Genomic DNA, 46,015 nt, shown 5'->3' with positions numbered 1-46,015 from the left:
GCCTCTCCGTAAGCCCCTTCAATTGTTCCACCTTCTCGGCCAGGTAGTCCAGCTCCTCTTTAGAAATACTATACTCATCCATCTTATAGCGCGCATCTACATAGGCCCTTCGAAGCAACTCAAAAAGCCGTTTTTCTTCATCGGTGGAGTGGGGGAATACCGCAAAGCGAGGGTCACAGTTTTTTACCCGAAGGTCCAGCCGCTCCAGGTCATGTTCTTTGGGACGGTAGTCTGTGTAGACCAGCAGGATGGTGGTGTAGTAACGTTCTGTGGCTTGGTGGAGTTGGAAGGCTGCCAGATGTAGATCGTTTTCTGAAAGGTTAAACTTATAAGTCTTGTAAAAACCATTAGCACTTTCATACCACTGATCAAAATACCCCTGTGCCTTTTGCCGGGCCTCTTCCGCGGTGAGCTTCTTAGGGTTTTGCAAGTGTACCTTGCCGGTGTCATACAGTACAATACCTTCTTTTTTAATGTCCTTGAAGAAATAGTTGCCCTGCATCAGGGACTGGTTCAGGTGCTTGCCGGAGTGGAAGATGAGGCTGATGGGTGTTTTCACGATGCCGGTATCCCGTAATACCTCGTTCACTTTAGTTTCTATTTTCAGGTGGCACTTCAGGTCGTCATGGAGGGTGACTACCAGCAGGTCATAGTCGCTTTTGTATTCGTAGAGGATGCCTTTTTCTACGTAGGTGTCTTCCACATATTCGCCCCGGGCATAGCTGCCGAAGAGGATCACCATTTCTACTTTTTTCATGTTACTGAGTAGTTTGGTGATGTTCTGTAGTTCTTCCTGTTTGGTAAAGGGTAATTTCTGTAATGCTTCGTTCACGGGAGTAAGATAAAAGTGTCCTTTCCTGGCACTAAATATAGGTCAATATTTCGTGGATTTAAAAAGCCCTTAAGGATGAAGGGAGTAGGTGCCGGGCGCGCCCTGGAACACATTTAGTGACAAATTTTAAGATCAAATATTTAGGTCCTGATAATGTAAACCAAGCCTAGGACAAAATTATAGAGATGTAAACCAGCTTAAGGACTATTAGCTAAAACGTAAACCTATTACAGGACAATGAATAAAATGACAATAAAATGCAGGATTAGACTTGAGAGCGACAACACCATGCAGGACTATATCCTGGCCTGTCTACTTACACTAGGATTGAAGCAATCTTTGTAATGTACAATTAGGATTAATGTTTAACATTGTAAACCACTAGCAGAATTAACTAAAAACCTGTCAACTTTTTTCAGGACGCCACACGGAAGGGAAGCAGGCCATTCCTGAAAGAGAAAAACTGCCCGGAAAGGTTCGTACAGCCTCCCGGAAGGGTGATGTCCCTCCCCGGAAGGAGGAAAAGTTACCCCGGAAGACTTAATATAGCTCCCCGGAAGGGTGACGTCCCTCCCCGGAAAGGGTATAAAGCTCCCTGGGAAGAATTTTATTTCCCCGGAAAAGGTCGTAACTATCCCGGGCAGAATATTATTTGGTGTTTGTGGCGTCCTGAAATTAACGACAATAATTGACGAAACCGGCCGGAGGCCTCATGGATAGCTGTCACTTGCCATGAGAGGCAAGCGACTGTTTTCTTTTTCACGTCATTTGCCCCCTTCCGGAGTACATTTAGCAAAGCCTAATGCGCTCCAATTTTTTGTTGCAAGTCCGGTTTACAATGACGTAAATGCTTTCAGCACGAGTCGCTTATTCTACCAGGGGAGTGCCGCGCTTTTTCCAAACAACAATCTATTTTATACACGTCATTGATGACGATGATAGGAGGCAGAAGTAATCCCATCATCGTCGGACGCAAACTAAGTCCATTTGTACCGCACGATCAGCAGACTGCCGCGGCCGTAAACTCCCTCGCAGTGACGTTGAGTATTTTTTTATTCTTCTTACTACCCACGCGTCATTGCGAGGACGACGATAGGAGGACGAAGCAATCTCACCATCGCCGGACGCACACTAAGTCCATTTGTACCACACGATCAGCAGACTACCGCGGTCGTGCCCTCCCTCACAGTGACGTTTAGTATTATTTTATTCTCCTTACTAACCACACGTCATTGCGAGGACGACGATAGGAGGACGAAGCAATCTCACCATCGCCGGACGCACACTGAGTACATTTGCACCACACGATCAGCAGACTGCCGCGGTCGTAAACTCCCTCGCAGTGACGTTTAGTATTATTTTATTCTCCTTACTAACCACACGTCATTGCGAGGACGACGATAGGAGGAAGGCGCCATCTCACTATCGCCGGACGCACACTGAGTACATTTGCACCACACGATCAGCAGACTGCCGCGGTCGTATCCTCCCTCGCAGGGACGTTTAGTATTATTTTATTCTCCTTACTAACCACACGTCATTGCGAGGACGACGACAGGAGGACGAAGCAATCTCACTATCGCCGGGCGCAAACTAAGTCCATTTGTACCGAACGATCAGGAGACTGCCGCGGTCGTATCCTCCCTCGCAGTGACGTTCAGTATTTTTGTTTTCCTTACTGACCCCACGTCATTGCGAGGACGACGAAGGAGGAAGAAGCAATCTCACCATCGCCGGACACGGACTAAGTCGATTTGTACCGAACGATCTGGAGACTGCCGCGGTCGTATCCTCCCTCGCAAGGACGTTCAGTATTTTTTTGTTTTCCTTACTAACCACACGTCATTGCGAGGACGACGACAGGAGGACGAAGCAATCTCACTATCGCCGGGCGCAAACTAAGTCCATTTGTACCGAACGATCAGGAGACTGCCGCGGTCGCAAACTCCCTCGCAGGGACGTTCAGTATTTTTTTGTTTTCCTTACTAACCCCACGTCATTGCGAGGACGACGAAGGAGGAAGAAGCAATCTCACCATCGCCGGACACGGACTAAGTCGATTCGTACCGAACGATCTGGAGACTGCCGCGGTCGCAAACTCCCTTGCAGTGACGTTCAGTATTTTTGTTTTCCTTACTAACCCCACATCATTGCGAGGACGACGAAGGAGGAAGAAGCAATCCCATCATCGCCGGACGCATACTAAGTCCATTTACTCCACACGACCTGGAGACTGCCGCGGTCGTATCCTCCCTCGCAGGGATGTCCGGGTATTTTTTTCTTTACCCGACGTCATTGACGACGACTGTACCCTAGCGACCTCCATACAGCTTGTAAACTTCTGAACCCGCAGCCAGGAAGGCCCCACTGCCATACACCTCCGTTTTATCCGGCCAGGCTTTCCCGGGGGCAGCTCCTATGGGTTGGACATACCCTAGCATACCTTCTTCTGTAATATGAGATAACAATGTATTCCAGGCCTTTTTGACTACAGGCTCATATTCATCCCGTTTGAGCAGGCCATTGTTTATGCCCCAGGCCAGTCCAAATGTAAAGAACGAAGTCCCACTGGTTTCAGGTGTCGGGTACAGGTCTTGTCCTAATAAGCTCATGGCCCAATGGCCCTGAGGGGTCTGGATCTGTTTCAGTTTTTTGGCCATTTTCAGGTAGATGTCCTTGAAGTAGGCGTACTCTTTTGAGTCTTTTTCATATTCATCCATCAACAGGGTAAGGCCTCCAAATACCCAGCCGTTTCCGCGCGACCAGAATATCTTATGACCGCTTTCTCTTTTCTCTATGAAGGTATTGTCCCTGAAAAAGAGGTTTTCCTGAGGGTCAAACAAATGATCGACGGTTGCTTTATACTCGTCCAGCATCCATTTACTGTATTTTTTCTTACCGGTAATGCTTGACAGCTTGGCCCATACCGGTGGTCCCATAAAAAGAGCGTCACACCAGGTCCATCGCTCTAAATGCTCATACTGCCCCATCTCAATAGGTTGCTTGCTTGGGTTTTTCATGATCCAGTCATACCGCTCCCGGGTCTTTTGGATCATTTTAGGCTCCTGGTATTTACGATAAAGTTCCAGGTACATCTGCCCTACCGCATGATCATCCGCCATGTATTTACGCCAATGGAGGTCCCATTTTCCCTCTTCACCAATTTGATAAAGCCATTTGTAATATTGATCATCCGGGGCAAGCGCTGCCCATTTGACCATACCTACATAAAGCGCTCCATTCGTCCAGTCCCGGATATGATGAGGCTCCTCCCGGCCACTGTACGTATCTCTGAAATGGGTTGTCTGCCAGTCAGCCACCCGTTTCATTTCACCCAGTATTTTCTCCGGTGTCTCTTGTGAATGCACACGTGGAGATAGTAAAAAGACCATTCCTAGTATCATAATGATCTTGTGCATGCCTGTATTTAATGTATAGAAAGTACTCATCATGTTTATGGGGTGATTAAATAGCGAATAGAGGATTTAAAATCTGTGTAATGAATGTATTTTTCGTTTTGCATCCATAAGAGTACCAAAGGATCATTTTTCTTCATGTTCCGTGGTATGTAAGGACGTACATTGTCATATGTTGAGTTTTTAGTGATCGGTGTTTGCTCCCATGACTTGCCATCATTGCGCGTTACATATTTTACGATCTCAAAAACCCCGGAAATTTCCCGGGAAACAAATAGTTCATTCGGGTCAACCGGGTTTAGGGTCAGGCCACCCGAATAATGGGGCTCCCGTTCGTATTGTCCCTCCGGGGTCTGCGGAAACCATTTGCCGGCATCACATATCTTCGAATCCACCCATTTATCCTTGTAATAATTGGCATAGTAATATTGGTGGTCTTCTTCCGTAGGGTACCTGGCATATAAAATAACCGGATCTCCCTGATCATTGAGTGCTATGTCATGCACCCATGCACGTCCTGACGCTTCCGTAGCTTTATATACTACGGTAGCCTGGTCCGGGGCAAACGGCGCATCCTTCAAAGCACAAATGAGCGTACCATCCGCTTTCCAGAAACTGCCTTTTTCATAGTAGGCATAATACACAGAGTTCGTCTTTTCACGCCTGGGGTGTCCATCAGTAAACACGATATGGATCTTTGACTGACCATCCGAATGGTATTTGACGTATGGGCGGTTTTGCGGGTCCCAGTTTTTTGAAGCTATGAATACCCTGGATTTTGTGAAGCTGGCCCCGTTATCGTCCGACCACATGACATTCGGCTTATACCCGGTCCATCGGCCAAAGCAATAGATCCGATCATTTTCCGCTTTTAATTGAAACGGATTAGCATAGGTAACTTGTTTCAGCGGAAACTTCTTAAGCTCTTCCTCAGAGATCGGGTCAAACGTTATGGGGTCTGTAACGGTACTTTCCGTTTCACTCACGGTAATGCTTTGATAGTACACGTATTTTTTAACGTGTTTGGTGTAAAATGCCATGACCTTATCACCTGCTAAAGGTAAAAACGCGGGGTTATCATGGTCGTCTTTTTCCAATTGATCATAAAGTGATAATGTGCTGATCGTCTTATTGGATAAATTAAGGATACCTGCTTCAATCGTTCCATCTTCTTTCACCCATCCGGAAACAACGGAAGGCTGACTGCCGTGCAAGTAAACGGCCCTGGGATCAGAAAACCAGCACCATGCACCGTCTTTGGTAAAGTCAGAAGGTGCCAATGACAACTGCTGGGCCGGAAGTACAACCGGTGACAGAAGAAATGAAAGGAATAGTAAGAGAACAATGCATTTACTTTTACTTGCTGCTTGATTCATTTTGTCATTAGATATATGATAAATATAGCCTGATCTTCAAAAGGCTAAAACTACCTCAAATATCTGTTATACGCATTGGAAAGGTCAAGGCTATCGTTTGTCCACGTCTGCCAGGATTGCAATTGCTTCATAAGATCTTTAACATCACTATCCACACCTTTTTCATCTTTCAGGTTATGGGTTTCCCACGGATCACGCGTCAGATCATAAAGTTCCATGTCCCCGGATTTCGGATATAATATTAGTTTTTTGTTCTCTTTTATAATGGCCCGTTGGTCATCAAACATGGCCAGATAGATAGAAGGTCTTAACGTGCTTGTTTTATGTATGACCGGGGTAAGGCTCTTAAAATCCAAATGGTCCGGTATATCGATGTCCAAAAGGTCCAGTAAGGTGGGATATACATCCTGAAGATAAACCCTGGTAGCAAATGACTGCCCACTTGTCAGACCAGGGGCCTTGATGATCAGGGGGGCCGTTACGCTTGGCTCGTAGAGACAAACTTTGCCTGCTACACCATTTTCTCCAAAACTGATGCCATGGTCGGACATGAAAACAATGATCGTATTATCATATTCTCCCTTATCTTTCAGTGCCTGAATAATGTTGCCAATATTATCATCCATATGTGTTACCATAGCATTATTTTGCTGTACGCGTGATTTCATGGTGGATGACTTCAAAGGGTCAGGTGAATAATTGTATTTAATATTGGGGTTTAGCGGACCCTCTTTAACACTTGGAGGCAGTTTTACCTCATCCGTTGGATACATGTCATAGTACTTCTGTGAGGTTTGCCGTGGTACGTGCGGTGCATTGAAGGCCACGTAAAGAAAAAACGGGGCTTCCGAATCATAGTTTTGAATAAAATTTACCGCTTCATCACCGGTAATGTCCGTTACATGCTTATCTTCCTGATAATAGGTTTTCAACTGTCCGGGCTGTATACTCCCCAGGCTATCAAAGATATCTTCGGGTGACTTACCCCAGGCATGCCACTTTCCTGTCATGTACGTACTGAAGCCGTTCTCTTTTAGCAGCTCCGGAAGGGATTTAGGAGCGTTTTTTTTGTTTATTTTCTGAGATTGCCAGAGGTATTTACCATAAAAAAGCATGGTACGGCTGGGAACACAAACCGCGGGGGACCAACACCCCATATTATAGGCAGATGTAAAGGAAACCCCTTCATCTGCCAGTTTATCAATATGTGGCGTTTTCATAAATGGGTTCCCAAAAGCGCCAACCGCCTGATTACTCTGATCATCGGATTCAATAAAGAGAATGTTGGGTTGAGCAGAAAGGGTACTGGTAAAGACCCACCCGAATGCAATGAGCATACAGGCTATTTTTAAATTATTCATATTGGCTTAACCGTTTAAAAAATTTCGGTACCCATTGCTATTGAAGAACCTGCTGCATGCTCGTTGAGATAACTCACAGCTTCACAATGCGCCTGGTCATAATATCCCCTGTCTCCATAAAATACTTGAGAAAATAAACTCCTTTTGACATTCCTTCGACATTCAGGCGGATCTTATACTCTCCCGGAAGGGTATCCCGTTTGGTTTCTTCCAATATCAATTGGCCTCCCGGACCATACAGGGCCAGAAAAACGTCACCACGATAAGGAACATCTATGAAGAGGTCAAGGGAAGCGCTTACCGGGTTGGGTATTACTCTAACATAATGGTTTAACTTATGGTCTTCGTCTAACGACAGTATTTCTTCTCCCTCTCCCTCATCCGGCACTCTATCATCGGCGACTGTCCAATCCGCTCCCGGCACCCACTTTTCCCCTCCTGATTCATAAGCTCCTATGTCCGGTTTACTACCCAAAAAGCCGTCGGTGATCCCTTCTATTTCAATTCCCGCATCAATTAATGACGATCCGGCTATTGGCGAAAAATTCTGATCTTCAAATGAGATAAACGGAGACTCGGCGTCAATTATATTGTTTTTGATATCCGTACCTATCCAGTCTTTATGGCTCGCATAATTGTTAGCCACTTCTACTTCTTTCAGAGTAAATCCATTTGCCCAACGTCCCATGGCCTCTTCTACCTGATAAAACGAATTGTTCTGGACGGCCAGGTTCCAGTTATCCCAGTTGATCTGTAGTCCTGTCCAGGTCACGTTCCACACCATATTATGATGTACTTTATATCCTTTGCTATGATTATCGAGGTAAATCCCGGCGGCCCTTCCATCAGCATAATCAGGCCCTTCCGAATCATGGAACCAATTGTGATGGATGACTGAGTTTTTATCATCGTCATTACCTACTGTATAAAAAATGCCACCGTCATTGTTCATTCGCATACATTCTGAAACATCATTGAACGAAACTTCCGTATTCTGGCCACTCACATAAATACCATCACGTCCACAGCTATAGATCGTGTTTTTAGTTATCGCAGTTTCCGGTGTATTCGACCTGATAGGACTGGCATGTATTCCAATGGTGTTAAAGTGACGAATAATGTTATTGGTTACTGTATTCGATGTACTGCCTTTCCAAAAGAACAGCATGGACACCCCATTGCCGGAGCCATACTGTATCAAATTGCGTTCTATAAGGTTAAAGCTTCCTTCTATCGTTACCGCACCCTCTAACTGCTGTGCATCGGTATTGTCCAGTTCATCCAATGATTGAAAGCCATTCGTGACTACGCAGTTCCTGACTACACAGTGGTCGGCCGCAATATGGACCCTGCCACCAAATAGCTGTATAGCGTCGATCAGGATATAGTCTTTATCCAGGGCAACTGTTTTTTCTCTTGTTGCCACTTCCGTTACAACACTACCGGGGTCCACGTCACCCGGTGCATTAAAATACAGCATATTATCCGTCTCATCATAGAACCATTCTCCGGGGTGATCTAATGCTTCCAGTTTGCCAAATAAATAAAAGCGTCCCCTGTTTCCGTTCCTTACTATGGTGGGATTATGAGGATTAAAAGGCCACTTATTGGGATTTATCGCTTCATAATTGATCCTGTTCGATGCAGAGGATGTAATCTTTCGGGTCCAGCTAGCGCCCGAATGCGCTCCCAGGTACCACATATACCCCCCGGTCCAATCTATAGCGGGTATGCCCGTTCCCTCCACATGTGATTCAGAACCGTTTTCCACCAGGGTGGCATCAATGGTATAGGGATCATTATCTGCATTATCAGGCCATCTGGCCAGGTCCATGGCTTTTCCACTTGCATACAACATATTTCGTTCAATACCGAGTGGCATGGTGACGGATGCCTTGTAAATGTTACCGGTATGGTTACTCCAGGCACCCACCGGTTCAGTAGCGGAAATGACCACGGTATCTCCTTCAAAGGCTTTAAATGTAATCAACGCCCCGGCTGTACCACTGTTGGCCGGTGATAACTCTTCCCGGTATATTCCTTCTTTAATAAAACATACATCACCAGGTATCATTAAAGATGCCGCTTTGCCAATGGTCAGGAAGGGCAGCGATTCCGTTCCCGGATTGGTATCCAGCCCATCTTTTGATACATAATAGTCTGTGGCATGTAATCTGAGTGCAGACAGAAAAAATAACAGAACGATAAAATATCTCATTTTTGTGGAATTAGTTTGTATGACCTTACCCAATCATAGTAAGTGGTATTTATGGCATCATTATTTAGTTCGTCTTCCGTAGGTGGTGTCTCCCAATTGTAGGTTTCCGTCACCATATGCATATACATAGGCCGGTTGAACGGTTTATCACGAAAGTAGGTGTTTGGGTGAACGGTAAACTGATACACTCCATTATGATAAAATTTGAGCGTATTTTCATCTACCCACCAACAGCCATACACATGAAAAGCTTCATTCACCGCAGGGGAAATTTCACAATTCCCACCACTGGATTTCACCAGTTTATTACCATCGCAGTCGGTATGAAAAGTGTGTGTATTGGACCGCATAACGTTACGCATGTCCTGCCCTCTTTTCTGCATGCCTATTGCTTCTACAATATCCAATTCCAGCTGCTCACGAGGGCAATCGTTTCCTTCAGGTTTGTTTTTCATCCAGAATGTGGATGACATAGAGATCCCGGAAGCTTTCATCCGGGCCTCGTAATAACCAAAATAAGCATCTTTAGCCTTTGACGCTACTGCACCACCAGCAATGTTATATTTTTTATCCCCTTTAAGTATGCTGTTTTTGATCTGTAGGGTCCCGTCTTTCACCGAAACGGAATAAGCCCTGAAAGTAGCCGGAGGACGTCCATGCACCCAATACGGCGAACGGGCAAACCATTTTTCAGTGTCTAAAGAAGTCCCATCGAATTCATCCGAAAATTTTTCATTAACTACCCACTGATAACCTTCAGGAGCGGGTGGTGGTTGCGCACCGGCATCAAAAAACGAACAAAAAATGACAAGCAGTGAAGTAAGTCCTGCCAATATAAACCTCATTGCGTTCTTCTTAAAACCTTTATACATTCTTATGTCAATTAATGACGAACTTCTTTATCACGGTCCTTTTATCAGCCGTTAGTCTAAGGACATAAATTCCTTGCTTCAAAGACCTTACATCAATAAAATCATTACCAGGGGATACCAGACCTATAGCTACACGCCTTCCCTTAAGATCATTCATCACATAATGATGACTTTCCTGAAGCCCTTTTACAAAAATGGCCTCTGATGATGGGTTAGGGTAAATTCTCAACTCGAATGCCTGACCCAATGAAGTTACTACACTACACTCACCTTCTTCCGCTGCCACCCCGGTATTACCTTCTACGCAAGTCCCGCACTTATCCAGGTAAGCCGTTCCATTTTCATCCCCATTGCAATCTATCTTTGCCACTCCCTGAAGCTGCCAGTCCGGTCCGGCCGTCCAATAGGGCTGACCTCGTTCATAGGCCCCGGCATCCGGCGCCTGACCTGAAAAACCTTCTGTAAAACCTTCAATTTCAATACCGGAATCCACCGCAGGAGAGCTTGCAGAAGGCATAAAATTAAGCGCTTCATAATCCACAAAAGGACGGGCGTCCAGTTTGAGAATGACGGAATTCTTTTCCTCCGTAAAATGAAGTTCCTCGTTGTTAGCCAGTGTATTGAAAAGAGGCACGTTGGTGAATTCGTAGCCATTGACCCACCTGCCCATTGTACTGCTTTCAGGACCGTCGTTACTCCAGATCGTATTGTTGTAGATCAACAGGTTTGTACCCGCCCAGTTGATCTGTATCCCTGTCCATTCCAGCCCCCAAAGCACGTTATGATCGACGATGACATCTTTGGTGGTATTATCCAGATATATACCGGTACCCTTAAAACTATTAAAATTATTATTGCGGGAAGAAATGTCGTGTATCCAATTATGATGAATACGCGTATTTCCATAGCTATTACAACAAAGGTATATACCTCCGCAGTCATCATTAATAAGATTAGAATGATGTATGTCATTGTAGGCCACTTCAGCTCCCGTTCCACCTCCGTTGATCGCATCTCTTCCCGCGTTGAAGATCTCATTGTGCAATACTTTATTCTCCCCTTCAAGCCTTATAGGTGCTTCATAGGACCCCAGGTAGTCAAAATTGCCGATATAGTTGTTACTGACGGTATTATTCGTCCCCCTCAGTAAAATTCCCGAACCTGCTCCCCATTGTATGTTATTACGTTCAATGGTATTATCCGATGAGGTTGAACCAAAAATAATAGACGCCTGCCCAGTCCTGAAAGACCTTTGCTGATCAGAACCTGTGATACCGGTAGTATGGTTTCCGTATAGGATCTCACAGTTTTTGATGATGCACCTTTGCGCATTGCCCATGAGTATGTTACCCCCTGTCAACTTTATCCCTTCAAAAGTAATGTCTTTTCTGCCATCCAGGTCAAGGAGTGTGGTCCGTTGCCTGACCTTCACTTTCTTATCTGACAGGTCTTCACCATTCGGGGCCCTGAAATAAAGCTTCTTTTGGCTATTATTAACATACCATTCACCGTTAGCATCAAGCGCTTCGAGGGTATTCATCAGGAAAAATTCTCCACCATTTGATGGGTTATGACTACCGCCATAATCCCAGTTATCTGAAAGGGTGGCATAAGTAACCTGTCCTGAAGCATATCCTGTCAGCCTCCTGCGCCATGAGGTCCATCGGGACTTGCCCAGGAACCAAACGATACCCCCATTTCCCCAATCCTGATCAGGTATATTACTGTTAGTAATTTTAGTTACATCACCTCCGGCCACTACTGCTTCAATGTCAAATGGATTGAAATTCGTTTTATTGGGCCATCGGGCTAGTATCATGATCTGATCATCATACAGGAGCATATTTTCTGCACCGAGGTTCACCGGAATGTCAGTGACATAGGTACTTCCCTGGTAAGTTTGCCAGCCGCCCAACTCATCAAAAGCCGACAGTTCCACATCCGCACCATCGGCGGCCATAAACTTAACATCATCATTGGCAGGCACAATACTTTCCCGGTACACTCCTTCCTGGATAATACACATCTCACCGGATATCATAATATCAGCTGCCTGTTGTATGGTAAGAAACGGAGCTTCCTGTGTACCGGGGTTTGAGTCATCTCCTGATTTGGAAACATAAAAAACCCCATCAGTACATTCGGCCCCGGGTGACATACAGCTTAACACCTGGAAAGTGATTTCCTTGGTACCTGCGTTATAATTTTCATTACCCGCCTGCGTAACCGTAACCGTGACCTCTCCTACCGAACCCTCTACAGTCACTTTATCTCCTGAAATAGTAGCCGGACCGGACACAGCATATTCCAACGTCAAACCTGAATTCGTTTCCGCTACAACATTGATCATTCGCGCTGTTTGATACACATCGGCAATCGGTTCAATAGTAATGATTTGGTCAGCCTTTAGAATGTTTATCGTTCGACTGACCGGCGGTGCAGCGTTAAAAGACCCGTCTCCACTTTGAGTAGCTCTAACTACGGCCTCTCCCGCTCCTGTAATGGTAACGACATTTCCCTCAAGAGTGACAGGGCCACTTTCAATGAAAAAATTTACCGCTAACCCTGAGCTCGCTGTACCGCTGAGGGGAAAGGGAGCATCTCCAAATTTCTTTTCAGGGACTGCATCAAACGATATGGTTTGCATGGATTTGCCAGGGTCCGTTACCAGTAATGTCCGAACAACGTCGGCAGCAGGAGAAAATTCAGTATTTCCCGCTTGTGAGGCAGTAATGTCGGTACTTCCATCTGCAATGATACTCACCATATTTCCCGAAATGGTAGCTACGTTTAGATTAGAGCTGGTGTACGAAACATCCAAACCGGAAGACGCCGAACCGGTGAGCATAAAATCCGTATCTCCCACCTCTTTAGCCGGTAAGGCATCAAATGTGATCTGCTGTGCCGTTTTGACCTCTTCTGCCACTAAGCTAAAATCATCTATATAATATTGACCAACTGCTGATTTAAAGTCCAGATCAAAACGTATTTCACTGAAATCAGAATCGGCTGCATCTGCGTTAAACAGGAAGGACACCTCCTGCCAACTCCCCCCCTGGTAGGAAAGGGTCTCTGAAGCTATAATAATAGGTTGCTCAGGTAGCTCCTTAGTAAAATCCCCAACCGTTACAATCACTTCCTGGTCGCCACTATTTTCCGCAAAAATGTAAAACTTAAAACGATAGGAAGCGCCCTTTTCCATACCCGTTACTGTACGTCTTATCCCTGCCAGACCGGGTGCATCCGCTCCAAGGGTTCGATCAATATTGATAGAAACACTGTAACTCCCGGACCGCACTACTGTCTGCCCCCTGGAGGCAAACATGGCATTGTCATTCCCCCAGCGTTTGAAAAGCCAGTCATCATTAATCTCACTCCATACGATGTCCTTGTCCTCAAACCCGGCATTAAAAGCCACCAGGTTATCCTGGGCGCTAAGCTTCATCACACATGAAAGAAGAAAAGCGCTAATTGTAAATATTCTTAATACCATCTTTTAATCCGTTTTTACATCTGCAAATGATCTACAACTTATCATAGCTTTCCTATCACAAGTATGTTTAGAAGCCCTGTCATTATGATCTGTTATTGGGGGTTTGGGTTGAAGAGTTTCAAAGGCCGTGAAGGTCTTTGAGTAGCTGGTCTTCGTGTTTTATTTTTTTAAATGCTCACTTTAAAAGCACACGCATATTTTCCTGTATCGTCAGGATCCATTTTGATCAGTAAACCCTCGGAAGTTTGCTCCCACTTCACCTTTTTAGCGCCATCCAGTAATTCTACCTTTTTGATTTTCTTTGCCTTAAGGTATTTACTATCCTTCGAAAGTGATTTGATCCTGTATTTACCATTTGCATTAAAGTCCATGGCGATAGCGTATATGTTATCCCCTTTGGCGGTGAACCGGAAATCGGCAGAGGTAAGGTCTTTATTTTCTCCTTCCGTATGATGACCTGTAGCCACTTTAGTAGGGCCTTCTCCAAATACCACCCAAGGCCTGGAACCATAAATGGCTTCTCCATTTTTATGCAACCAGTCACCTAGCTCAAATAATACCGCCTGTTGATCTTCCGGAATAGTACCATCTGCTTTAGGGCCTACATTCAGTAGCAGGTTACCATTTTTACTTACGATATCGATCAGGTCATCTACTATCGTGTTAGGTGTTTTTGAATCCCAACCCTCAACATAGCACCACGAATTTTTCCCAATGGAAGTGTCTGTTTGCCATGGATATCGGTTGATATCAGACATTTTACCACGTTCCAGGTCAAGTACATTGGTCCCTTTGGGAAAGGATTCAAAATTTCCGAAATTTTTGTTTTGAAGTACTACGCCTTTGTTCCATTCCAGTCCCTTGTTATAATAATAAGCCGCCAGTTTAGGGTGATAAGGGACAAATTCTTCCTGGTCCATGAAAAAATCAAACCAGAGAATATCAGGTTGATAGTTATCCACAAGATCGACTACCCTGTCCATCCAGGTGTCCAAAAACTCCTTAGAAATAGTCGTATCTGACAATGGCGTTATTTTTCGCCCATAAAAATCCGCATACTCGGGATCCATGGTATCGAAATGTTTCTTTTTGTTAAAAAAGGTCCAGTTGAATGCATAATGAGACGATGCCCCTACCTTTAAGCCTTCTTTTTTGCCAGCACTCATGAGCTCCTTTAATATATCTCTTTTGGGGCCCATATCGACCGAATTCCATCGTGTGATCTTAGAATCATACATGGCGAAACCATCATGATGTTCCGCTACCGGCACTACATATTTAGCCCCGGACTTTTTGAAGATAGAGATCCATTCATCCGCATCAAATTTCTCCCCTTTGAACATAGGGATAAAGTCTTTATAACCAAATTCTTTTGGATCACCCCACGTTTTCAAGTGATGTTCATACACATGATGTGCGCCAGTACTTTTATGATGTAGCTGGGCACTGAAGTTAGCGGTGTCCATATACATATGCCTCCCATACCACTCAGAACTGAATGCCGGTACGCTATACGGCCCCCAGTGTATAAAAATGCCGAGTTTAGCATCCTGGAACCACGCAGGCGTTTCATACTTTTTAAGTGATTCCCAGTTAGCTTCGTAGGTAGTAGAATCCGTAGGGTCTTCAAACTTTCTGTCTACTACTGCATAAGCACCCAGTACTACCAATAATGTTAGAGAGATGTATAAATAACTGAACTTCATTTTATTCTAGTTAAGTGTGAGATCTACTTTGATCAGCTCATGGCCAATATTACCTTCTACTATTTGAGAACAGCCGCATCTTTTTGAAAAAGATGCGGCTAACCAATGACTATTGATCTATTGAAAATATTTTAAAATCGTCAAAGAAATAGGTGATCGGTACATCTTCTTCTCCCAAAAACTGAAAGTGCATTTTAAAATCATCCCAAGTATCGACTCTTACGGCCAGCTCTACATATCTGGTATGCCACTCTCCATCAGCAATTAAATCATTTCCACCATTGAAAACTTTATAACCATCTGACCATCCAATACCCGGTTGCAAACGTAGTGTCCATTGACCATTATGTGAAACACTCTGTTTGTATTTGAACTCTACTGCATATTTTTTTCCAGCTTCTAATGGTAAGTCAATAACTGGGCTTTGGGTAAAGACATTGTTCCTCAATCCGTTATTGGGAATAGTTACTTTCAGACTAAACCCTCCAGAAAAAGCATCTTCGGTAGTTGCCTGTATTGTAGCCCCAGTAGGCGCAGGTCCAAATGGAGCCGCAAGTAGTGTCGATCCTAACTCAAATCCAGGGTCAATTGACTCTGCCAAATTTGGTTGGTAAAGCTCTATATCTAAAGGCCCAAAAGGATCTAGCACATACTCATCCGTAGAGACAATTCCACCCCCCGCCAGATACTCGATGGTCGCGGTTTGAGTATTCTTAATATTTTCTTCCGGCGTTATAATAAGAATACTTTCATCTGTATTATCGATTACTAAGGACTGAATGGTCGCTTCCATACCATCTACCATAAGCCGGAAACTTTCAACCCCGGCAGTTTCTACTGTGGATTGCTTTACACCCCGGCTAAGTGCCATTCTGATCACCCCTTCACCATCTTCTGCAATATTTACTACATCAACGGGTTGGGTAGAGGGTACAACTGTCATAAAATTTTCAAGGGACACGGTGTCAGCCCTGCCCTCCGGAAATCTGCGTCTGGCTATATATTCCAGATCATACGTTCCCAATCTTTTATAGATAACACTTATTACACTATCCGCTTCATCGTCCGGCTCGGCATTGAGCGTTGCTCCTCTAAGAGTCCATACATATGTGTCAGGATCTCCTACACTAATATCACGATAATAAACCGTAGACCCGGCTTCCACTTCCAAACCAGTAGCAGGCACTTCCGTATAAATACCGTTATTAGCATCAGCTTCACTAAAGGTGTAGCCAACTTTAGCTGTTATAGTATCCAACACTGTCACGTTAAAGACAGTATCTACGTCCATACTTGGGTCAGGAAAAGTAGCTTGAAGGCCTACCTGAAATACCCCCACTTCATCGAATCTCACATGGAGGAGATTCATTCCGGAGAGATCTGCTCCTTCAGAGGCGTTGAGAACTGTACCATTAGGTGGAACGATCCAGTTCCGTGTCACAACTCCTTGAGAAGCATCAATGAACGACGAGTAGTTGTTGATCTCTATCGTCGGTTTAGTTCTTTGGACAAGTGCGTCAACAATATTAGGATCTCCAGGTATCTCATAGTCATTTTCACAAGACCACAACAGGGCTCCCAACAATACCAATAGTAATAAATTTGCTTTTTTCATCTTCATTAGCTTTTAGATCAACCTTCTGTATTTCCTGAACCCAGATTATTATTGGACGTCCTTTCCGTGGTAGGTATTGGAAAGTAATAATGCGCTGACGGACTAAAGTTACCTGCCGCTTCCACATACTCTCTCAAAGGGCTAGCGGCGGTATCTATTGCCGGATCATAATAACGTAATACTTTTTCGACTATCACAAATTCCAATTCTGCTAAACGGTCGTATTGCTCTTTAACCGCATCCCATCTACGCAGGTCTTTCCAGCGTATGTCCCTTCCTTCAAACATTAATTCTAATGGGCGCTCTACCCATCGTATGTGCTCCATCAGACTGGTGGCATCATAATCCGCTGCCACAAGGCGTCTGACACCTGAACGTCGTCTGATTTCATTGACCAGGTCTAAAGCCACATCAAAAGACCCGCCGGTTTCCAGCAGACATTCGGCATATAACAGGTTGATATCTGCCAGACGGTAGACTCTTTCATTGATGCCTGACCTGCCAAGCTCGTCTTCCGCTGTAAGCTTCCAGTTTTGGAACTTCTTGAGGTAAGATGCTTCCTGATTATTGTAAGGCCCACCTTCATCCGAAGGTCTGCCGTAAAAAGTGGAAAATTCATCATCGGCCATAGCAATGGACTCGGAAGCCCGGATAGAGAATGTTCTGCCTTCATTGCGAGGGTCTGACATATCCATAGAATCTGACTTGAACAACATGGTCACCCAGTATGAGGGCATAATCACCCTGAAACCCCCACCGGTAGTAGTCGCTAGCGTTTCGGCTCTATTGGTAGACTCTGATCGGTTAGCACCATCATTGGCATTCCCGCCAAAGCCATCTTTAAAAGCTTTGGAATACGATACCTCGAAGATAGATTCCGAATTAAATTCATGCGCTTCATCGAAGTTCCAGCCTATTTCAGGGGTTAAACTGTAAAGTCTGCTATCTATGATCTCTTTCAAATAATCACGTGCCGTTGCGAAATCCCGTTCGTTAATGTACAGATCCGCCAGAACAGCCGTTGCTGCTCCCCAGGTGGCTCGACCCACATCGCTGGGAGGCCAGGTCTCTGGTAAGTTCTCCCGGGCATATTTCAAGTCCGCATCTATGAGTGCAAATACATCCTCTTTCGGAGCAAGTGGCTGGTTAAAATCAGACGCATCTTTGGCGATTTCGGTGTAAAGCACTATACTTCCTTCGTTATACGAGGTATACAACCAGTAATAGTAAAGTCCTCTAAGGAATCTTGCCTGTGCCAGGATCAATATTTTATCCTGTTCGTCCATCTGGATGTTGGGCGCATTTTCTATGACCTGATTTGCACGATTGATTCCTTCATAATTATCGTCCCATGCTGATCTTACGATGCTCGAATTATCATTGAAGGTCAGCCTTTGCAAACCTTGAGCATTGGCATTCCAGGTATTTGGTCTTCCCACGTCAGAGCGTACAGGAAATTGTGACGATGCACTACCTCCCATACTACCCGGCAGTTGTAACGCTGCATAGGCACCGATCAATCCTTGTTCCAACTGACTTTCATTCTTCCAGAAAGATTCAGTACTTAAGGCATTGATATTTTCTTCCGTTAGAAAGTCATCCACATCACAGCCTAATGTGAAAAAGGCCAGAAGTACGAGTGTTATTTTATATAATGTATTTTTCATCATTTTCATCATTTAATATCGACTTAAAACACAAGTTTCATTCCAAGTAGCAATGACCCACTCACAGGATATTTTCCTGTATCTATTCCATTCAATAGTGGATTACCAGAGGCAACTTCAGGGTCAAATCCTGTATACTTTGTGAAGGTCAGCAGGTTTTGTGCGCTGGCATAGAACCTGACCGTTTCAAAACCAGCCTTTTGCACGACCGCTCGTGGCAATGTGTATCCCAGTACCACAGTACGCAATCTCAAATAAGACCCATCCTCCATAAAAAAGTCTGAAAAAGTGTTGACATTAGGATGTTCTATTTCCTGACGTGGAGAAGGTATAGGAGAAGTAGGATTAACCTCAGACCAGGAGTAAACAAGGTCTCTATGGCGGTTAAAAGCATATGCATAGGCTTTCGGTCCGTTGTAAACATCAGCACCCTCAACACCAAAAAACTGTATCGTCAAGTCAAATCCTTTGTAATTCAGGTTCAGGTTGATACCATATTCAAAATCAGGATAACTATCACCATAAAACTGGCGGTCGTCATCGTTAATGGCACTATCACCATTCACATCCACGTACTTGAGGTCTCCCAACTGGGCACCTCGCCCTATCTGGTCGGTGACGGCAGCTTGGTATTCAGTCAACTCCTCTTCAGTCTCAATGATGCCGTCCGTAGGCACAAGGTAGAAAGCACCGGCGGGCAACCCTCGCTTGTATACTTTTGTCGGATTGGTCTGACCAAAACGAACAATATTAGGCCATCCCCCAAAGATGGTTTCATCACCAGACATTTCAAGTATCTTATTCCTGTTTCTGGTGAAGGTACCTGAAATTTTAAAACCCAGGTCGCCTATCTGATCCGTATAACTCGCGGCTATTTCAACTCCGCGGTTTCGCATGTTACCGATATTCCTAATAACGTTAGTGAAGTTATCCTGGGCACCGGCAGAAACAGAAGTCGCAACCGGAAGTATCATATCCTTTTTTTCCTGATCATATATGTCTGCCGTAAGATTGATCCGTCCATCCAATAACTGAACGTCAAAACCGAGGTTATGACTTATATTAGTCTCCCATATAAGATCGGGATCAGCAAAACCGAATTGTGTCAATCCAGGAGCAAGTCTTTCTTCTTCGCCTGAACCAAATATGTAATCCGCCGCAGAATTAACCACAGGTAAAAATGCATAATCCGGTAATCTGTCACTGCCCGTCTGTCCATAACCGTACCGCACCTTAAACTGGTTTACTACATTCGTTAACGGGGCAAAAAACGCCTCTTCTGAAATAAGCCATCCCGCTGAAAAAGAAGGGAACCATCCCACATTGTTGTCCGGAGAGAACCTGCTTGAAGCATCTCTTCGTAATACCGCCATAAACATGTAACGGGAATCATACGTGTAACGGAAACGCCCCAGGTAAGACATAGAAGTAAATCTCGTCTCTGTTTGACGTGCCCCTAAATCGGCAATATTTTCAAAAACGGGCGTTTCATTGGCAGAAAGTCGGGTGCCTTCAAACCTCCTGTTGTTACCGTCAGCCGTCTCCCAGGTATTCCCCACCAAAAAGTTGAACTTATGTTTCTCAATCTCTTTTTCATAATACAGCGTATATTCCTGGATAGTCCTGACATTGTCTCTGATGGTATTGTCCAGCTCGGAAATGATAGGTCGCTGCGCTTCGCCTTCCGCGTTCTCTATTACGAACCCGGGCTTAAACAGACGTTGATTGAAATTCGCTATTGAACCTCCAATGTTCGCAGCAGCTGTCAACCCTTTCACTAGTTCGTAGCTCAACCTGATATTACCATTGACATTATTACCTATGGTGGTATTTTCCTCCTGCAGTTTGGCAAGAAAACCACCGATGACCTCAGGATTAGTACCGTCAAACGCGAATACGTCTGAAACCGGATCAGTGCCCGAACGATAAGGCACCTGACGGATGGCATCGTATTGTAAGGCCCATGGCTCAGATGAACGATTGTCACGGCTATACCCTATGGTAGACTGTATCTTTAATTTGTCTTTTTCAAATGTGGTGTTGGTCCGAACTGCCGCTTTATTATAGTCTGAGTTGATCAACACACCATCTTGAGAGAAGTATGACGCCACCAGGTTAAACTGTAAATCCTCTTTCCCTGTATTTACCGTCAATGTATGACTTTGGATCGGCGCATTGTCCACTTGCAACTCATCCAACCAGTCAGTATCAAAGTCAAGGCCCTCTTGATTATTTTGTAATGGTGAAACAGGATCATTGACCAAAAATCTATCTTGCAGATCAGCTATATACAACGCTTCTGCCGTATTGGCTAGTTCAATACCGGAAGTGATGCGTTGCACACCGTAATACGAATCTATTGTGATTTTGGTCTGATTCGGCACACCTGATTTGGTGGTGATCAAAATAACCCCACCGGAAGCACGCGCGCCATAAATAGCAGCTGAAGCACCGTCTTTTAGCACTTCGATAGAGGCGATTTCCTGTGGCGCAATATTTGGGTTAGTCACATAAGTGACTCCATCTACCACATATAAAGGCTCAGATCCTTGCGTATTGGCATTGTCTGCTCCTCCGGAAAATGTATCTCCACTCAATGAAAATCCTGTCACCCCTCTGATCGTTATCAAAGCATTGGATCCCGGTGCACCACTGACAGACCGGACACTTACCCCGGCCATCTGCCCCTGTATTGCCGAACCAAAATCAGAAGTGATGATTTTTTCAATTTCTTCCGATTTGATCTGAGAAATGGCACCCGTAACTTCTCTTCTGGCCTGCTCTCCATACCCGGTCACTACGATCTCTTCCAGTGACTGGACATCGATAGACATGGTTACGTTAATGGTAGAACGACCACCCACCTTAATAGCCTGGGTCTTGTAACCAATAAAGCTAAATTCTAATGTTGCATCCGGATTTTTAACAGACAGGCTGTAGTTGCCGTCAACATCTGTAATAGTACCCTGATTTGTTCCTTGTACCAGTATAGCCACACCGGGAAGTCCTTCGTTATCTTCATCGGATGTAACTTTACCCTGAACTGAAATCTGCGCATATCCAGAGGTTTGGATCATGAACAGCGCCAACAGCAAAAGCCAGGCCGGCTTCTTAATGACTGTTTGGAACCTCGCAAGTAAACACTTTTCCATATAGTTTAGTTTTAGTTTAAGATGTAGTAAGGATTATAAAATGATCTTGTTAGATCATTATTAATCAATACATTGCCAAATGTAGTTTATCAGTATTTCCAAGAACGTGATTTTTTTTCGCAAATAGCGGGGGGGAATTTTAGCCAGGGGGTGTATTTTGTATTTGTTAGAGAGGGTATTTTGAAAAGTGAGCTTTGGAAATGTATGTTTAACCAAATAAATAGTCACTTTAAATCGAATTAACCCAATAAAAAAGCGTAACCATCACAAAATGAAAGGTACGAACAACCCACTTTACTCTTTATATCACTGGATGTCAAAGATTTCCGCATCCAAGAAGGAATATATAACCATTAACATAGCATTATGTTCCGTTCTGCTATTTATCTATGGGAATATCTATGCTCAGGACTCCAGGTTCCATGATCATTTTGATATTTATTCCACTAAAAACGGATTATCTCAAAATGATGTCAGAAGCATTTTTCAAGACTCTTATGGTTTTATCTGGATCGGCACCAATGGGGGACTCAATCGCTTTGACGGGTATTCCTTCAAGATCTACCAAAAGGAGGTCAACAATGATAAAGCCATTTCAAGCAACCTTATAAGCGCCATTGCAGAAGATGCTTATGGCAACCTATGGATAGGCACAGATGATGAAGGAGTGGTAATAATGGAAAGAGCTACCAACAGTTTTATTTCAATCAAAAACAAAAATACTTCCTCAAAACTGTTAACAGGCAATCATGTATTATCCATACTCATTGATAAGAGTAATTTCATATGGGTAACGACTACTACCGGTGTAAACAAAATTAAATATGATTACACCACCAAAACACCAACGATAGAGCATTTAGTTGCGTCAGAAGATAACCCATACTCCATCAGTCATAATTACGTGGCATGCGCTTTTGAAGATAAATTGGGCAATGTATGGTTTGGCACATTGAATGGTCTGAACCGATACATTAACACGGATGCAGGCAATAACCACCAGTTCATTCATTACGGGAGTCCTAATACAGGAAGGGTTCGATCTATTGTCAGCAATGACAGTTCCTTAATAATAGCTGCTGCCAATGAACTTCTAACCCTGTCTTTTAAAGAGATCAACAAGAATAATCCACGTTTTACTACGGTAATAAGTAATACGTACGATAAAGTAATATCCGATGCTAACAATAACATTTGGGGGACGAATGTAAACGGTGTATCAGTGATCTATTACGATAATGGAACGATGTCCACCCACCAATTCACACATAACTGGGCGGACCCTCATAGCCTGAGTAAAAATATTGTTTCGGCCATTATAGAGGACAACTCTGGTATTTTATGGATAGGCACTAACGGCGGAGGGATAAATCTCTACAACCCTAATCGCAAAAATTTCAGTCATCACCATAAAAACAAACATGCCAACAGTCTTTCTTACAATAAGATCCGTGCTATTATGGAGGACCAAAGAAAAAACTTATGGATCGGTACGGAAGGTGGTGGGTTAGACCTGCTTCCGTTTAACAGAAGCCAGGATTATGACGATGGTTTCATCCACTTTGATATGAATGAGCAAATCGGGGGCGAAAACTACGCATATTCCATTGAAGAAGTCTCTTTCAAAGGTTCTACAAGGATATTTGTAGGTACCGGCTACAGTTCACACCTTGAAGTACTGAATATTACCGACCAGGAGAACATTACAAAATCAGTTTTTAATGATCTGAACCTCCAAGGTTCAGTCTTTACTTTATTATTTGATTCGGATAGTATCCTTTGGATAGGCACTTATAGTAATGGCCTCTTTCGGGTGTATTTTGATGAATATGGCAACTATATTAGCTCTTCTCGTTTTGTGCATAACAATTACAATGAATCAGGAATATCATCCAACGTAATAAGGAGTATAACGGAAGACAGAAATGGGAATTTATGGATAGGTACGGATGAAGGTATCAACAAATTAGCGCGTGATGAAAAACTAAAAAAATCTCCCATTTTCATCAACTACAAACATGATGAAGAGGATTCACTCAGTATTAGCTACGATTATGTATTGAAGGTCTTTGAATCCAAAAATGGTGACCTGTGGATCGGAACACTCGGCGGCGGGCTCAATAAGATCATAAAAGGCACCACACCAAACAATGATAAATTTGAATGGATCACCACTAAAGACGGTTTACCTGACAATGTTGTAAAGTCGATTGAAGAAGATCCGGAAGGAAACCTATGGATATCCTCTAACGGCGGGCTTTCAAAATACAACCCGGTTACTAAAGAATTTGTCAATTACGGGATCAGTGACGGATTACAGGATACCGAATTCGGTGAATTAGCCTCTACGAGGAGGTCCAACGGAGAGATGGTCTTCGGCGGGGTAAGTGGTTTTAATGTATTTCGTCCCAGCGAGATCCAAGCGGATACACTGAGAGCTGATGTAGTATTCACAGACCTGCAAATACTCAACAGATCTGTTGAGACAGGGAAGATGGTAAATGGAAGGGTTATTCTCAAGGACAATATCAATAAGGTCAAAAAACTGAAACTGGGATATAATGAAAACAGCTTCTCCCTGGAGTTTGCCGCACTGCACTATGCTTCCCCCGAAAAAAACAAATATGCCTACAAACTGGAAGGTTTTGATAAAGAGTGGATCTACACAACGTCACAAAATAGAATTGCCAAGTATACCAATTTATCGGCAGGAGAGTACACACTGCATGTCAAAGCAAGCAACAGCGATGGGTTTTGGAGTGATACGCCGTTAAAGCTGGAGATAACCGTAGCACAACCTATCTGGCTGACCAATCCTGCCTTAATCGTTTATGTGGTGCTGTTTTTGAGCGGGCTGTGGTTTTTCAGAAAGTTCACACTCATCACCAACAGCCGAAAAAATCAACTGTTCATAGAACACCTGGAAAAGGAAAAAATTGAAGAACTCAGTCAGCTCAAGCTAAAATTCTTTACAAATGTATCGCATGAATTCAGGACACCATTGACGTTGATTTTAGGATTGATAGAACGGCTCAAAAATCCGCTGTATTCTCCGGGCAAAGATGAGCTCAATAAGTACTATGACAAAATCCATCGCAACTCACAGGTATTACTAAACCTTGTCAACCAGTTGCTGGACTTTAGAAAAGTGGAACAAGGCAAGCATATCATCCGCGTTATGGAAGGTAACATCTGTCAGTACGTGCAGAACCTGTGTGATAATTTCAACGAGCTTGCTCGCAAAAAGAAAATAGATTTCACCTTCATTTGCGATCATGATATCATAGGCTGGTACGATCGGGATATCATAGAGCGAATGATATTTAACCTACTCTCAAATGCTTTTAAGTTTACCAATGAAGAAGGGGAAATAACCGTTAGCCTTGAGTTGGATGAAAATGAGGACCTGCTTAGACTGGAAGTGAGTGATAACGGTATAGGCATGTCAAAAAAACTACAAGGACACCTTTTCGAAAGATTCTCGGATGCTTACGTAAAAAAGGAACATGGATCGGGAATCGGACTTAGTTATACTAAAGGTTTGATAGAGTTATATCATGGTAACATTACCTTTACCTCAAAGCTTAATCAGGGAACCACTTTTTCTCTCACATTTCCCTACAAGAAGGAGGCATTCGTTAACGATGTGATCCTGGATGGTAAAGAGGAACCTACGGAAACCTCAAAAGATGTAAATTGGGTACTGGAACCTACCATTGAAGAGATACAGAATGAAGACGAAGAAAAAACATCTCATAAAAAGGAACATTCTGTACTTCTGGTAGAAGATAACCGTGACATTCTTTTCTTTCTGAATGAACATTTTAAAAACAGCTACACCATCACTACTGCCAGTGAAGGGAAAGAAGCTCTTGAGATCTGCCTGAAAAGTCATATTGACCTGGTAATAAGCGATGTAATGATGCCTGGAATGGATGGGTTGACATTTTGTGAAAAGCTCAAGAACGATGACCGCATCAATCACATTCCCGTGATCTTACTCACCGCTAAAAAATCCCTGGACAACAAAGTGACAGGGTATGAAAAAGGTGCCGACGCTTACATTTCAAAGCCTTTTGATATGCATGAGCTTGAAACACGTATGGAGGGTCTCATCCAATCCAGACAAACACTGCTTAACAAAATCCGTAAAAATGTAGACCTGTCTCCTTCGGAGGTAGAAGTTACTTCACTCGATGAACGTTTTCTTAAACGGGTACTCTCCTATGTGGAAGAAAACATAGGAGTATCAGAATTTACGGTAGAAATGCTGGCAAAAGAATGTGGTATGTCCCAGCTACATCTCAACAAAAAGCTCAAGATATTGGTAGGGAAAACGGCTAACGTCCTCATCAGAAGTATCCGCCTTAAAAGATCTGCTCAGCTTCTCTCTAAAAAGAGATATTCGGTCAATGAGGTAATGTATGAAGTCGGGTTTACGGACGCCAAATATTTCCGGACCTGTTTCAAAAAGGAATTTGGTATGACTCCCTCTGACTATCAGAAGGAACATGGAGAAGAAGTTCAGTAATTCTCACCAGGCAAATGGAACACATCCACCGCTAAACCCTTTGCGCGGACTGGTTTAATGTAATCCAAATACCTTTATTATCCATTATTAATTCTTAATACCAGTGAATATGGTTCAGCCAAAATTTTATAAGACTTTTTTACTCGTTACTGCATTCTTTCTGTTGATTTCAATTAAGAATAATGCACAGAAATTTCAACCCAACTGGGAGTCTCTTAAGCAGTACACTACCCCTGAATGGTTTGAAGATGCCAAATTCGGGATTTTTATCCATTGGGGCCCTTACGCTGTACCCGAATTCGGTAGTGAATGGTATGGGTACCATATGTACCGGCCTACATTAACTCCGCATACTACAGGCATCCCAACGGAAAATACCAATCCCACTTACGAATTTCATAAAAAGACATTCGGCAAACCTAAAAAGTTTGGGTATAAAGACTTTATTCCAATGTTCAAAGCAGAGAAATTCAACGCAAAGGAATGGATGGACCTTTTTGAGAAATCCGGGGCCAAATATGTAGTGCCTGTAGGGGAACACTGTGATGGCTTTGCCATGTATGAAAGCTCACATACAAGATGGAACTCAGTGAATATGGGACCTAAAGTAGACGCTCTTGGGGAGCTGGCTGCCGAAGCACGGAAAAGAGATATAAAAGTAGGTAGTTCTTCGCATCTGGCTTACGGATGGTACTGGTGGCACTATGCAAAAGGTTTAGATACTACAGATCCTGAATTCAGGGATTTTTATAATGAGCCTCATGCCTTTACCGACCCTCCTACCAAAGAATTTAAAGACCTTTGGTATAAAAGAGCTATGGAGATGGTGGAAAAATATGAGCTGGACCTGATGTGGTTTGATTTCGGGTTTTGCACACCGGACTATGAAGAATACAGGCTCGACTTTCTGGCCAACTACTATAACATGGCTGAAAAATGGGATAAAGGAGTGGTTCTTAATTATAAAAAGATCCGTTATGAACCTATCCCAGACGGCGCAGCGGTGCTGGATATAGAAAGAGGAAAAATGGACCGTATACGGCCATGGCCATGGCAAACAGACACCTCCATAGGACGTAATTCCTGGTCTTTTGTAAAAGACTGGCAAAATAAGCCCGCAGAAGAACTTATTGATGAATTTGTGGATATCGTGAGTAAAAACGGCAACCTGCTTTTGAATGTAGGCCCGAAAGCAGACGGTACTATCCCCGAAGATCAGACACAAACCTTATTGGATATTGGTAAATGGCTGCAAATTAACGGCGAAGGGATATATGCCACCAAGCCGTGGATCATCTATGGCGAAGGGCCATCGCGTTCCGGAATTGGTGATCACACAGAGTACGATCAAAAGGCGATGAGTCCCCGTGATATTCGTTTCACTACACGGGACAATTATATCTATGCTTTTGTAATGGACTGGCCTACTGAAGATATTCTGATCAAATCTATGTCGGCAGATATTGCTTCCTTACCTGATCCAATTGTCAACATTGAATTACTGGGTTCTTCGGAAAAAATCACCTGGAAAAAAACCGGCGATGGTCTTAAAATTAATCATCCTGTCAATAAACCGGAAAACGCTTTTGCAGCATACGCTTTTAAAATCGAATTAAAAAAAGCTCCTGATGGCATATTCAAAAAAGACAACGGAGATTATGAATAAAAAAAAGCTGGTCCGGCTTATAAACACACTTTGGTTCTTTTTAGCGCTTTTACCTGCTTTGGTAGTGAAAGCCCAAAATCCGTTAGTCACCCACCGTTTTACGGCAGATCCAACAGCCAGGGTCTTCGATGGCAGATTATACGTTTATCCTTCTACGGATATTGTACCTCCCGAAGGAATAGATGCCCCTCGTTTTTGTATGCCTGGTTATCATATTTTCTCAACAGAAAACGGTGCTTCGTGGAAAGACCATGGCCAAATACTTGACCATAACGAAGTACCCTGGGGCAAAAAGAACGCTTATGGCATGTGGGCACCGGATTGCATCAAACGTGGAGATAAATATTACTATTACTATCCTGCTCCTCCTAAAGACGGGAGCGCTTTCAGAAGAATAGGTGTCGGTGTATCCAAAAGCCCCGGTGGCCCTTTTAAGTGGGAGAAAAACTATATTGAGGGGGTACAAGGGATAGACCCCGGATTACTGTTAGATGGTGACAGCGCTTATTTATATTATGGTGGCGGAGAAGAGCTTTTTGTAGCGCCACTCAAGGATAATATGAAAGAAATTGCGGCTGAGCCAATAAAAGTGAATGCATTACCTTCAGGGTATAAAGAAGGTTCTTTTGTCTTTAAAAGGAATGAGTTGTACTATTTCACCTTTGCACATGTATTTCCCGACGAAGGTTACACGATCGCCTATGCCACCAGTACAAACCCCATGGGGCCTTACACCTACAGAGGGAAGATCATGGATAATATATCTAATGGTACCAATCACCATTCTATCGTAAAGTATAAAGATCAGTGGATCTTATTTTATCACTGGTGGGACATTAGCGGCTTCAACAAGTTGAGGTCCATGCGTGCAGATTATATCCACTTTAAAGAAGATGGTACGATCAAAAAGGTTAAACCCACCTTAAGAGGAATAGGTACACCCGGTTTGGGAGATACACTACAAATAGATCGTTACAGCTCTATACATTTAGCCGAAACGACCTTCGTCAGTGGCAATGAACCTGACGGGTGGATGGTACATAATACCCAACCCGGTGGCTTTGTACGATTTGATCGTGTAAATTTTGGTGAAGGTACAGCGAGTAAAATAACTGCACGAATGGCATGTGGGCAACGTGTAGGTACCTTTGAGGTAAGGCTGGACAATCCAAAAGGGAAAGTCATTGCAACATTTGAAGTAACCCATACCGGTGGCTGGAATCATTGGAAAACCATTACTACTGATATAACTGAACCGGTAACAGGAATACACGATCTTGTCGTTGTATTTCACTCCGAGTGGGGATTAAACAAAATTGTAAACCTCAACTGGCTGTTAATAGAAGATTAAACACTATGCGCTTATTCTTATTGAACTTATTAAAAAAAGCATCGATTGTTCTGATCATGCTACTAGGTTAGTCGTGTGCACCTTCGGAAAAGGGTGGTGACACATCAAAGGAGACCTCCCAACCTAACGTGATCCTGATCATGACGGACGATCAGGGTTATGGAGATATTGGACACCACGGTAATCCCTGGATTAAAACACCTCATCTCGATAAGTTTGCCGATGAATCACTGGAACTGACTAATTTCCATGTAGGCACCACATGTACCCCCACACGGGCCGGGTTAATGACCGGAAGAAATGCTAACAGAAACAATGCATGGCACACCATTGCAGGATGTTCTATTCTTTCCGAAGATGAAGAAACGATTGCTGAAGTATTTGCTAAAAACGGGTATCAAACAGCTATGTTCGGGAAGTGGCATTTAGGAGATAATTATCCTTTCAGGCCGCACGATCGCGGATTTCAAACGGCACTATATCATGGTGGCGGCGGGATTGGACAAACCCCTGATCACTGGGGTAATGATTACTTTGATGATACTTATTTTAGAAATGGGGAACCGGAAAAATTCGAAGGTTACTGTACCGATGTCTGGTTCGATGAAACTATCGCCTATCTCAAAGATCATAGTAAAAAACCTTTTTTCATCTACCTGGCACCCAATGCGGCACATGGACCCTTTAATGTACCGGAAAAATATGCAAAATTACATGCAAATGATCCACTGACCCACGGGCAAAAAAGATTCTACGGCATGATCAATAATATTGATGAGAATTTCGGAAAACTTGTAGCTTGGTTAGAAGATAATAATTTGGCCGATAATACCATTTTGATCTTCACCACGGACAATGGCACAGCCAATGGCATCAGTTATCTCAAAAAAGAAAACAAGACCTTAGGTTATAACGCAGGCCTGAGAGGTGTTAAAGGCAGTAATTATGACGGAGGCCACAGGGTGCCTTTCTTTATAAGATGGCCGGAAGGTGGTTTCGTTCAAAAGCCGAGTCTTAATGAACTGGTTTCTCATGTAGATATACTTCCTACGCTTGCCGCAATGACAGGCTTGCCCTATAAGCCGGGCGCATCATTGGACGGAACTAACGTAACAGGCATGCTTAATGGTGAGATCCCTTCACTGGACCGTATGCTGGTAGTGGATACTCAGCGAAAACAATGGCCTGAAAAAGGCAGAAACAGTTGTGTGATGACCACCCAATGGCGCCTGGTTAATGGAAGTGAATTGTATAATACGCTGGAAGATCCAGGACAAAAAAATGATCTGGCCAGCGAGTTCCCCGACCAGGTCAGTAAAATGAATGAATTCTATACTACATGGTGGTCTGACATAGCATCAGAAGCTGAATATGCCTATATACCTATTGGACAAGACCCGGTATCACTCACCATTCATGACCTGCACACGGAAGAACTACTACCGTGGAACCAACAACAGATCAGAGAAGCAAAGCATAACCCCAATGGCTATTATACCATTGACATACTGGAAGAGGGTAACTATCAATTTCGCATGAGTCGCTATCCACCGGAATCCGGTCTTGCCATAAACGAAGAGGCAAAAAAAATTGATCCTTCTCCATCACGTGATGGGTTGCCCACCGGTATAGGTATAGAAGCCACAACTGCGATCATTAAACTAAATGATGAAACTATCTCCATAGCAGACATAGACCCTGGCCAACCCTATGTCGTCATAGAAAAGGAACTAGGTAAGGGCCAATATAAATTCAGCAGCACATTTCTCACAGCGGATAATACGCAGTATTCAGTATATTATAACATCATTGAAAAGTTATGAGCCAACAATACATTAGACTAATAAATAGGGTCATAGTGTTGCTGTCTTTTCTTTTCATCAGCGCCTGCTCCACTTCTGAAGATACGGCAGATGATCTACCCAACATAGTATTCATCTTTGCTGATGACCTTACCTATTCTGCTATTCACGCACTGGGCAATAAAGAAATCCAAACTCCTGCTCTCGATCGTATGGTAGAAGAAGGGATCACTTTTACCCATGCCTAAACATGGGAGCCTGGAATGGCGCCGTATGTGTCGCTTCAAGGGCCATGCTGATCTCCGGTCGCTCCGTGTGGAATGCAAATCAATTTCGTCAGCAATGGGTAAAGGGACAGGGTATGGACCAAACCTGGGCAAAACTCATGGAAAAACAAGGGTATAACACCTATATGACTGGAAAATGGCACGTGGATGCTCCTGCAGATAAAGTGTTTCAACATACCACTCACGTTCGCCCCGGTATGCCTGGTGACGCCTGGGATCATGAAAAAATGGTGAACGTTTTCAAAAATTATGACCCCGCTGTTACTCCATTGGCTGACATCATGCCAGTAGGCTATAATAGACCGTTAGATGAACAGGATACTTCCTGGTCACCTACAGACCCGAAGTTCAAGGGGTATTGGGCCGGTGGTAAACACTGGAGTGAGGTTTTAAAAGATGACGCCCTTAAATTCATTGAAACTACTGAAAATGATCCGAAACCTTTTTTCATGTACCTGGCCTTTAATGCTCCCCATGACCCCAGGCAGGCACCAAAAGAATTTCTGGATAAATACGATGTCAATGAGATCAGCCTTCCTGAAAGCTGGCAGGAGGCATATCCTTATATGGATGAAATGGGCAATGGTCCTGATCTTAGAGATGAAGCACTGGCACCTTTCCCAAGAACAGAATATGCTACAAAGAAACATATACAAGAATATTACGCGATCATCACCCACCTGGATGAGCAGATAGGTCAGATCCTGACTGCTTTAGAAGACAAGGGAAAGATGGATAACACCTATGTTATCTTCACCGCAGACCACGGACTAGCCATGGGCAAGCATGGCTTGATAGGTAAGCAAAGTCTTTATGATCATAGTATAAGAGCTCCCTTCATTGTTTTAGGCCCCGAAGTACCAAAAGGAAAACGCATCTCAGAAGATATTTATATACAAGACGCTATGGCTACCAGTCTTCAATTAGCACAAGTCCCGACTCCTGATTATATAGAATTCAACAGCGTTATGGGAATGATAAGAGGAACACAGACGAAGGGTCCGTACCCTGCTATCTATGGAGGTTACATTGATCTGCAGCGTATGATACGTAAAGATGGCTTCAAGCTGATCGTATATCCCGGATCTGAGCGAGTATTATTATTTGATATGAAAAATGACCCGGAGGAAATGAATGACGTGTCAAATCACCCTGAACATAAAGATAAAACCATAAAGATGTTTAAGGCTTTGATCGAATTGCAACACGAAATGAATGATGTGCTGGATTTAAAACCACTATATCAAAAACTGAAAGAGGCGGCATAACTGAGATTTAGCTTAGGGCAAAGAACCAAGAAGCAGGTTCAGGATATGAACCAGTGAATAATTCTCCCGATATGACTCCCCAATACAGATATTATCAAGATGCACTTTTCAGTACACGCATTTTTGATTTTGCTGTCCTGTTCGTACTTACTTTTCGGGTAGTTTCTCTAAGAACGAGGCTGGTTTCCAAAGATTCACATTTGATCTCGTCGGAAGACGGATTTTGTATATGCCAAAGTAGTATTTCAGCCGCACGCCGTCCCATGAGCTCCGCGGGCTGCATGATCGTAGAAAGTTTAGGAGACATATGACAGGCTATGGGTTCATCGGCAAATCCAATAACGGCGACTTCCCCTGGAATATCCTTTCCATGTTTTTTGAATAATTCTATCGCCTCAAAAGCAATATAATCGTTAAAGGCCAGCAAGCCGTCGGTTTCATTGGAAATAATCAGCGTTTCCAGTTTTTTCTTCCAGCCCGCATCATCACTATTAAGAATAAAACGGTCATTAAGAGGAATACCACATTGTTTGAGCCCTTCCTTATAACCCGTCAGTCTTGTAAAACTGGTTGAAAGATTTTCAGGCCCGGTGACATAGGTAATTCTTTGTGAACCCGTTCGGACCATATGATGGATGGCCTCTACACTTTGCGGAAAATCATCGGTTACCACATAGGAAGTATCCAGTTCTTCACACATGCGGTCCACAAATACCACAGGTATATTGTCCTCCAGTACTTCCAAAAAATGATCAAAAGTCGATGTTTCCTTCGTATAGGAGGCTATAATACCATCAACTCTCATGCTATTTAACACATTAACAGCCTTCACCTCTTTTTCAAAGCTGCCATCATGCGTATTAATAAACAGGTGATATCCGTGTTCGTTCATCACCATGTTTACGCCGGAAAGAATCCTTGAAAAGTAATGATGTGTGAACTCAGGAAGGATCAAGCCTATACTCTTAGATCTTTTTTTCAATAGATTCACTGCAAAAGGGTTAGGCTTGTACCCCCATTCACGGGCCAGCTTTAACACCGCCTTTCGGGTCTCTTCACCTATTCTTCCCTCGTTACTCAATGCCCTGGAAACCGTAGACGCTGAAACACCTAATTCATTTGCAAGGTCAGTTATTCTTACTCTACCGCGTATCATACTGTCATTTTTTTAGGTAACATTTTCATGTCCGATTAAAGGTAAATAAACATGTTCTTTTCTATAATGGTGAGAATAGCACTAATAAAGGGGGTATTTTATCCTTACAGCGCCGCCACATCAAAAGACCCGGCTTCTCTTTCCACATAGAAAACCATTCCTGTAACCGTTAAAGTATACTGCCCAATGTCAGAAATACCTGACACCCATCTCTATTCTTCAAGCTTATATATTCTATCCGTTAAGATCCACTTTTCACCTTCACCGGCCCATGGCAAAGGTTGCTGAAACTGTCCCATTAGCTTTTCCCATTCCTGAACTTTACTATCCTGAGCATCATATTCAGCCTTACGTTGAAAATCAAACCAGTCTTCTACTTCCATAACCATAAAAAGGCGATTACCCGTCAAATAGATCTCCATATCCAGTATACCGGTCTTTTTTATACTTTCGGTAATTTCAGTCCAAGCCTGACCTTTGGCGTGATACGACTTATACTGCTCTATAAGATCCTTACGATCTTTGAGATCACACGCCAGACAATATCTTTTCATATTCTATAAAAACTACTTATTATGTCGGTAATCGTATCAAAAAGTGATTTTGGTAGTGGTCCTTCTTCCCAATCATCCAGTGTTCGTTCAATTTGTTCCCTATTCTTCGCTCCCACCACTATTCTATCGGCCTCTTCAATACCAAAAGCATAACGCTGGGCCAATACAGGCAGCCCCATATGCTCTCGTTCAGCGAGTTTTTTCAGAGATCTTGCTATTTGAAGATCTCTTTTTTTCAACCAGCCACTCTCACGCTCGTAATTTTCGCTATAATTTTCCAGTCTGCTTCCCAGCAATCCAAAATGAAGTATGGAGGCATTATAGTAGGCCAGGTTACGCGCCTTAAAAAAGGCCAGGTCATCCGAAAAGGCATCCAGGTTGCAGGCATTCATTCTTAGAAAACCTGACACCACTTCGAACTTATCTTTCCCCATAAACGGCCTGAAAGATTGAGTAAGATTACCTCCTAATCCTATTCTATGGATTAACCCTTCTTCTTTGAAAGATTGGAGTGTCTCCAGTATCCTGGGAATTTCACTTGCCTCCACCAACTGTGGCTCATGCAAAAAGAGTAAGTTAATAAAATCGACTCCAAGGGTTTTCAAGCTATTTTCCAGTGATCTGCGGATACCGTCTGATGAATAATCCAGCTTAAAATCATGCGCTGTTTCAGCGCGCAATCTGCCTACTTTAGTACTTATAAAAGGCCTCTCACCATTCCATTGCTTCAATGCTGCTCCAAGCACATTTTCCGCATTAGCATAAGAAGGTGCGGTATCAAAAACCAAAGCACCTCTTTCCAGGGCATAAAGTATGGCCTCTTCAGATTGTTGCTGATCAACACCCCCCCAAACACCGCCCAGTCCCGAGGTACCCAGAACAAGGCGCGGTCCATTTTCAAAAGCCTTACTTTTTTTGTGGTCAGGCAAATAAGTTGGCAGAGCATCCAGGCTAGCTCCTGGTTCAGTAGTAATCATTTGTTATCGGGTTAAACTGTTTTTAATAATTATAAGCCGACTAGCGGCCTCCATTCTTCGAAATTTGATTATTCATGGCATAAACTTTATATCCATAAAATGAGATGACGACAAAGCACAATAGCGGTAATACAAAAGATGCTCTGGGCCCTGATAAGAAGTCAAACGTCCAGCTGTCTATAATCCCGGCCTGAAGTAAAGGGAGAAAAGTCCCTCCAATAATGGCCATGATAAGTCCAGCTGCAGCGATCTTGGCATCATCTCCTGAAATTCCTTCCAGCGCTATTCCATAAATAGTCGGGAACATTAAAGACATACAGGCAGATATACCCACAAGGCAATAAAGCCCATAGATACCGCCTATGAATATGGTTCCAAAGGTAAGTAGTATCCCCCCTAACGCCAGTAGCATGAGAAGCCTGCCCGGACGGATGTAACTAAGAAGAAAAGTACAAACAAACCTGCTAATGGCGAAGACTACCATAGCTGCAATATTGTATTGTTGGGACAATACCTGTGCATCTTTTTCGCCCATTCCCCGGGCCATAAAGACTTCGGTACCATAGTAAATGATAAATGTCCAGCACATGATCTGAGCGCCGACGTAGAACATTTGTGCAATCACTCCCAAAACATATTTTCTATTCCCTGCCAAACGACCAAAAATAGATTTAAGGTCCATAGCCTGACCGCTGTCATCAGCTGTATTACCTGGCATCCTGTTCATCGCAATGAGTACGAGAACGGTTAAAATTACAATACTGATGATAATGTACGGCCCACTGACTACGTCCAGGTCCTGAGATTTGATGGATGCAAATGCTGCAGGTTCAAGTTCCATCCGGCTGGCCTTGTCTTTGTCATTCAGGTTCGCCAGAATGAAGTTGGAAGCGACAAACATCCCTGCCAGTGATCCCATCGGATTAAAAGCCTGGGCCAGGTTAAGCCGTCGGGTGGCAGTCTGGGGAGAACCCATGGACAAGATATAAGGATTCGCACTCGTTTCCAGAAATGACAGGCCACAGGTAATGATAAAATAGGCGATCAGAAAAGGGTAAAACTCTCCGATAGAACTTGCCGGCAAAAACATCAGTCCTCCTAACGCATATAAACCTAACCCCAGCAGAATTCCTGATTTATAAGAGTATTTTCTTATAAATAAAGCCGCGGGAAATGCCATAACGCCATACCCTCCGTAAAAGGCCAGCTGCACGAGAGTGGCTTCTGTAGCTCCCGTTAAAAAGATTTTTTCGAACGCTGCTACCATAGGGTTGGTAATGTCATTAGCAAAACCCCATAACGCAAAGCACGAAGTAATTAAAATAAATGGTAAAAGGTTTTTCTTTGAAATGATCTTCTCCATAGGTGTATGATATGTGTTGAATATGTAATAGGACCGTATACCTTATAATTGATAAAATTTGATGGCATTTTCTCCCATGATCAAAGATTGCTCCGATGATGATAACGTTGAAATGTACTGATCTACGATATGCTTTACCTTTCCATAAGTAGCTGACAACAGGCAAACAGGCCAATCTGAACCATACATAAGCCGTTGTGGTCCAAACGCCTCCAGCACACTATCCAGGTAGGGCAGGAAATCCTCATAGCTCCAGCCATGCCAATCTGCTTCGGTGACCATACCACTTATTTTACAATAAACATGGTCGTGTTTGCCTAACTCATACATGTATTTTTGCCATTGACCCATCTCATGATCACGGATATCAGGTTTCGCCAGATGGTCTATGACAAAGGGTTGGTTAGGAAAATTGAGTACAAGCTGAAGAGCAGCAGTAAGTTGTTTTGGAAAGATCAAAATGTCATACGTAAAATCATGGTCTCCTAATACGGATATACCATGTTGGAATGACTTGCGCAGCATAAACTCAGGGTCGGCCTCGTCCTGCACCACATGTCTAAAACCCTTAACAACAGGCTCATCAACATACCGAGACAAATACTCTTCTATTTTATTGTTTTGCAAGTCCACCCAACCTACCACACCTTTGATAAATTCATTGGATCGTGCCAGTTCGATCAGAAACATAGTCTCATCTTCCGACTGGTCTGCCTGAACCGCAACACATCCGTTAACATCATGAGCTTCCAGTTCTTTCTTTAACAGATCAGGGGTGAAATCTTTTTTGATCACGTCCATCTGTTCGCTCATCCAGGTGTGTACCGCAGGGTCATAATTCCAGAAATGCTGATGTGCATCTATTACCTTCATTCGGTTACTTTAGGTATTCAGAACTAAGGTATGGAATTTAGTTCAAACGTTTGAACTAAATACAAAAAAAACTATCAGCGATTGGTGGAATCCCTGACAATTAATTTCGGAGTAAGTACATTCTGTTGAGGTATATACTCTTTTCCATGATAGAGGTGGTCCAGCTGGTCCATGACTGATTTAGCAGCCAGTAAACCTATATTCTCGGTATGTTGCTCCATAGTGGTAATGGTAGGAGTTACCATGGATGTATACGCTTCATTACTAAAGCCAACTATCCCAAATTCTTCCGGAATTTTGTATCCCCGCTCTTTTAGCACGGTCAAAGCGCCATAAGCGGGCAGATCACTGGCGGCGTAAATAGCGTCCGGTGGTTGGGGCAAATCCAGCAGATCACACATAATCTCCTTACCATCTGTAATGGTTAATTTACACTGCCTTAGGTATTCTTCCGGCACGTCAAGGTTATGTTTATCCAATGCTTCCCTGTACCCCTGTATACGTAATCTAAATGGCTCAATATGCTCATAACCACCTATATGTGCCACTTTACGGTATCCTTTGGAAACAAGATGATCCACCGCTTTGACGCTTCCCAGATGATCATCTACTACCACTTTGCTTACTTCCAGCTCTCTCAAAGTCCTGTCAAAAAGTACCACAGGTACTTGCGCTCCTATTCTTTTATAGTGATCTGCAGACCTGGTATCAAGCGCTACGGAAGCTATGATGCCTTCTACCTGCGCTTTTATAAACCCTTCCAGGTGTGCAGACTCTTTTTCATGACTGTCTTGTGACTGGGCTATGATCACATTATATCCGCCTTCACCCAATGTTTCTTCAATCGCTTTAATAACCGTACCAAAAAAACTCAAATGTATTCCCGGCACTAACACCCCTATCAGCCCACTTCTACCCTTTCTAAGCCCCGTAGCCAGGTAATTGGGCTGATAACCCAGCTTCTCAGCAGTAGCCAATACAGCTTTTTTTGTTTTATCGCTTATTCTTGGGTGCCCGCTAAAAGCCTTGGATACGGCCGAAGGGGTTATACCAAGATGATTTGCAATATCTACAATAGTTGTTTTCTTTCTCAAGCTCATTTATATTTGTTCAAAGGTTTGAACAACTCCTTTAATCACACTTTTAAATATAAAACAATGCAGTATATAGTTTGCGAAAAGACCTTGAAATTTGAATTAAAGCACCGGGAACAACCTGAGAATACAGAGGGAGAGGCATTATTAGCCGTAAAAAGAGTAGGTATATGTGGTACAGATCTACATGCTTTTAAAGGAAATCAGCCGTTTTTCTCTTACCCAAGGATACTGGGGCATGAGCTGGCTACAGAAATATTGGAAATATCCGATAACCCGGAAGGTTTAAAAAAAGGGGATAAGGCGGTTATTATGCCCTACATTAACTGTGGGAGTTGTGACGCCTGTCAATCAGGTAAATCCAATTGCTGTCAAAATATACAGGTTTTCGGAGTACACACGGATGGTGGTATGCAGGAAGTTATCTCCCTTCCCACCCGATTACTACTAAAAGCCAATGATTTGGACCTCAATGAAATAGCCATTGTAGAACCCTTAGCGATAGGAGCTCATGCGATCAGGCGCGCTGATGTCAAAACAGGCGAAACGGTAGTGGTAATGGGGTGCGGCCCCATCGGTATTGGTATTATCCAGCTGTGCAAATACCTTGGCGCAAAAGTAATTGCTGTGGATATTAATGAACATCGTTTGGCTATGGTAAAAGATCAATTTGGTGCAGATCACATAGTTAACGCCCTAAACAATCCAAAAGAGCAAATAGAATCCATTACGGAAGGACACCTCGCCCAAACTGTTTTTGATGCCACTGGAAGCAAAAAGGCTATCGAAGGTGGAACGGACTATATGAAACATGGTGGCAGCTATGTACTTGTAGGCCTTTTCAAAGGTGACCTTACGTTTACTCACCCTGCTATACATGCCAAAGAAACAACGCTAATGTGCAGCCGTAATGCTACTTTGGAGGACTTTGAATTTGTAATGAAAGTATTAAGGGAAGGAAAGTTCAACACGACAGCTTATATCACCAGCGAAGTTGCCTTTGAAAAGATCCTGACAGATTTCGATGGTTGGGCAAGCCCTGAATCCAATGAGATCAAAGTACTTACTGTATTAAATTAATAGAACGCTAACGGTGTAACCCATTTGTACTAACAAGATAGAAGGAGACTGCCGGCTTCTATGCTAAAGCTTTAGCGACAGCGTGCAATCGTAGTCTCCTCCTTTCTGTGACAAGAATGCTAACATCTTTGCGATGACAACATAGGAAGAAGCAATCTCATAATCGCCGGACGTAGAATAAATCGCTTTACATCATACCAAGGAATGATCCCTGATCGCTATGCGAAAATTTCAGGGAAGCATGTAAATCAAAACTTCCCGAAAAAGACCAAATAAACGGGATCACTTTACCCTAAAATCACGTTAATGCCCGGTACTGGATAATTCTCCTACATAGCTACCGTAAGTCATGACCACGAAAGAGATCACCAATATAACCAGTGCCACCAGAAGAGATGAATACGTCTTTTTATCTACACTTTTCCATTCCTTCATGATCACACCAATAATATAACTAAAGAAAATAAGCATTGACATATGTAATGCCCAACTGGTGAATTGGAAGCTACCCATTCTCACATGACCAACACCATAAAAGAAGAACTGGATATACCAGAGAGAACCAGCCAGAGCCGATAACGAAAAATTGCTTGCATACTGTTTCCCTCCTATCAATTTAGTAGTAAAAAGATGTTTGATAGATCCGTCACGTATAGTGCTTATTGAAAACCATACCAGGTTAGTAGCCAGGCATCCGAGAGAAGAAACAATAAGTTTGGCATTGCCTTCAAAGTGCCCGGCGCCATGTTCCGCAGCGATATCTGAAATGGGCTGCCCTACTTCAAGTGATACACCCCATATAGCAGATAATGTCCCTCCTATCAATGTCAGCAGCAGTCCTTTTGACATATTGAAATTAGAAGATTTTTCTCCGGATTTTTTAGCAAGAAACCGCTCTTTCATAAATCCGGCCTTGCCACAAAGGGCCACACCTACTATGGATATAAGCATACCTGCCAAAACGATCCCACCGCCAGGTCGGGTGAACTGCTCAATTAATTTTCCATTGAGCATTAAAGGGATCACCGTACCCAAAACAGCAGAGATGCCTATGGAGATCGTATAGGTAAGAGAGTATCCGATATTACGTATAGCATATCCAAAAGAGAGTCCGCCAAAACCATAGGTAGCGCCTAATAAAAAAGCTGACCAGAATATAGAGGAAGGCGCTTTCTGAAGTACAAGAAACAGATCAGGAACAGTAAAGTAACCTATAACCAGTGGCATGATGAGCCAGGCAAAAAGCGCCTGAACGATCCAAAAGACTTCCCACGACCATTGTTTGACCTTTTCAAAAGGCATGTAACAACTAGCTGCGGATATACCGCCTATGGCATGTAAACCTGTACCTACTATGGGATTTGGTGTCATTGTAATTAATTTTCAGGCCTCTTACCAGGGTGATTTTCGCTTGACCTCACACTAAACGTCATCAAGTCAGTAGAACGCCACAATAAAAAAGCACTCCACTGAATCCTGAAATAAACTACTAACAACCCTGAATTAAGCACCTCGAGTTCTAAAACAAACGTTGGATTCTTCCTACAAACCTATTAAACAAGCCGTTTGAATTGTTGCAAAAACACGGTACATTTTTATACAAATACGATCTTAACGTATATTTTTGATTGTATCAAGTGGAATTACAACAAAGTAAGCCATGGTGCCCTACCTTATAGAAGAACTTAGAGTACAACTGCTAAATACTGCATATTGCGAGTTGAACAAAAGCTGGAACTACACTAATGTAGTAAGTCCATTTACCAGAATATACCTTATTACTGAGGGTGGCGGCTATATTTGTCCAAATAACCAACGGTATGAACTCAAACCCGGCCATCTATATCTTATTCCCAGCTATGTCCATTGCAGCTATGGCTGTCCTGACGATAAACTTTCACAATATTATATCCATTTCACCAATCAGCTCACTGATGGTTTGAAGATTTTCGATAGCGTACCATTTTACCATGAAGTGAAAGCGCTCCCTCTTGATTACCAACTTTTCGATAGGTTAGTAAAAATAAATAAGGACGCTGCATTAGTCCAAAGCGACCCAAAAGTGTATCAGAGACGAAACTGGGCAGCTTCATCTTTCTACAAAGGAAATGGTATTGCTGCGCTGGAAACCAACGGCATCCTCAGACAGATCCTTTCACGTTTTATCAAACAAACAGAGGAAATTAATATCAACTTCACTCAAATCTCACACCTGAGGGAGGTGTTTAAATATATTCACACCCACCTCAAACAAGAAATCAGGATGGAGCACCTGGCTGAGATCGCATGTTACTCAACAGATCATTTTACACGTCGGTTCAAACACATTACAGGTCTGCTACCTGTTGAATACATTAACAATAAGCGTATTGAAATGGCCCAGCTATTGCTACTTACTTCCACTAAAACACAAAAAGAGATCAGCGAAGCCTCAGGTTTCAGTTGTCAGCAATATTACAGTCGTGTATTTAAGAAAAAAGTAGGTTGTGCTCCCGGTCAGTACCGTAAAGTACACGGATTTGTTTAAAACCACCCTTTTCATTTTAGGTATAAAAAAAGTCTTCCGAACCGCTCTTCACAGGACATTTGTCGGTAAAGTATAAAAATGTGTCGGCTAAAAACAAGCCTAAGCCTTTTGAAGTAACGAGCTTTGTAAGTATAAATTAAGTGTCTTAAAATACTTAATTATAACTGGCTGATATCATCCAAAATATGGTATTGGTCAAAGACAAAATCAAAGCCAAACCGTGGACGGATTTTCCGCCTGCATCTATTTACTGGGATCATGAACAATCATCAGATCAAACTGAAGGGAATTACCTGGAATCACTCCCGCGGGTTTACTTCAATGGTAGCCACAGGGCAACGTTTTTCAGAACTTAATCCACAAGTGGAGATTCACTGGGAAAAACGTTCACTACAAGCATTTGCCGACGAACCCATTGACCAGTTGGCCGAGCGATACGACCTGTTAGTAATAGACCACCCATGGGCCGGATTCGCCGCTAAAAACAATATCATTTTGCCGCTGGACAAATATCTCTCTGAAGCTTTTATGGCCGATTTAGATAAAAATTCAGTGGGAAGGTCGCACGAAAGTTACTCATCCAATGAACATCAATGGGCACTGGCAATCGATGCTGCTACGCCTGTAGCGGCCAGCAGGCCAGACATACTTAAGAAAAATGAGTTACCACTCCCTGAGAATTATGACGATTTATTGAGGTTGTCAAGAAAAGGCCTGGTCATCATGCCTGGCATTCCCCAGGATACATTGATGAACTTTTATATGATGTGCTGTACCCTGGGGGAGGATGTATGTATAAAAGATGATCAGGTGGTAAGCAATGCCATTGGCGTGGAAGCGTTAAAAATGCTGCGTGCCCTGGCCCTTGAAATGGACCCCCGGATCTTTGGCTGGAATCCGATCAATATTTATGAAGCCATGACCCTGACAGATCGTTTCGCCTACTGTCCATGGGCTTACGGATACAGCAACTACAGTCGTCAGGGTTATGCCCGCAGAACATTGCACTTTCATGATATGATAGACATTAAAGGGAAAGGCAAAGCCATTTCCACATTAGGTGGCACTGGTCTGGCTGTGTCTGCCAAATGCAAGGAAATCGACACTGCGATGAAATATGTGGAATACGTAGCTTCTCCGGAATGTCAGCGATCCGTATTTTTTGACGGCGGGGGACAACCCGGGCACCGGCAGGCATGGACGGATGAAAATACAAATGCACTGAGCGCGGATTTCTTCAAAAATACATTACCTGCACTCGACCGGTCTTTTTTACGTCCACGCTACAACGGTCATATGTACTTCCAGGACCGTGCAGGAGCACCCATTCGCGACTATTTAATGCATGGAGGAGAAGAAAAAATGCTATTAGAAAACTTGAACAAACTATATCGTCAATCTAAGAATGAACCACATTAATTAAGATGAAGCCACTGGAAGGAATAACTGTACTGGAATTTTGCCAATTCATGGCTGGCCCCTCTGCCGGACTGCGCCTCGCTGACCTGGGCGCCAGGGTCATTAAGATAGAGCGACCAACACATGGCGAAGGAGGGCGAAAAATCGCTATCAAAAACCTGTTTGTAGATGGTAGCAGTCTTGTGTTTCACACAGTAAACAGAAATAAAGAATCCTATACAGCCAACCTGAAAGACCCTGACGATCTGGAGAGAGTGAAAAAACTTATTACCCAGGCCGATGTTATGACCCATAACTTCCGTCCGGGTGTCATGGAAAAAATAGGCCTGGACTATCCCGCAGTGAAAAAGATCCATCCCGGGATAATTTACGGTGAGGTCACGGGTTATGGCAAAGAAGGGCCATGGGCAAAGAAGCCAGGACAGGACCTGCTTGTCCAGTGCTTATCAGGCCTGGTCAATTTGTCCGGAGATGCAAAAGATGATCCCACACCATTCGGTCTGGCCGTAGCTGACATTATCACAGGCACACACCTTGTTCACGGAGTCTTAGCCGCCCTCATACGTCGCGGCAAATCGGGCCAGGGCGCCCTGGTAGAGGTCAGTCTGCTGGAATCCATGCTTGATTTTCAGTTTGAATTGATCACAACCCATCTCAACGATGGGAAAAAACTACCTCAGCGTGCCAGTAAAGGCAATGCCCATGCCTACCTCAGTGCTCCATACGGCATCTATAAAACGGAAGACGGTTACATCGCATTGGCCATGGGTGAACTTACAGAATTAGGAAAGTTACTTGACTGCAAGGAGTTAACAGCATTTTCAGATAAGTCCTCCTGGTTCACCCAACGAGATGATATTATGGATATCCTTCAGGGTGTATTATCTGAGAAAAAAACCAGCGAGTGGCTGGCTGTCCTGGACTTTGCCGGGATCTGGGCTTCTGATGTATTCAATTATGACGATTTACTTCGACATGAAGCTTACAAAGTACTGAAAATGGATCAGAAATTAAACCTGATCAATGGTGAACAGGTACACACTACCCGATGTGCCATCCGCCTGAATGACCAACGGATCTTTGCCTCCAAACCTGCTCCGAGAGTCGGTCAGCACACAGAAGATATAATGAGAGAATTTGGCTTATAAAGGTAGAAAACAAATGAAACCACTTGAAGATATATTGATTATAGACCTCAGTCAGTTTCTATCCGCACCCTCAGCCACACTGAGGCTGGCAGATCTTGGCGCAAGGGTCATTAAAGTTGAGCGGCCCGAAACAGGGGATATTTGTCGTACACTCTATGTCTCTAATACCATCATAAATAATGAGTCCTCCGTATTCCAGGCAATCAATCGAAATAAGGAGAGCTTTCAAGCCGATTTAAAACAAAAGGCTGACAAAGAAAAGGTCATGAAATTAATTGCCCGGGCAGACGTTTTGGTGCATAACTTTCGTCCGGGTGTAATAGAGCGGCTTGGTTTTGATTATGAAACAGTAAAGGAGATTAACCCAGGTATCGTATACGGTGAAATTTCCGGTTATGGATCAGAAGGCCCCTGGTCTAAAAAACCAGGTCAGGACCTGCTTTTGCAATCACTCTCCGGACTAACCTGGCTCAGTGGTAATGCCGGTAAAGGCCCGGTGCCCATGGGGTTGGCCATTGTAGACATCCTTTCAGGGTCACATTTGGTCCAGGGTATTTTGGCCGCACTGGTTCACCGTAAAAAGTCACAGCAAGGTACAAAGGTGAGCGTAAGCATGCTAGAATCAATCCTTGATTTCCAATTTGAAACCATCACCACCTACTATCATGACGGTGGAGCTCCTACAGAGAGAACAGCTTTTAACAACGCACATGCCTACCTTGGGGCTCCCTATGGGGTTTACAGGACGCAAGACGGTTTTCTGGCGCTGGCTATGGGAGCTATTCCCGTACTGGGTGACCTCCTCGGGTGCGCAGACCTGAAAAACTATACCGAAGTAGCAAGCTGGTATGAAAAACGTGACGAAATCAAAAAAATACTGGCCGATCACCTCCGCACTGCCCCGACACAAAAGTGGCTATCTGTTCTGGAGCCTGCCGATATCTGGTGTGCAGAAGTAATGGACTGGCACAGGCTGTTGGAACATGAAGCCTTCAAAGTCCTTAATATGATCCAGCCCGTAACGATGGGAGATGGTTTTACCTATGAAACCACTCGGTGTCCTATAAAAATAGATGGCGACCTGCTTACTTCATCCGTAGGCTCCCCTGCATTGGGAGAACACACAAAAGCTATTACGAACGAACTAATCGCGAATTAAAATGACCGGCAGCAATAAATTCAGAATAGCTATACGAAAATTTGATCCGTTC

At 43.4% G+C, this 46,015-nt stretch carries 30 protein-coding genes (1 of these 30 only partly in view); 12 read left to right on the top strand and 18 right to left on the bottom strand.

The features are described from left to right. From FNH22_RS16035 to FNH22_RS15985, 11 genes are all read right to left on the bottom strand, one after another. A partial coding sequence (locus tag FNH22_RS16035; protein ID WP_143399422.1) for a HEPN domain-containing protein occupies nucleotides 1–832 on the bottom strand: 832 nt, incomplete at its 3' end. Nucleotides 833–3,144: 2,312 nt separating this feature from the next. Next, nucleotides 3,145–4,284, bottom strand: coding sequence for a glycoside hydrolase family 105 protein (locus FNH22_RS16030; protein ID WP_221420288.1), 1,140 nt, complete (start codon nucleotides 4,282–4,284; stop codon nucleotides 3,145–3,147). 2 nt (nucleotides 4,285–4,286) lie between these two features. Beyond that, nucleotides 4,287–5,624, bottom strand: coding sequence for a BNR-4 repeat-containing protein (locus tag FNH22_RS16025; protein ID WP_143399421.1), 1,338 nt, complete (start codon nucleotides 5,622–5,624; stop codon nucleotides 4,287–4,289). Nucleotides 5,625–5,674: 50 nt separating this feature from the next. Next, a complete protein-coding gene (locus tag FNH22_RS16020) occupies nucleotides 5,675–6,985 on the bottom strand; it encodes a sulfatase-like hydrolase/transferase (protein ID WP_221420287.1) in 1,311 nt (436 codons plus the stop codon). Nucleotides 6,986–7,058: 73 nt separating this feature from the next. After that, nucleotides 7,059–9,203 (bottom strand): right-handed parallel beta-helix repeat-containing protein, encoded by a 2,145-nt coding sequence (locus FNH22_RS16015; protein WP_143399420.1) that lies wholly within the window; start codon nucleotides 9,201–9,203, stop codon nucleotides 7,059–7,061. Continuing rightward, nucleotides 9,200–10,048, bottom strand: a complete 849-nt coding sequence (locus FNH22_RS16010; RefSeq protein ID WP_143399419.1) for a family 16 glycosylhydrolase — start codon at nucleotides 10,046–10,048, stop codon at nucleotides 9,200–9,202. The genes FNH22_RS16015 and FNH22_RS16010 overlap by 4 nt, the downstream gene beginning before the upstream one ends. A gap of 34 nt (nucleotides 10,049–10,082) precedes the next feature. Beyond that, a complete protein-coding gene (locus tag FNH22_RS16005) occupies nucleotides 10,083–13,568 on the bottom strand; it encodes a right-handed parallel beta-helix repeat-containing protein (RefSeq protein ID WP_143399418.1) in 3,486 nt (1,161 codons plus the stop codon). A gap of 167 nt (nucleotides 13,569–13,735) precedes the next feature. Further along, entirely contained in the window at nucleotides 13,736–15,274 is a 1,539-nt protein-coding gene (locus FNH22_RS16000) for an alpha-L-fucosidase (RefSeq protein ID WP_143399417.1), read from the bottom strand. Between the two features lie 109 nt (nucleotides 15,275–15,383). Then, on the bottom strand, nucleotides 15,384–16,889 hold the full coding sequence (locus tag FNH22_RS15995; protein ID WP_143399416.1) for a hypothetical protein: 1,506 nt from the start codon (nucleotides 16,887–16,889) through the stop codon (nucleotides 15,384–15,386). Between the two features lie 17 nt (nucleotides 16,890–16,906). Further along, nucleotides 16,907–18,556 carry a RagB/SusD family nutrient uptake outer membrane protein gene (locus tag FNH22_RS15990; RefSeq protein ID WP_185154253.1) on the bottom strand — a complete coding sequence of 550 codons (1,650 nt, stop codon included), beginning with the start codon at nucleotides 18,554–18,556 and terminating at the stop codon, nucleotides 16,907–16,909. A 23-nt stretch (nucleotides 18,557–18,579) separates the two neighbouring features. Continuing rightward, on the bottom strand, nucleotides 18,580–21,708 hold the full coding sequence (locus tag FNH22_RS15985) for a TonB-dependent receptor (protein WP_143399414.1): 3,129 nt from the start codon (nucleotides 21,706–21,708) through the stop codon (nucleotides 18,580–18,582). Between the two features lie 271 nt (nucleotides 21,709–21,979). Here FNH22_RS15985 and FNH22_RS15980 point away from each other — a divergent pair, with 271 nt between their 5' ends. From FNH22_RS15980 to FNH22_RS15960, 6 genes are all read left to right on the top strand, one after another. After that, on the top strand, nucleotides 21,980–26,239 hold the full coding sequence (locus FNH22_RS15980; protein WP_143399413.1) for a two-component regulator propeller domain-containing protein: 4,260 nt from the start codon (nucleotides 21,980–21,982) through the stop codon (nucleotides 26,237–26,239). 109 nt (nucleotides 26,240–26,348) lie between these two features. Then, nucleotides 26,349–27,905 (top strand): alpha-L-fucosidase, encoded by a 1,557-nt coding sequence (locus FNH22_RS15975; protein ID WP_143399412.1) that lies wholly within the window; start codon nucleotides 26,349–26,351, stop codon nucleotides 27,903–27,905. After that, nucleotides 27,898–29,256, top strand: coding sequence for a family 43 glycosylhydrolase (locus FNH22_RS15970; protein WP_143399411.1), 1,359 nt, complete (start codon nucleotides 27,898–27,900; stop codon nucleotides 29,254–29,256). The genes FNH22_RS15975 and FNH22_RS15970 overlap by 8 nt, the downstream gene beginning before the upstream one ends. 128 nt (nucleotides 29,257–29,384) lie before the next feature. Further along, entirely contained in the window at nucleotides 29,385–31,079 is a 1,695-nt protein-coding gene (locus FNH22_RS15965; RefSeq protein WP_255518072.1) for an arylsulfatase, read from the top strand. Then, nucleotides 31,076–31,306 (top strand): sulfatase-like hydrolase/transferase, encoded by a 231-nt coding sequence (locus tag FNH22_RS32675; RefSeq protein ID WP_255518071.1) that lies wholly within the window; start codon nucleotides 31,076–31,078, stop codon nucleotides 31,304–31,306. The genes FNH22_RS15965 and FNH22_RS32675 overlap by 4 nt, the downstream gene beginning before the upstream one ends. A 2-nt stretch (nucleotides 31,307–31,308) precedes the next feature. Then, nucleotides 31,309–32,613 (top strand): sulfatase-like hydrolase/transferase, encoded by a 1,305-nt coding sequence (locus tag FNH22_RS15960; RefSeq protein WP_255518070.1) that lies wholly within the window; start codon nucleotides 31,309–31,311, stop codon nucleotides 32,611–32,613. Nucleotides 32,614–32,707: 94 nt separating this feature from the next. On the opposite strand, the gene FNH22_RS15955 is transcribed toward FNH22_RS15960, so the two are convergent. The 6 genes from FNH22_RS15955 to FNH22_RS15930 form a co-directional block, all read right to left on the bottom strand. Next, nucleotides 32,708–33,769, bottom strand: coding sequence for a LacI family DNA-binding transcriptional regulator (locus FNH22_RS15955; RefSeq protein ID WP_143399409.1), 1,062 nt, complete (start codon nucleotides 33,767–33,769; stop codon nucleotides 32,708–32,710). A gap of 212 nt (nucleotides 33,770–33,981) precedes the next feature. Beyond that, nucleotides 33,982–34,323: an L-rhamnose mutarotase gene (locus tag FNH22_RS15950; protein WP_143399408.1), complete on the bottom strand. Its 342-nt coding sequence runs from the start codon at nucleotides 34,321–34,323 to the stop codon at nucleotides 33,982–33,984. Then, nucleotides 34,320–35,300: an aldo/keto reductase gene (locus tag FNH22_RS15945; RefSeq protein ID WP_143399407.1), complete on the bottom strand. Its 981-nt coding sequence runs from the start codon at nucleotides 35,298–35,300 to the stop codon at nucleotides 34,320–34,322. The genes FNH22_RS15950 and FNH22_RS15945 overlap by 4 nt, the downstream gene beginning before the upstream one ends. 40 nt (nucleotides 35,301–35,340) lie before the next feature. Then, nucleotides 35,341–36,663: an L-fucose:H+ symporter permease gene (gene fucP / locus FNH22_RS15940; protein WP_143399406.1), complete on the bottom strand. Its 1,323-nt coding sequence runs from the start codon at nucleotides 36,661–36,663 to the stop codon at nucleotides 35,341–35,343. Nucleotides 36,664–36,705: 42 nt separating this feature from the next. Then, nucleotides 36,706–37,536, bottom strand: a complete 831-nt coding sequence (locus FNH22_RS15935; protein ID WP_143399405.1) for an amidohydrolase — start codon at nucleotides 37,534–37,536, stop codon at nucleotides 36,706–36,708. 74 nt (nucleotides 37,537–37,610) lie between these two features. Beyond that, the gene (locus FNH22_RS15930; RefSeq protein WP_185154252.1) at nucleotides 37,611–38,630 is read right to left on the bottom strand and encodes a LacI family DNA-binding transcriptional regulator; all 1,020 of its coding nucleotides are present in this window, start codon (nucleotides 38,628–38,630) and stop codon (nucleotides 37,611–37,613) included. A gap of 63 nt (nucleotides 38,631–38,693) precedes the next feature. Between FNH22_RS15930 and FNH22_RS15925 the strand changes: the two genes are divergently transcribed. Continuing rightward, nucleotides 38,694–39,710, top strand: coding sequence for a zinc-binding alcohol dehydrogenase family protein (locus FNH22_RS15925; protein ID WP_143399403.1), 1,017 nt, complete (start codon nucleotides 38,694–38,696; stop codon nucleotides 39,708–39,710). A 303-nt stretch (nucleotides 39,711–40,013) separates the two neighbouring features. Here FNH22_RS15925 and FNH22_RS15920 read toward each other — a convergent pair whose 3' ends face one another. Further along, on the bottom strand, nucleotides 40,014–41,081 hold the full coding sequence (locus tag FNH22_RS15920) for an L-rhamnose/proton symporter RhaT (protein WP_143399402.1): 1,068 nt from the start codon (nucleotides 41,079–41,081) through the stop codon (nucleotides 40,014–40,016). Nucleotides 41,082–41,370: 289 nt separating this feature from the next. Between FNH22_RS15920 and FNH22_RS15915 the strand changes: the two genes are divergently transcribed. The 5 genes from FNH22_RS15915 to FNH22_RS15895 form a co-directional block, all read left to right on the top strand. Continuing rightward, nucleotides 41,371–42,237 (top strand): AraC family transcriptional regulator, encoded by an 867-nt coding sequence (locus FNH22_RS15915; protein WP_143399401.1) that lies wholly within the window; start codon nucleotides 41,371–41,373, stop codon nucleotides 42,235–42,237. Nucleotides 42,238–42,495: 258 nt separating this feature from the next. After that, nucleotides 42,496–43,656: an ABC transporter substrate-binding protein gene (locus FNH22_RS15910; protein ID WP_143399400.1), complete on the top strand. Its 1,161-nt coding sequence runs from the start codon at nucleotides 42,496–42,498 to the stop codon at nucleotides 43,654–43,656. 5 nt (nucleotides 43,657–43,661) lie between these two features. Then, nucleotides 43,662–44,804: a CaiB/BaiF CoA-transferase family protein gene (locus tag FNH22_RS15905; protein WP_143399399.1), complete on the top strand. Its 1,143-nt coding sequence runs from the start codon at nucleotides 43,662–43,664 to the stop codon at nucleotides 44,802–44,804. A 13-nt stretch (nucleotides 44,805–44,817) separates the two neighbouring features. Then, complete coding sequence (locus FNH22_RS15900; RefSeq protein ID WP_143399398.1) at nucleotides 44,818–45,963, top strand: CaiB/BaiF CoA-transferase family protein; 1,146 nt, start codon at nucleotides 44,818–44,820, stop codon at nucleotides 45,961–45,963. Between the two features lies 1 nt (nucleotide 45,964). Then, on the top strand, nucleotides 45,965–46,015 hold the beginning of the coding sequence (locus tag FNH22_RS15895; RefSeq protein ID WP_143399397.1) for a sugar ABC transporter substrate-binding protein. The gene runs 1,200 nt beyond the window's last position; 51 of the gene's 1,251 nt are visible here — the first part of the coding sequence; its start codon is at nucleotides 45,965–45,967; the stop codon falls past the right edge of the window.

This window comes from Fulvivirga sp. M361 (assembly GCF_007097395.1).
GTDB lineage: Bacteria > Bacteroidota > Bacteroidia > Cytophagales > Cyclobacteriaceae > Fulvivirga.
Note: the sequence above shows the minus strand (reverse complement) of the source record. Positions and strands in the feature narration are given on the sequence as shown.

What these genes read in the sequence shown, in the direction of transcription:
- FNH22_RS16030 (WP_221420288.1), bottom strand. Translation starts at nt 4,284, where the DNA reads ATGATGAGTACTTTCTATACATTAAATACAGGCATGCACAAGATCATT.
- FNH22_RS16025 (WP_143399421.1), bottom strand. Translation starts at nt 5,624, where the DNA reads ATGAATCAAGCAGCAAGTAAAAGTAAATGCATTGTTCTCTTACTATTC.
- FNH22_RS16020 (WP_221420287.1), bottom strand. Translation starts at nt 6,985, where the DNA reads ATGAATAATTTAAAAATAGCCTGTATGCTCATTGCATTCGGGTGGGTC.
- FNH22_RS16015 (WP_143399420.1), bottom strand. Translation starts at nt 9,203, where the DNA reads ATGAGATATTTTATCGTTCTGTTATTTTTTCTGTCTGCACTCAGATTA.
- FNH22_RS16010 (WP_143399419.1), bottom strand. Translation starts at nt 10,048, where the DNA reads ATGAGGTTTATATTGGCAGGACTTACTTCACTGCTTGTCATTTTTTGT.
- FNH22_RS16005 (WP_143399418.1), bottom strand. Translation starts at nt 13,568, where the DNA reads ATGGTATTAAGAATATTTACAATTAGCGCTTTTCTTCTTTCATGTGTG.
- FNH22_RS16000 (WP_143399417.1), bottom strand. Translation starts at nt 15,274, where the DNA reads ATGAAGTTCAGTTATTTATACATCTCTCTAACATTATTGGTAGTACTG.
- FNH22_RS15995 (WP_143399416.1), bottom strand. Translation starts at nt 16,889, where the DNA reads ATGAAAAAAGCAAATTTATTACTATTGGTATTGTTGGGAGCCCTGTTG.
- FNH22_RS15990 (WP_185154253.1), bottom strand. Translation starts at nt 18,556, where the DNA reads ATGAAAAATACATTATATAAAATAACACTCGTACTTCTGGCCTTTTTC.
- FNH22_RS15985 (WP_143399414.1), bottom strand. Translation starts at nt 21,708, where the DNA reads ATGGAAAAGTGTTTACTTGCGAGGTTCCAAACAGTCATTAAGAAGCCG.
- FNH22_RS15980 (WP_143399413.1), top strand. Translation starts at nt 21,980, where the DNA reads ATGAAAGGTACGAACAACCCACTTTACTCTTTATATCACTGGATGTCA.
- FNH22_RS15975 (WP_143399412.1), top strand. Translation starts at nt 26,349, where the DNA reads ATGGTTCAGCCAAAATTTTATAAGACTTTTTTACTCGTTACTGCATTC.
- FNH22_RS15970 (WP_143399411.1), top strand. Translation starts at nt 27,898, where the DNA reads ATGAATAAAAAAAAGCTGGTCCGGCTTATAAACACACTTTGGTTCTTT.
- FNH22_RS32675 (WP_255518071.1), top strand. Translation starts at nt 31,076, where the DNA reads ATGAGCCAACAATACATTAGACTAATAAATAGGGTCATAGTGTTGCTG.
- FNH22_RS15960 (WP_255518070.1), top strand. Translation starts at nt 31,309, where the DNA reads ATGGGAGCCTGGAATGGCGCCGTATGTGTCGCTTCAAGGGCCATGCTG.
- FNH22_RS15955 (WP_143399409.1), bottom strand. Translation starts at nt 33,769, where the DNA reads ATGATACGCGGTAGAGTAAGAATAACTGACCTTGCAAATGAATTAGGT.
- FNH22_RS15950 (WP_143399408.1), bottom strand. Translation starts at nt 34,323, where the DNA reads ATGAAAAGATATTGTCTGGCGTGTGATCTCAAAGATCGTAAGGATCTT.
- FNH22_RS15945 (WP_143399407.1), bottom strand. Translation starts at nt 35,300, where the DNA reads ATGATTACTACTGAACCAGGAGCTAGCCTGGATGCTCTGCCAACTTAT.
- fucP (WP_143399406.1), bottom strand. Translation starts at nt 36,663, where the DNA reads ATGGAGAAGATCATTTCAAAGAAAAACCTTTTACCATTTATTTTAATT.
- FNH22_RS15935 (WP_143399405.1), bottom strand. Translation starts at nt 37,536, where the DNA reads ATGAAGGTAATAGATGCACATCAGCATTTCTGGAATTATGACCCTGCG.
- FNH22_RS15925 (WP_143399403.1), top strand. Translation starts at nt 38,694, where the DNA reads ATGCAGTATATAGTTTGCGAAAAGACCTTGAAATTTGAATTAAAGCAC.
- FNH22_RS15920 (WP_143399402.1), bottom strand. Translation starts at nt 41,081, where the DNA reads ATGACACCAAATCCCATAGTAGGTACAGGTTTACATGCCATAGGCGGT.
- FNH22_RS15915 (WP_143399401.1), top strand. Translation starts at nt 41,371, where the DNA reads ATGGTGCCCTACCTTATAGAAGAACTTAGAGTACAACTGCTAAATACT.
- FNH22_RS15910 (WP_143399400.1), top strand. Translation starts at nt 42,496, where the DNA reads ATGAACAATCATCAGATCAAACTGAAGGGAATTACCTGGAATCACTCC.
- FNH22_RS15905 (WP_143399399.1), top strand. Translation starts at nt 43,662, where the DNA reads ATGAAGCCACTGGAAGGAATAACTGTACTGGAATTTTGCCAATTCATG.
- FNH22_RS15900 (WP_143399398.1), top strand. Translation starts at nt 44,818, where the DNA reads ATGAAACCACTTGAAGATATATTGATTATAGACCTCAGTCAGTTTCTA.